At 61.0% G+C, this 55,037-nt stretch carries 56 protein-coding genes (1 of these 56 running past the window's edge); 33 read left to right on the top strand and 23 right to left on the bottom strand.

Annotation, left to right across the window (positions count from 1 at the left end):
• From ACP7E6_RS21795 to ACP7E6_RS21785, 3 genes are all read right to left on the bottom strand, one after another.
• On the bottom strand, positions 1–618 hold the 5' portion of the coding sequence (locus tag ACP7E6_RS21795) for a ribonuclease T2 family protein (RefSeq protein WP_426231811.1). 141 nt of this gene lie to the left of the window's left edge; only the first 618 of its 759 coding nucleotides appear in the window; it begins with the start codon at positions 616–618; the stop codon falls past the left edge of the window.
• A gap of 5 nt (positions 619–623) precedes the next feature.
• On the bottom strand, positions 624–1,058 hold the full coding sequence (locus ACP7E6_RS21790; protein WP_426231810.1) for a hypothetical protein: 435 nt from the start codon (positions 1,056–1,058) through the stop codon (positions 624–626).
• A gap of 91 nt (positions 1,059–1,149) precedes the next feature.
• Entirely contained in the window at positions 1,150–2,028 is an 879-nt protein-coding gene (locus ACP7E6_RS21785) for a 23S rRNA (adenine(2030)-N(6))-methyltransferase RlmJ (RefSeq protein WP_426231809.1), read from the bottom strand.
• Between the two features lie 67 nt (positions 2,029–2,095).
• On the opposite strand from ACP7E6_RS21785, the gene ACP7E6_RS21780 reads away from it, so the two are divergent.
• Both ACP7E6_RS21780 and ACP7E6_RS21775 read left to right on the top strand, forming a co-directional pair.
• Entirely contained in the window at positions 2,096–4,228 is a 2,133-nt protein-coding gene (locus ACP7E6_RS21780) for a molybdopterin-containing oxidoreductase family protein (protein WP_426231808.1), read from the top strand.
• Between the two features lie 6 nt (positions 4,229–4,234).
• Positions 4,235–4,834, top strand: a complete 600-nt coding sequence (locus ACP7E6_RS21775; protein WP_426231807.1) for an NUDIX domain-containing protein — start codon at positions 4,235–4,237, stop codon at positions 4,832–4,834.
• Position 4,835: 1 nt separating this feature from the next.
• On the opposite strand, the gene ACP7E6_RS21770 is transcribed toward ACP7E6_RS21775, so the two are convergent.
• The 4 genes from ACP7E6_RS21770 to purM form a co-directional block, all read right to left on the bottom strand.
• Positions 4,836–5,246, bottom strand: a complete 411-nt coding sequence (locus ACP7E6_RS21770) for a type II toxin-antitoxin system VapC family toxin (protein ID WP_426231806.1) — start codon at positions 5,244–5,246, stop codon at positions 4,836–4,838.
• Complete coding sequence (locus ACP7E6_RS21765) at positions 5,243–5,482, bottom strand: type II toxin-antitoxin system Phd/YefM family antitoxin (RefSeq protein WP_426231805.1); 240 nt, start codon at positions 5,480–5,482, stop codon at positions 5,243–5,245. Before ACP7E6_RS21765 ends, ACP7E6_RS21770 begins: the two co-directional genes overlap by 4 nt.
• 84 nt (positions 5,483–5,566) lie before the next feature.
• On the bottom strand, positions 5,567–6,199 hold the full coding sequence (gene purN / locus ACP7E6_RS21760) for a phosphoribosylglycinamide formyltransferase (protein WP_426231804.1): 633 nt from the start codon (positions 6,197–6,199) through the stop codon (positions 5,567–5,569).
• Positions 6,196–7,266: a phosphoribosylformylglycinamidine cyclo-ligase gene (gene purM, locus ACP7E6_RS21755; RefSeq protein ID WP_426231803.1), complete on the bottom strand. Its 1,071-nt coding sequence runs from the start codon at positions 7,264–7,266 to the stop codon at positions 6,196–6,198. Before purM ends, purN begins: the two co-directional genes overlap by 4 nt.
• A 219-nt stretch (positions 7,267–7,485) precedes the next feature.
• On the opposite strand from purM, the gene ACP7E6_RS21750 reads away from it, so the two are divergent.
• The 4 genes from ACP7E6_RS21750 to ppx all read left to right on the top strand — a co-directional run bounded on the left by ACP7E6_RS21750 (position 7,486) and on the right by ppx (position 13,096).
• Entirely contained in the window at positions 7,486–8,616 is a 1,131-nt protein-coding gene (locus tag ACP7E6_RS21750) for an AI-2E family transporter (RefSeq protein WP_426231802.1), read from the top strand.
• 6 nt (positions 8,617–8,622) lie between these two features.
• Positions 8,623–9,309 carry a DnaA regulatory inactivator HdaA gene (gene hdaA, locus ACP7E6_RS21745; protein ID WP_426231801.1) on the top strand — a complete coding sequence of 229 codons (687 nt, stop codon included), beginning with the start codon at positions 8,623–8,625 and terminating at the stop codon, positions 9,307–9,309.
• Positions 9,310–9,376: 67 nt separating this feature from the next.
• Positions 9,377–11,563: an RNA degradosome polyphosphate kinase gene (locus ACP7E6_RS21740; RefSeq protein WP_426231800.1), complete on the top strand. Its 2,187-nt coding sequence runs from the start codon at positions 9,377–9,379 to the stop codon at positions 11,561–11,563.
• Positions 11,564–11,575: 12 nt separating this feature from the next.
• Positions 11,576–13,096, top strand: a complete 1,521-nt coding sequence (gene ppx, locus ACP7E6_RS21735) for an exopolyphosphatase (protein WP_426231799.1) — start codon at positions 11,576–11,578, stop codon at positions 13,094–13,096.
• 108 nt (positions 13,097–13,204) lie between these two features.
• On the opposite strand, the gene ACP7E6_RS21730 is transcribed toward ppx, so the two are convergent.
• The 3 genes from ACP7E6_RS21730 to ACP7E6_RS21720 all read right to left on the bottom strand — a co-directional run bounded on the left by ACP7E6_RS21730 (position 13,205) and on the right by ACP7E6_RS21720 (position 16,737).
• A complete protein-coding gene (locus tag ACP7E6_RS21730; protein ID WP_426231798.1) occupies positions 13,205–14,563 on the bottom strand; it encodes an esterase-like activity of phytase family protein in 1,359 nt (452 codons plus the stop codon).
• 106 nt (positions 14,564–14,669) lie between these two features.
• Positions 14,670–15,737: an adenylate/guanylate cyclase domain-containing protein gene (locus tag ACP7E6_RS21725; protein WP_426231797.1), complete on the bottom strand. Its 1,068-nt coding sequence runs from the start codon at positions 15,735–15,737 to the stop codon at positions 14,670–14,672.
• A gap of 91 nt (positions 15,738–15,828) precedes the next feature.
• On the bottom strand, positions 15,829–16,737 hold the full coding sequence (locus ACP7E6_RS21720) for an AraC family transcriptional regulator (RefSeq protein WP_426231796.1): 909 nt from the start codon (positions 16,735–16,737) through the stop codon (positions 15,829–15,831).
• On the opposite strand from ACP7E6_RS21720, the gene ACP7E6_RS21715 reads away from it, so the two are divergent.
• Positions 16,736–17,143: a DUF2000 family protein gene (locus ACP7E6_RS21715; protein WP_426231795.1), complete on the top strand. Its 408-nt coding sequence runs from the start codon at positions 16,736–16,738 to the stop codon at positions 17,141–17,143. The two genes, ACP7E6_RS21720 and ACP7E6_RS21715, sit on opposite strands and share 2 nt — an antisense overlap.
• A gap of 111 nt (positions 17,144–17,254) precedes the next feature.
• On the opposite strand, the gene rnd is transcribed toward ACP7E6_RS21715, so the two are convergent.
• The 3 genes from rnd to ACP7E6_RS21700 all read right to left on the bottom strand — a co-directional run bounded on the left by rnd (position 17,255) and on the right by ACP7E6_RS21700 (position 21,217).
• Entirely contained in the window at positions 17,255–18,400 is a 1,146-nt protein-coding gene (rnd, locus tag ACP7E6_RS21710; RefSeq protein ID WP_426231794.1) for a ribonuclease D, read from the bottom strand.
• Between the two features lie 85 nt (positions 18,401–18,485).
• Entirely contained in the window at positions 18,486–19,889 is a 1,404-nt protein-coding gene (locus ACP7E6_RS21705) for a multicopper oxidase family protein (RefSeq protein WP_426231793.1), read from the bottom strand.
• 92 nt (positions 19,890–19,981) lie between these two features.
• Positions 19,982–21,217 (bottom strand): MFS transporter, encoded by a 1,236-nt coding sequence (locus ACP7E6_RS21700; protein ID WP_426231792.1) that lies wholly within the window; start codon positions 21,215–21,217, stop codon positions 19,982–19,984.
• 290 nt (positions 21,218–21,507) lie between these two features.
• Here ACP7E6_RS21700 and aspS point away from each other — a divergent pair, with 290 nt between their 5' ends.
• The gene (aspS, locus tag ACP7E6_RS21695; RefSeq protein WP_426231791.1) at positions 21,508–23,301 is read left to right on the top strand and encodes an aspartate--tRNA ligase; all 1,794 of its coding nucleotides are present in this window, start codon (positions 21,508–21,510) and stop codon (positions 23,299–23,301) included.
• A gap of 148 nt (positions 23,302–23,449) precedes the next feature.
• Here aspS and ACP7E6_RS21690 read toward each other — a convergent pair whose 3' ends face one another.
• Positions 23,450–24,643: a hypothetical protein gene (locus tag ACP7E6_RS21690; protein WP_426231790.1), complete on the bottom strand. Its 1,194-nt coding sequence runs from the start codon at positions 24,641–24,643 to the stop codon at positions 23,450–23,452.
• A 410-nt stretch (positions 24,644–25,053) separates the two neighbouring features.
• On the opposite strand from ACP7E6_RS21690, the gene parC reads away from it, so the two are divergent.
• Positions 25,054–27,330 (top strand): DNA topoisomerase IV subunit A, encoded by a 2,277-nt coding sequence (parC, locus tag ACP7E6_RS21685; protein ID WP_426231789.1) that lies wholly within the window; start codon positions 25,054–25,056, stop codon positions 27,328–27,330.
• 34 nt (positions 27,331–27,364) lie between these two features.
• Here parC and ACP7E6_RS21680 read toward each other — a convergent pair whose 3' ends face one another.
• The 5 genes from ACP7E6_RS21680 to ACP7E6_RS21660 form a co-directional block, all read right to left on the bottom strand.
• Entirely contained in the window at positions 27,365–27,760 is a 396-nt protein-coding gene (locus tag ACP7E6_RS21680) for a type II toxin-antitoxin system death-on-curing family toxin (protein ID WP_426231788.1), read from the bottom strand.
• The gene (locus ACP7E6_RS21675) at positions 27,757–27,978 is read right to left on the bottom strand and encodes an AbrB/MazE/SpoVT family DNA-binding domain-containing protein (protein ID WP_426231787.1); all 222 of its coding nucleotides are present in this window, start codon (positions 27,976–27,978) and stop codon (positions 27,757–27,759) included. The genes ACP7E6_RS21680 and ACP7E6_RS21675 overlap by 4 nt, the downstream gene beginning before the upstream one ends.
• A 68-nt stretch (positions 27,979–28,046) precedes the next feature.
• Complete coding sequence (locus ACP7E6_RS21670; protein ID WP_426231786.1) at positions 28,047–28,952, bottom strand: DMT family transporter; 906 nt, start codon at positions 28,950–28,952, stop codon at positions 28,047–28,049.
• Between the two features lie 27 nt (positions 28,953–28,979).
• The gene (locus tag ACP7E6_RS21665; protein WP_426231785.1) at positions 28,980–29,726 is read right to left on the bottom strand and encodes an arginyltransferase; all 747 of its coding nucleotides are present in this window, start codon (positions 29,724–29,726) and stop codon (positions 28,980–28,982) included.
• Positions 29,727–29,906: 180 nt separating this feature from the next.
• A complete protein-coding gene (locus ACP7E6_RS21660; RefSeq protein ID WP_426231784.1) occupies positions 29,907–30,371 on the bottom strand; it encodes an RDD family protein in 465 nt (154 codons plus the stop codon).
• A gap of 284 nt (positions 30,372–30,655) precedes the next feature.
• On the opposite strand from ACP7E6_RS21660, the gene ACP7E6_RS21655 reads away from it, so the two are divergent.
• Positions 30,656–32,365, top strand: a complete 1,710-nt coding sequence (locus ACP7E6_RS21655; RefSeq protein WP_426231783.1) for a diguanylate cyclase — start codon at positions 30,656–30,658, stop codon at positions 32,363–32,365.
• A 42-nt stretch (positions 32,366–32,407) separates the two neighbouring features.
• Here the strand turns inward: ACP7E6_RS21655 and hemB are convergent, their stop codons facing one another.
• Complete coding sequence (gene hemB / locus ACP7E6_RS21650; protein WP_426231782.1) at positions 32,408–33,421, bottom strand: porphobilinogen synthase; 1,014 nt, start codon at positions 33,419–33,421, stop codon at positions 32,408–32,410.
• Positions 33,422–33,869: 448 nt separating this feature from the next.
• On the opposite strand from hemB, the gene ACP7E6_RS21645 reads away from it, so the two are divergent.
• From ACP7E6_RS21645 to ACP7E6_RS21605, 9 genes are all read left to right on the top strand, one after another.
• The gene (locus ACP7E6_RS21645) at positions 33,870–34,208 is read left to right on the top strand and encodes a hypothetical protein (RefSeq protein WP_426231781.1); all 339 of its coding nucleotides are present in this window, start codon (positions 33,870–33,872) and stop codon (positions 34,206–34,208) included.
• 426 nt (positions 34,209–34,634) lie between these two features.
• A complete protein-coding gene (locus ACP7E6_RS21640) occupies positions 34,635–35,564 on the top strand; it encodes an adenylate/guanylate cyclase domain-containing protein (RefSeq protein WP_426231949.1) in 930 nt (309 codons plus the stop codon).
• A 155-nt stretch (positions 35,565–35,719) separates the two neighbouring features.
• Entirely contained in the window at positions 35,720–36,157 is a 438-nt protein-coding gene (locus tag ACP7E6_RS21635; RefSeq protein WP_426231780.1) for a DUF6163 family protein, read from the top strand.
• A gap of 131 nt (positions 36,158–36,288) precedes the next feature.
• Positions 36,289–36,801 (top strand): transcriptional regulator LdtR, encoded by a 513-nt coding sequence (gene ldtR, locus ACP7E6_RS21630; RefSeq protein WP_113245260.1) that lies wholly within the window; start codon positions 36,289–36,291, stop codon positions 36,799–36,801.
• A gap of 549 nt (positions 36,802–37,350) precedes the next feature.
• Positions 37,351–38,676, top strand: a complete 1,326-nt coding sequence (locus ACP7E6_RS21625; RefSeq protein ID WP_426231779.1) for a L,D-transpeptidase family protein — start codon at positions 37,351–37,353, stop codon at positions 38,674–38,676.
• 182 nt (positions 38,677–38,858) lie between these two features.
• Positions 38,859–40,160 carry a serine hydroxymethyltransferase gene (gene glyA, locus ACP7E6_RS21620; RefSeq protein ID WP_426231778.1) on the top strand — a complete coding sequence of 434 codons (1,302 nt, stop codon included), beginning with the start codon at positions 38,859–38,861 and terminating at the stop codon, positions 40,158–40,160.
• Positions 40,161–40,187: 27 nt separating this feature from the next.
• Positions 40,188–40,661: a transcriptional regulator NrdR gene (gene nrdR / locus ACP7E6_RS21615; RefSeq protein WP_037107514.1), complete on the top strand. Its 474-nt coding sequence runs from the start codon at positions 40,188–40,190 to the stop codon at positions 40,659–40,661.
• A gap of 69 nt (positions 40,662–40,730) precedes the next feature.
• Positions 40,731–41,843, top strand: coding sequence for a bifunctional diaminohydroxyphosphoribosylaminopyrimidine deaminase/5-amino-6-(5-phosphoribosylamino)uracil reductase RibD (gene ribD / locus ACP7E6_RS21610; RefSeq protein ID WP_426231948.1), 1,113 nt, complete (start codon positions 40,731–40,733; stop codon positions 41,841–41,843).
• Positions 41,843–42,463, top strand: a complete 621-nt coding sequence (locus ACP7E6_RS21605) for a riboflavin synthase (protein ID WP_426231777.1) — start codon at positions 41,843–41,845, stop codon at positions 42,461–42,463. The genes ribD and ACP7E6_RS21605 overlap by 1 nt, the downstream gene beginning before the upstream one ends.
• 117 nt (positions 42,464–42,580) lie before the next feature.
• Here the strand turns inward: ACP7E6_RS21605 and ACP7E6_RS21600 are convergent, their stop codons facing one another.
• Both ACP7E6_RS21600 and ACP7E6_RS21595 read right to left on the bottom strand, forming a co-directional pair.
• Entirely contained in the window at positions 42,581–43,099 is a 519-nt protein-coding gene (locus ACP7E6_RS21600; RefSeq protein WP_426231776.1) for a GNAT family N-acetyltransferase, read from the bottom strand.
• A 42-nt stretch (positions 43,100–43,141) separates the two neighbouring features.
• Positions 43,142–43,645 (bottom strand): cupin domain-containing protein, encoded by a 504-nt coding sequence (locus tag ACP7E6_RS21595; protein WP_426231775.1) that lies wholly within the window; start codon positions 43,643–43,645, stop codon positions 43,142–43,144.
• A 207-nt stretch (positions 43,646–43,852) separates the two neighbouring features.
• On the opposite strand from ACP7E6_RS21595, the gene ribH reads away from it, so the two are divergent.
• The 4 genes from ribH to ACP7E6_RS21575 all read left to right on the top strand — a co-directional run bounded on the left by ribH (position 43,853) and on the right by ACP7E6_RS21575 (position 48,408).
• Complete coding sequence (gene ribH, locus ACP7E6_RS21590) at positions 43,853–44,314, top strand: 6,7-dimethyl-8-ribityllumazine synthase (RefSeq protein WP_426231774.1); 462 nt, start codon at positions 43,853–43,855, stop codon at positions 44,312–44,314.
• Positions 44,311–44,805, top strand: a complete 495-nt coding sequence (nusB, locus tag ACP7E6_RS21585; protein ID WP_426231773.1) for a transcription antitermination factor NusB — start codon at positions 44,311–44,313, stop codon at positions 44,803–44,805. Before ribH ends, nusB begins: the two co-directional genes overlap by 4 nt.
• Before the next feature lie 9 nt (positions 44,806–44,814).
• Positions 44,815–46,050 carry an MFS transporter gene (locus tag ACP7E6_RS21580; RefSeq protein ID WP_426231772.1) on the top strand — a complete coding sequence of 412 codons (1,236 nt, stop codon included), beginning with the start codon at positions 44,815–44,817 and terminating at the stop codon, positions 46,048–46,050.
• Positions 46,051–46,269: 219 nt separating this feature from the next.
• A complete protein-coding gene (locus ACP7E6_RS21575) occupies positions 46,270–48,408 on the top strand; it encodes a sodium-translocating pyrophosphatase (protein WP_426231771.1) in 2,139 nt (712 codons plus the stop codon).
• A gap of 120 nt (positions 48,409–48,528) precedes the next feature.
• Here ACP7E6_RS21575 and ACP7E6_RS21570 read toward each other — a convergent pair whose 3' ends face one another.
• On the bottom strand, positions 48,529–49,053 hold the full coding sequence (locus ACP7E6_RS21570; protein WP_426231770.1) for an outer membrane protein assembly factor BamE: 525 nt from the start codon (positions 49,051–49,053) through the stop codon (positions 48,529–48,531).
• Between ACP7E6_RS21570 and ACP7E6_RS21565 the strand changes: the two genes are divergently transcribed.
• From ACP7E6_RS21565 to ACP7E6_RS21520, 10 genes are all read left to right on the top strand, one after another.
• Positions 49,019–49,234 (top strand): hypothetical protein, encoded by a 216-nt coding sequence (locus tag ACP7E6_RS21565; protein WP_426231955.1) that lies wholly within the window; start codon positions 49,019–49,021, stop codon positions 49,232–49,234. The two genes, ACP7E6_RS21570 and ACP7E6_RS21565, sit on opposite strands and share 35 nt — an antisense overlap.
• Positions 49,185–49,724 (top strand): ubiquinol-cytochrome C chaperone family protein, encoded by a 540-nt coding sequence (locus ACP7E6_RS21560; RefSeq protein ID WP_426231947.1) that lies wholly within the window; start codon positions 49,185–49,187, stop codon positions 49,722–49,724. The genes ACP7E6_RS21565 and ACP7E6_RS21560 overlap by 50 nt, the downstream gene beginning before the upstream one ends.
• Positions 49,725–49,782: 58 nt before the next feature.
• A complete protein-coding gene (locus ACP7E6_RS21555) occupies positions 49,783–50,334 on the top strand; it encodes a YceD family protein (RefSeq protein WP_426231769.1) in 552 nt (183 codons plus the stop codon).
• A gap of 204 nt (positions 50,335–50,538) precedes the next feature.
• Positions 50,539–51,597, top strand: coding sequence for a phosphate acyltransferase PlsX (gene plsX, locus ACP7E6_RS21550; RefSeq protein ID WP_426231768.1), 1,059 nt, complete (start codon positions 50,539–50,541; stop codon positions 51,595–51,597).
• 5 nt (positions 51,598–51,602) lie between these two features.
• Positions 51,603–52,574 carry a beta-ketoacyl-ACP synthase III gene (locus ACP7E6_RS21545; protein WP_426231767.1) on the top strand — a complete coding sequence of 324 codons (972 nt, stop codon included), beginning with the start codon at positions 51,603–51,605 and terminating at the stop codon, positions 52,572–52,574.
• A gap of 94 nt (positions 52,575–52,668) precedes the next feature.
• Entirely contained in the window at positions 52,669–53,007 is a 339-nt protein-coding gene (locus ACP7E6_RS21540) for an integration host factor subunit alpha (RefSeq protein ID WP_113316049.1), read from the top strand.
• 154 nt (positions 53,008–53,161) lie between these two features.
• Complete coding sequence (locus ACP7E6_RS21535; RefSeq protein WP_113316048.1) at positions 53,162–53,695, top strand: MerR family transcriptional regulator; 534 nt, start codon at positions 53,162–53,164, stop codon at positions 53,693–53,695.
• A 100-nt stretch (positions 53,696–53,795) separates the two neighbouring features.
• Complete coding sequence (locus tag ACP7E6_RS21530; protein ID WP_426231766.1) at positions 53,796–54,041, top strand: DUF982 domain-containing protein; 246 nt, start codon at positions 53,796–53,798, stop codon at positions 54,039–54,041.
• A gap of 120 nt (positions 54,042–54,161) precedes the next feature.
• A complete protein-coding gene (locus tag ACP7E6_RS21525; RefSeq protein ID WP_426231765.1) occupies positions 54,162–54,530 on the top strand; it encodes a hypothetical protein in 369 nt (122 codons plus the stop codon).
• Between the two features lie 86 nt (positions 54,531–54,616).
• A complete protein-coding gene (locus tag ACP7E6_RS21520) occupies positions 54,617–54,883 on the top strand; it encodes a hypothetical protein (protein WP_426231764.1) in 267 nt (88 codons plus the stop codon).
• Positions 54,884–55,037 lie beyond the last annotated feature (154 nt).

Raw genomic sequence — 55,037 nt, 5'->3', positions numbered from 1 at the left:
ATCGGGGCGCAGGCCCGGATTGGCCGATGTCAGCGCCGTCTCGATTTGCGTGGCATTTGTCCTCTGGTCCGATCCGGCCGATTGCAGGGACGGCGGGATCACCAGTTTTTCACGGGCGGCGCGCAAAACGGAAAAATAATCCTTCTGGCTCAGCCCCGAGCAGGAACCGTGCTTGCGCCATTCATGGCCGATCAGCCCCATCGACGGCATGATATCGAACAGGGTTCGCCCCAACGCGTCCGGCACCCGGTCGGATTCCCGCGTCCGGCAGAATTCCGGATAGCCTTGCTCGTTCTGCGGCCAGAGCCCGTGGACGATGAAACCGTGATCGTTGTCCGGGTCGCATTGCATCGATCGTCCCGACGGATCGTTGTCCAGGCACCAGCTTGGCGACCAGGACAGCGACAGGACATAGAAATCGAAACCGCTGCCCAGCGGAATCGCCCGGGTTTTCTGACGTGTTCCGCTGGCCGGCGTGCCGATGATCGGCGTGTTGGCCGTGGACGCAGCGGGGTTTGTTTTGACCTTGGAGCTGTCTTCCCCACTCTCGCCGCTGCAGGCAGCAAGCAGGAACAGTCCACAGAGGGCGGCGACAGAAAAGCGAAAGCCTGAAATCACCGATTTCACCGCAACGAAGCGCACTGCGCACCATACACGTACCAGGGATCAAGCCCGCTCAGGCAGAATTCGATGTTCGGACCGATGCCGGCGAAACCCCAGCCGCGTTCGATCAGGTACCACAGCGGCCGCCGCTTGCCATCGGTGGTGGTCGCCGTAGCCCGGCAATATTCGCGCTGGACCAGATGGGTCTCGTCGCGAAGCTCGACGCGGTTCTGGTGCATGCCGCGGATTTCGGCGATGGCCATATTGGTTTTCAGATAGCCGTCTGCCTTGTCGTCGAAATTCGACCTGATGAATCCCAGCACGGCGGGGCTGCCGCAAGCATCGGCAACGCGCCCCGTGCCGTCGTCCATATAGTCGGCCGCCGCCACCGGTGCCGTGCTGCAGGCAACCGCCGCCAGAGAGAATAGAACAGCTGGGACAAGCATTCCGGTCATGATCGTCTCCCTTAGGTCCACGCGGTGGACGTCTGTCAGATTGCGTCTCTTGATAGGGGACCGTCAAGTCCCGGTTCAATCCCGCTCTTGTTCAATCCCGTTCCAGCACGTCCTCGCCGCGCAGCCAGAAAGCGCGGGCAGACGCATGGCGGTCCTGCTTCAGCCGGTCCTTGAGGAAGGGCAAGAGGATGTCGAGTTCGCTCTTCAGGGTGAAAGGCGGGTTGACGATGATCAGGCCGGAACCCGAAAGCCCGGCCGTGTCGCGGTCGCTGCGGACCGAGAGCTCGGCGCAGAGCATTTTGGGGATTTCCAATGCCTGAAGGGCGGCGTGGAATTCGGCGATCGGCGCGCCCTGCTTGAGCGGATACCACAGGCAGAAGGTGCCGCCGGAAAACCGCCGGTAGGCTTTGTGCAGGCCATCCGCCAGCCGCTCGTATTCGCCAGCGATTTCGAACGGCGGATCGACCAGCACGATGCCGCGCTTTTCCTTCGGCGGCAGATGGGCGCCGAGCGCCAGCCAGCCGTCGAGCTCGGTGATCCGGCTCTGGAAATCGCCGTCGAACAGCCGGTGCAGCGTTTCGTAGTCGTCGGGATGCAGTTCCATCGCCGACAGCCGGTCCTGCGGCCGCATCAGCATGCGGGTCAGTTTTGGCGAGCCGGGATAGAGCGTCAGGCCGCCATCCGGGCCCCGATCCGGATTGAGATCGCGCACGGCCGTGAGGTATGGTTCGAGGATCGCCTTCGCCTTGGCCGGAATGTCGGCATCGAGAATGCGGCCGATGCCGTCGACCCATTCGCCGGTCTTTTGCGCTTCTTCGCTCGAAAGGTCGTAGAGGCCGATGCCCGCATGGGTATCGAGCACGCGAAACGCTTTTTCCTTCTGCGCCATGTAGACGATCAGCCGGGCAAGCACGGCGTGCTTGAGGACATCGGCGAAGTTTCCAGCGTGGTAGATGTGACGGTAATTCATTCGCGTCCCTTATCGTCCCGTGAAATGTTGGAATGTATGGCGAAGGGGACTGTGACACCCTTTCGCGATGCAATATAGAAAAGCCATGAACGTTGCGACCCCCATAAAACCAGAAAAGTCCGTCGGCCACACTGTCTGTCCGCACGACTGTCCCTCGGCCTGCGCGCTGGAGGTCGATATTACGCCCGAAGGCCGGATAGGCCGGGTGCGCGGCGCTGGCGCCAATACCTACACCGCCGGCGTCATCTGCGCCAAGGTCGCACGCTATTCCGAGCGCATCTATCACCCCGGCCGCCTGATGGTGCCGCAGCGCCGCAAGGGTGCCAAGGGCGAGGGCCGCTGGCAGGAGCTGTCCTGGGAGGACGCGCTGGACGAGATCGCCGGAGCCTTCGTCAAAGCCGAGCAGCAATATGGGTCCGAAGCCGTCTGGCCCTATTTCTATGCCGGCACGATGGGGCAGGTGCAGCGCGATTCGATCGACCGCCTGCGACACGCCAAGAAATATTCCGGCTTCTTCGGCTCGATCTGCACCAACCTCGCCTGGACCGGGCTGGCGATGGCGACCGGTTCGCTGCGTGGCCCCGATCCGCGCGAGATGGCCAAATCCGATTGCGTCGTCATCTGGGGCACCAATGCGGTCTCCACCCAGGTCAACGTCATGACCCACGCGATCAAGGCCCGCAAGGAGCGCGGTTCCAAGATCGTCGTTATCGACATCTACGACAATCCGACAATCAAGCAGGCCGATATGGGCCTGGTGCTGAAGCCGGGAACCGACGCGGCCCTTGCCTGCGCCGTCATGCACATCGCCTTTCGCGACGGCTATGCCGACCGGGCCTATCTGGCAAAATATGCCGACGATCCGGCCGGTCTTGAAGCGCATCTGAGGACGCGCACGCCGCAATGGGCTTCTGCCATCACCGGCTTGCCGGTGGAGGAGATCGAGGCGTTCGGCAGGCTGATCGGCACAACGCCCAAAACCTATTTCCGTCTCGGCTACGGTTTTACCCGTCAGCGCAACGGTGCGGTGGCCATCCATGCTGCGGCCTCGGTGCCGACCGTGCTTGGTTCCTGGCAGCATGAAGGCGGCGGCGCCTTCCATACCAACAACGATATTTTCCGGTTCGACAAGCGCGAGTTGGTCGGATCAGTGATGCTGGATCCGGATATCCGCATGCTCGATCAGTCGCAGGTCGGCCGGGTGCTGACTGGCGATGCGGAAGCGCTGCGCCATCGCGGCCCGGTGACGGCGATGCTGATCCAGAACACCAATCCGGTCAATGTCGCGCCGGAACAGCGGCTGGTGAAGCGCGGTTTTCTGCGCGATGATCTTTTCGTCGCCGTGCACGAACAGTTCATGACCGATACGGCCAAGGTCGCCGACATCGTGCTGCCCGCCACCATGTTCCTTGAGCATGATGATCTCTACCGTGGCGGCGGCCACCAGCACATTCTGCTCGGCCCCAAGGTGGTCGAGCCGCCATCCACCGTGCGCACCAACCTGTTCGTCATCGAGGAACTGGCAAAGCGCCTCGGCGTTGCCGACAAGCCCGGTTTTGGTTTGAGCGAGCGTGAGCATATCGACCATATCCTGGTCAACTACGGCATCGGCTATGACGCGCTGAAGCGGGAGAAATGGCTCGACGTCCAGCCGGATTTCGACACCGCGCATTTCGTCGATGGTTTCGGCCATCCGGACGGCAAGTTCCGCTTCAAGGCCGACTGGACCGGCACGCCCGCACCGAACCGTCCGCCGAAAGCGCTGGGTGTCTTCGGTCCGCACGCGCAACTGCCGGAGTTTCCAGACCATGTCGATCTGATCGAGGTGGCGACCCCAACCCATCCGTTCCGCCTGGCGACATCGCCGGCCCGGTCCTTCCTCAATTCGACGTTCGCTGAAACGCCGTCGTCAGTGCAGAAGGAAGTCCGGCCGGAAGCGATGATCCACGCGGAAGACGCCGCCGCTCTTGGTATTGCCGACGGCGAGGTCGTTCGGATCGGCAATGATCGCGGCGAGATCCGGCTGCACGCCAAGCTCGGCGGCGGCGCCCGGCGTGGTGTCGTCATCGCCGAGGGGCTTTGGCCCAATGATGCGCATCTGGATGGCGAGGGCATCAATGTGCTCACCGGCGCCGACGCGGCGGCACCCTATGGGGGAGCTGCCTTTCACGACAATCGCGTATGGATGCGCAAGGAATAGCAGTCGATGACGAAGTTCGAAAATGCCAAGGTCGAAATCCTCAAGGACGAGACGCTTTCGAAAAACTGGTACCACCTGCGCAACGTCACCTTCAATTATACCGGCTCGAACGGCATCACCAAGACGCTGCAGCGGGAGGTCTACGATCGCGGCAACGGCGCCACCATCCTGCTCTATGATCCCAAGCGCCACAGCGTCGTCCTGGTGCGGCAGTTCCGTATCCCGGCCCATCTCAACGGCCATTCGGGCTGGCTTCTGGAAACGCCGGCCGGGCTGCTCGACGGCGATCATCCGGCCGAGGCGATCAAGCGCGAGGTGATGGAGGAAACCGGCTATCTGGTGACGGACGTTCGTCCCGTCTTCCAGGCCTTCATGTCGCCCGGTGCCGTGACCGAAACCGTCCACTTCTTCGCCGCGATCATCGATGTGACGGTGCGCGCCGAAGACGGTGGCGGCGCCGCGCATGAGGACGAGGATATCGAAGTGCTGGAAGTTCCGCTCGCCGACGCCATGGCGATGATCGACACGGGCGACATCTGCGATGGCAAGACGATCATGCTGTTGCAATGGGCGATGTTGAATAGGGGGAAGCTGATGGCGGGCTGAACTATGCGGAGAAGAGTTGAACCGCTTCTGCGGCGGCGGCTTGTCGAAGCTTTTTATCGAGCGTGGCGAGCGGAAGCCCTTCGGTGATCGCAAGCGCGAGATAAGCCGCGTCATATGCTGAAAGTTGATGCGCGCGCGCGAGGCCGATCACGAGAGCGTCGTCGCCCGAATCGGCAATGACGATTGGCAAGTGATGCAACCGAATGAGGGATGCTAAGACAAGATCACTGCTGATCCGTTTGCGGCGTTCTGCCATCAACAATACGCTGCGAACTTCGTGTCGCAGAAGATCGGGCGCACATGCAGTTTTGCGAAGCAGTGCGCCCATGACGGCGTCAGCGACGTCGCTATCCTCATCCGGCAGAAACCACACAGCGGCGACCGAGGCGTCAACGACGAAATCGGACTTCATTTACGACCTTCGTCCCGCCATTTTAAAATCTCTTCAAGCGAGACCGGTTTGTTTTTCGCGCGGTCTCGCCGGATCAAGCGGAAGAGATTTGCACGGCGCTCCTCATCATCGATTGGCACGAGCCGTGCCACTGGCGTGTCGCCTCTCGAAATAATGATTTCCTCGCCTAACTCCACCTTCGTAAGCAATTCCGACAAATGCGTTTTGGCTTCAGCGACCTTTACAGTTCTGGTCATAGCCCGATCTCCGCTGGTATGCGGACGTATCCTAACGGAAGATATCTCAGTTGGTCAACCGGTTGGTCATGCCTGCCCAACCTCTCAGGATGCGGCGGACACAACCCCGTCATCCAGCATCCGCACCTTGCCCTCGGCGACAAGCCGCAACGCCGCTGGATAGGATTTGTGCTCTTCTACCAGCACCCGCGCCGCAAGGTTGTCGGCCGTATCGCCCGGCAATACCGGCACCTTGGCCTGGAGGATCACCGGCCCTTCGTCCATGCCTTCGGTGACGAAATGCACGGTGCAGCCGGCTTCCGTCATGCCGGCATCGATGGCGCGCTGGTGGGTGCGCAGGCCGGGAAAGAGCGGCAGCAGGGAAGGGTGGATGTTGATGATCCGGCCTTCGTAGGCATTGATGAAGGTGGCAGTCAGCAGCCGCATGTAGCCGGCCAGGCAGATGATGTCGGGCGACAGGGTTTCCAACGCCGAAAGGATCGCCGCTTCGTGGGCATCCTTGCTGTCGAAATCCTTGCGCACGAACGAGAAGGTGGCGATGCCGAGAGCTGCGGCTTTGGCCAGGCCACCGGCATCTGCCTTGTCGGAGATCACGGCAACGATTTCGGCGGGATAGTCCGGCGCGGAGGCAGCCTTGACCAGCGCCAGCATGTTGGAGCCGCCGCCGGAAATGAACACCACGACCCGCTTGCGGGCCGCTTTCACCGTGTCGTTCATAGAGTGAGCGTGCCCTTGTAGACCGTGCCGGCGGCGCCTTCGTCGCGGGCGACCATGCGGCCGAGCGCAAAGACGGTCTCTCCTTCGGCCTTCAGCACCGAGGTGACCTGATCGGCATCTTCGGCAGCAACCACGACAATCATGCCGACGCCGCAGTTGAAGGTGCGCAGCATTTCGTTGGCGGCGACGCCACCGGTCTTGGCCAGCCAGGAGAATACGGCCGGTGCCTGGATGGCGGTCAGATCGATTTCAGCGGCAAGATGCTTCGGCAGCACCCGCGGAATGTTTTCCGGAAAACCGCCGCCGGTGATGTGGGCGAGCGCCTTCAGCTTGCCGGTTTCGCGGATCGCCTTCAACAGCGGCTTCACATAGATGCGCGTCGGGGTCATCAGCACGTCGGCAAGCGTTCCTTCGCCGAACGGCGCAGGCGCGTCCCAGGCGAGGCCCGACAGCGAAACGATCTTGCGCACCAGCGAATAGCCGTTGGAATGCACGCCGGAGGAGGCGAGACCCAGAATGACGTCGCCTTCGGCGATATCGCCGGCCGGCAGCAGCTGGCCGCGTTCGGCGGCACCGACTGCAAAGCCTGCGAGATCGTAATCGCCGCCGGCATACATGCCGGGCATTTCGGCGGTCTCGCCACCGATCAGCGCACAGCCTGCCTCGCGGCAACCGGCGGCAATGCCGCCGACGATGGCGGCACCCTGGTCGGGATCGAGCTTGCCGGTGGCAAAGTAGTCGAGAAAGAACAACGGCTCGGCGCCCTGGACGACGAGGTCGTTGACGCACATGGCGACGAGGTCGATGCCGACCGTGTCATGCTTGTTGGCTTCGATGGCAATCTTCAGCTTGGTTCCGACGCCGTCATTGGCAGCCACGAGGACCGGATCCTTGAAACCGGCCGCCTTCAGGTCGAACAGGCCGCCGAAGCCACCGATCTCGCCATCGGCGCCGGGACGCCTTGTCGAGCGCACATGCGGCTTGATCTTTTCCACCAAAAGGTTTCCGGCGTCGATGTCCACACCTGCATCGCTGTAGGTCAGACCGTTCTTTCCTGGCTCGCTCATGGCTTGATCTCCGCCGGCTCGTCATATTTGGATTGCGATTGGCATGGTGGTGCCGCAAGTGCAAGCTTATTGCCCCGGTTACTCCCGCTTTTTTGATGTTTTGCCGGCCATTGCCAGCCCTTTTGCACCACAGGCTTGACCATGGCCGGTACCACATCCTATCTCCAACATTGGAAGCAGCGCTGGGCAGCGCTTACGGCAAGGCATCGGAACAGCGGCATGGTCAACAAATTGAGCGGCAGCGGGCTGCAGCGCCAGATCATCTTCTGGCTGCTTTTCCTTGCCGCATTCATCGCCTTCCTGATGGTATTCTCCACCATTCTCCTGCCGTTCATCGCCGGCATGGCGCTCGCCTATTTCCTCGATCCCGTCGCCGACCGGCTGGAGCGCATCGGCCTCAGCCGGCTGATGGCGACGGTCGTCATCCTGATCGGCTTCGTCGTCGTCTTTGCTCTGTCGCTGGTGGTGATCATACCGATCGTGTTTACCCAGGCCTCCGACTTCATCCAGAAGATGCCCGGTTACGTCTCGAAGCTGCAGGAATTCCTGACCAGCCCGGACGCCGCCTGGCTGCCGGACTGGGTTTCCGGGCAGATGGACACGATCAAGCAAAACTCCGCCAAGCTGCTCGAACAGGGCGCCGGTTTCCTCGGCACGCTGTTCCAGCAATTGTGGAATTCGGGCGTGGCGCTGCTCGACATCATCTCGCTGTTCGTGATTACCCCCGTCGTCGCCTTCTATCTGCTGCTCGACTGGGACCGGATGGTCGAGCGGGTCGATAGCTGGGTGCCGCGCGATCATGTTGCGACCGTGCGCCAGATATCCCGCGACATGAACGCGACGATTGCCGGTTTCGTGCGCGGCCAAGGCTCGCTCTGCATCATTCTCGGCCTGTTCTATGGGATTTCGCTCACCTTCGCCGGCCTGAATTTCGGCCTGCTGATCGGCCTGTTTGCCGGCATGATCAGCTTCATTCCCTATGTCGGCTCGATGGTTGGTCTCGTACTTGCCCTCGGCGTTGCTCTGGTGCAGTTCTGGCCGGAGTACCTCAATATCGTCATCATCGCGGCTATCTTCTTTGCCGGGCAGTTCCTCGAGGGCAATATTCTTCAGCCGCGGCTGGTCGGCAAGAGCGTCGGGCTGCATCCGGTCTGGCTGATGTTTGCGTTGCTGGCCTTCGGCGCACTGTTCGGGTTCGTCGGTCTGCTGGTGGCAGTCCCGTGCGCTGCCGCCATCGGCGTGCTTGTCCGCTTCGGCATCGGCCGCTATCTCGACAGTGCGCTCTACCACGGTCATCGCCATATCCTGACGATCGAGCAGGAACACAAAAGCCCCAAGCTTCCAGAGTAACAGCGTATGGTCCGCAAGTTCGAACAACTGCCGCTCGTTTTCGAGCACGAACCGCAGACGGGTCGTGACGATCTGCTCGTGTCCGAACGCCTGAAGGCGGCCGTAACGATCATTGACAGCTGGCCGCGCTGGCCGTCGCCGGTGGTGATCCTGGCCGGTCCCGTGGGATCGGGCAAATCGCACCTTGCAGCGATCTGGCGGGAAAACAGCGCTGCCATGTCCATTCACCCGACGGCCGATAGCAACGCGGCCGAAATCGCAGCGGCAGGCCCGGTGCTTTTCGAGGATGCCGACCGGCAGGGGTTCGATGATCGTGCCCTGTTCCACGTCATCAACAGCGTGCGCGAAAACGGCACCAGCCTGCTGATCACCAGCCGGCTCTGGCCGATGTCCTGGCCGGTCGACCTGCCTGACCTGCGTTCGCGCCTGAAGGCGGCGACGGTGGTCGAGATCGGCGAGCCCGATGATGAACTGCTGGCCCAGGTGCTGGTCAAGCTCCTGGCCGACCGCCAGCTTGCCGTCGATGACCGGCTGATCGCCTATATCGTCGCCCGCATGGAGCGGTCGCTGGAATCCGCCCAGACGATTGTCGAGCGGCTGGATCATCTGGCGCTGGCGCGCGGCACCCGCATCAACCGGGCGCTGGCACTGGAAGTGCTCAACGCCCTTGGAAAGACTGGCGAAATCGATTGACTGTCACAGTTAGGTCGTCAAACTGAGCTAGCTGCTTCGAGAAAAGCAAAAAGGCGGACTGAGGACAATGGACACTGTGACATCTGCAACGACGGCAAACGCGCCGGTGGCCGACGAAATCGATCTTCTGACCAGCCCCGAGCGCTTCATCAACCGCGAATTTTCCTGGCTGCAGTTCAATCGCCGCGTCCTTGAGGAAACCCTCAACACCGCCCATCCTCTGCTGGAGCGCGTCCGCTTCCTGTCGATTTCGGCCGCCAATCTCGATGAATTCTTCATGGTCCGTGTCGCCGGTCTCGAAGGCCAGGTCCGCCAGGGTGTCGTCGTTCGCAGCCCGGACGGCAAGACCCCGGCCGAGCAGCTGCAGGATATTCTCAAGGAAATCGACAATCTGCAGATGGAGCAGCAGGCCTCTCTGGCCGTCCTGCAGCAATATCTGGCCAAGGAAGACATACTGATCGTCCGGCCGGTCTCGCTGTCGGCGCAGGACCGAATCTGGCTTGCCAACGAATTCGAGCAGGCGATCTTTCCGGTCCTGACGCCTTTGTCGATCGATCCCGCCCATCCGTTTCCGTTCATCCCCAATCTCGGCTTCACCATGGGCCTGCAGCTGACCAGCACGCGCGGGCGCGAGCCGATGACGGCGCTTCTGCGCCTGCCCGTCGCGCTTGATCGCTTCATCCGTCTGCCGGACGCCAAGGCGGTGATCCGTTACATCACGCTCGAAGATGCCGTCAGCCTGTTCATCGAACGGCTGTTCCCGGGTTACGAGGTCAAGGGTTCGGGCACCTTTCGCATCATTCGCGACAGCGATATCGAGGTCGAGGAAGAAGCCGAAGATCTCGTGCAATTCTATGAGACGGCCCTGAAGCGGCGCCGGCGCGGCTCGGTCATTCGCATAGAGATCGATTCGGAAATGCCGTTCGAACTGCGGCAGTTCGTCGTCGGCGAACTCGGCGTTCCGGAAAACCGCGTTGCGGTCCTGCCAGGCCTTCTGGCGCTCAACACACTCTCGGAGATCACCAAGGCGCCGCGCGAGGATTTGCGCTTCGAGCCGTACAATGCGCGATTTCCCGAGCGCGTCCGCGAACATGCCGGAGATTGCCTCGCCGCCATCCGCGAAAAGGACATGGTCGTCCATCACCCCTACGAAAGCTTCGACGTGGTGGTGCAGTTTCTGCTCCAGGCTGCGCGCGATCCTGACGTTCTGGCGATAAAGCAGACGCTCTACCGCACCTCGAACGACAGCCCGATCGTCCGCGCGCTGATCGATGCGGCCGAGGCCGGCAAGTCGGTGACGGCGCTGGTGGAACTGAAGGCCCGTTTCGACGAAGAGGCCAATATCCGCTGGGCGCGCGACCTCGAACGCGCCGGCGTGCAAGTGGTGTTCGGCTTCATCGAACTGAAGACGCACGCCAAGATGTCGATGGTGGTGCGCCGCGAGGAAGGCAAGCTTCGCACCTACTGTCATCTCGGCACCGGCAACTATCACCCGGTCACGGCGAAGATCTACACCGACCTGTCGTTCTTCACCTGCAATCCGAAGATTGCCCATGACATGGCCAACATCTTCAATTTCATCACCGGCTACGGCGAGCCGGAAGCGGGAATGAAGCTGGCGATTTCGCCGCATACGTTGCGTCCGCGCATCCTGCAGCATATCGGCGAGGAGATCGTCCATGCCGAGGCCGGCCGTCCGGCGTCGATCTGGATGAAGATGAATTCGCTGGTCGATCCGGAAATCATCGATGCGCTCTACCGCGCCAGCCGCGCCGGGGTGCAGATCGACCTGGTTGTGCGTGGCATCTGCTGCCTGCGGCCGCAGGTTCCGGGCCTGTCCGACAAGATCCGCGTCAAGTCGATCGTCGGGCGCTTCCTTGAGCATTCACGCATCTTCTGTTTCGGCAACGGCCATGGGCTTCCCTCGGAGCACGCGCTCGTCTATATCGGGTCAGCGGACATGATGCCGCGTAATCTGGACCGGCGGGTGGAGACCCTTGTGCCTCTCATCAACCGGACTGTGCATGAACAGGTGCTGTCGCAGATCATGCTGGGTAATCTCATCGATAACCAGCAGAGCTACGAGATCCTGCCTGACGGAACGTCACGGCGCATGGAAGTCGCCAAGGATTCCGAACCGTTCAATGCGCAGGTCTATTTCATGACCAATCCCAGCCTGTCCGGGCGGGGAGAGGCCTTGAAATCCAGCACGCCGAAGGTAATTGCCGGCTGGGATAGCGGCCGCAGAAGATAAAACTGGAATTGCATGGTAGAGTCTGAAGCCCAGGGGCGTTTGCCTGGTATTGCCCCGGTCTCCGTCGTGGACATTGGGTCGAACTCAATTCGCCTGGTGATCTATGAGGGGCTGAGCCGGTCTCCGGCCATTCTGTTCAATGAAAAGGTCATGTGCGGCCTCGGCAAGGGTATCGATGCGACCGGCCGGATGGACGCCGAAAGCGTCGAACGGGCGCTGAAGGCGCTGCACCGATTCCGGGCATTGTCGACGCAGGCGCGCGCCTCCACCGTTTTCGTGCTGGCGACAGCTGCCGCGCGCGATGCCTCGAACGGCCCCGATTTCATCCGCCGTGCAGAAATCATCCTCGGCCAGAAGGTCCGTGTTTTGACCGGCGAGGAGGAAGCCTATTTCTCCGCGCTCGGCATCATCAGCGGCTATCACGATCCCGATGGCGTCGTCGGCGACTTCGGCGGCGGTTCGCTGGAGCTTGTCGATGTCGTCGGCCCCAAGGTCGGCAAGGGCATCACCCTGCCGCTTGGCGGTATCCGCCTGTCGGAACATGCCGAGGGATCGGTCGTCAAGGCCCGCAGCCATGTGCGCCGCTACCTGAAGGGCGCGCAGGTTTTGCAGAATGCCGGCGGCCGCACGTTCTACGCGGTCGGTGGTACCTGGCGTTCGATCGCCAAGCTGCATATGGAACTGCGCGACTATCCGCTGCACATGATGCAGGGCTACGAAATCTCCTTCGACGAAGCCATGGCCTTCCTGCCGGAGGTGATCGAGCCGAAGGATGTCAAATCGCCGGCTTACGCGCATATTTCCAAGAGCCGCCGCGCCCTGCTGCCGTTCGGCGCCGTTGCCCTGCAGGAAGTCATCGCCCAGATGAAGCCGTCGATGATTTCGTTTTCGGCGCTCGGCGTTCGTGAAGGCTACCTCTATTCGCTGCTGTCCGACACGGTGCGGTCGCACGATCCGCTGCTGGCTGCCGCGCGCGAAATTGCCATTCTGCGCGCCCGCTCGCCCGAGCATGCCCGCGAGCTTGCCGACTGGAGCGGCAAAGTGGTGCCGCATTTCGGCATCGATGAGACCGAGGAAGAGGGGCGCTACCGCCAGGCGGCCTGCCTGCTCGCCGATATCAGCTGGCGAGCCCATCCGGATTATCGCGGCCTGCAGGCGCTCAACATCATCGCCCACAGCACGTTTTCCGGCATCACCCATGCCGGGCGAGCCTATATCGCCCTTGCCAACTATTACCGTTTCGAGGGCCTGAACGACGACGGCGCCACCGAGCCTTTGGCGGCGATCGCCACCCCGCGCATGCTGGAGCTCGCCAAGCTTCTCGGCGGTCTTTTGAGGGTGGTCTATCTGCTCTCGGCGTCCATGCCCGGGGTCGCGCGCAATCTCGATATCAGGCCATCGACCTCGCCTGACCTCGATCTCGAGTTCATCGTTCCATCCGCCTACTCGGAATTCGCCGGCGAACGGCTCGATGGCCGCCTGCAGCAGCTGGCGAAGCTGACCGGCAAGCGGATCGCGTTCCGGTTCGAGTAACATTCGCAGGGGATAGCGGTTGAGCGAACGCTTGATCCCCCAATGGCGGTTCACAAACAAAGAAGGTCCCGCAATTTCGGTTGCGGGGCCTTCATCTTTTGGCAGCGTTTACTTGGCGTTCAGGAACTCGCCGACTTCGAGCAGGACGAATTCGTTGTCGTCGGCCTTTTCGAGCGAGCGGCCGGCCGAGAACGGCAGGTTGTTGTCGTTGCCGACGATGATGTGGGTGTCATCGACGCGATCAACATTCTCGATGGTGACGAACGGCATGTCGTAAAAACCTTCGCCGCCGCCCTGGCGCTTTTTGTTGTCCGGATCGGCGATCTTGAGCAGATCGATATAGCCGATCTTGCGCACCGCCTTGCCGGCGTTCTCGTCGGTCATCTCGATTTTGTAGACGCGCTTGACCTTGGAGCCGACGGCAAAGCAATCCGGCTTCGGTGCCTTCGGGTCGGTGCAGGCCTTGTCGACGGTGCCTGCACCATTGTCGCGCTCGATCACCAGCGCCGTCGTGCCGTCCAGCATGTTGAAATCGCCGATCGCTTCGCCACCTTCGGCCAGCGGATAGAGCCAGCTGCGGCCGGTCCAGGCCTTCGATGCGACGTCGAGTTCGATGATGCGCAGCGCCGGGCGGCCTTCGGCCTGCTCGACATTTTCGGCATCCGTCCACAGCGGGCCCTCGAGCAGGCCGTAGAGCTTGCTGCCGTCCTTCGACAGGGCCAGACCTTCATAGCCGCCGGAGCGCTTGACGTTGAGCGCCGGCATCGGCTTGGACGGGTCGGCCTGAACAGCCAGCGTCGGGTTGTCGGGCGACATCACCGGCTTGCCGTTGACGGTGGTGGCGATAACGTCGGTCAGCTTGCCGTCGAGGTCGAATTTCAGGATGTAGGGACCGAATTCCTCGCCGACCCAGAAACCATCGGCAACCGGCTGGATCGATTCGACGTCGAAATCAGCACCCGTCAGGTAGCGTGTGGCCGCACCTTCCATGACGATCGGGAAGGGCGCTTTCTTGTCGGGATCGGAGAGAAACAGCGTCTTTTTGGCTTCGACCTTGCCTGCATCCCAGTCGATCTTGATGTTGTGCAACATCAGCATCGTGTCGGACGAATTCAGCTTCGAGCCGAAACCATTGTCGGACATGCTCCAGAAGGTACCGTCCGCCATGGTCTTGATGCCGGAAAAGCCCTGCATCGGCTGGCCGTCGAACGGCAGCGACAGGCCGGTCAGACGCACGCCGTCCTTGCCGGGAACGGTGCCGAGCGCTTCGGTGCGCTTGCGATCCGGGGTCGTGAACTTGCCCGATGTCTTCAGGTAACCGGCCGCGTCGGCAGGCGCGGCGATGATCGTGTTGGCCGGCAGGATGGCGTGGGCGGCAAGCTTGGCCGGGAATACGGTGTCTTCGGCAAGAGCGGCCGATGTCATCAGAAGGCTGAAAGCCACGGAAGTGAAGAGAGCGTTTTTCATCATGTCCCCATTGAGCGGTTGGTCGAGGGGTTCCGCTTAGCAGGGCTTTAATGTCGGCGACTTGACGGCTGGATGAAGCTTTGGTGACGGAGCAGCGGCAGGCCGTTTACTCGGCGGGAATCCGCAGTTCGATCGGGGCGATAAGCTCGGCCTTGGCTTGCTCGGCCAATGCCATGACGCCGAGCGTCTGGCCACGCCCCTTGACGGCATGGGTTCCCAGATCCTCGATGGCGATCGTATCCGGCAGCTTGATGCGCTGAGCGAGCTCAGCCGAGATCAGCACTTGTCGGCCGAGCGACTTGCACAGGGATTCCAGCCGGGCCGTCGTATTCACCGTATCGCCGAAATAGGCGATCTTGTGATGATCGACGCCGATTTCCGCCGTGATGATGAACCCGCCGTGAAGGGCTGCGCGCAGCCGCGGAACGTGGCCGAAATTCTTGCGCCAGGTATCCGCATTGGCTTCGATGTCATCGAGGATATCGAAGATGCAGCGAACGCAGCGCGCAAATTTGATGCCCCGTTCCAGCCGCCAAGTGACGATCGCGGCGTCGCCGACATAGTCGTCGATCGCACCCTTGTGCCGCCGGACCGGTTCGGCGAAGGCCGCAAACAGGGCTTTGAGAAATTCCTGCGCGCGCAAATCGCCGTGCTTTTCGGCAAAGGACGTCGAACCTGCAAGGTCGATGAACAGGAAAACGCGCTCCTCCTTCACCGGCCGGCGGTAACGGCTGATCAGCATGCTGGTAAAGACGTCACGGCCGAGCAGGTCGCGTACGCGCAGGATGAAGACGATCAGCGCGCAGACGGCCAGCGCATAAAGGAAAACATGGAACGGCATGACGATGATGTCGCTGAGCGATGCCGGTTTGACAAGCTTGAGCCACCAGAGAAGCATGGCTGCCAGGGCATAACCCGCGCTCATCAGGAGCTCGTAGATTATCAGTGCAACAACGATATAGGCGAAGGTCGGAAGCCGCTCGATCCGCCGGTAAAGCGGGCGAAACAGGATCCGGCGTTCAAAGGCGATCAGCGGCAGACCCATGAAGACGGCAAACACCGCACCGATGATGATCGGTTCACCTGGAAAGACCACAAGGCCATAAAGCACGCCGGACAGCGCCATGCCGAGCGCGATCAGCAGCCAGTTCTCCGTTGGGGATATTTCTCTCATGAATCAGTTTCCACTCCCCCCGTGCAGGCAGGTATTGTTCCCCTTGGACAGGTCGGGTCAAGCGATTTCGTGTAACGGTGTGTCGCATCATTCAAGCCCGGCCGCAAAGGCTCGCCCAGCGCCCTGGGGTCATCCCATGGGCTTTCTTGAAGTGCCGGGTGAAATGCGCCTGGTCGGAAAAGCCGCTTTCGAGGGCGATATCGACGAGGCTCCTGCCGCTGCCGATCATGCCGCGCGCCCGCTCAAGCCGGCGCATGACGAGATAGCGGTGCGGGCTGGTGCCGACACTCCAGCGGAAATGCCGGGCGAGCGTAAAACGGTCGAGGCCGCTGACGTTTTCGAGCTCGGCGCTATTCACCTGCCGGTCGGAATGGGCCTGCAGGAAGTCGCAGGTTCTGCGGATTGCGGCCGGATCAAACGTCCGGCCGGACGCCTTGCGGCCGCCGTCCGAATGCCGCAACAGCGCGTCGGCGATACCGGTGAGCGTATCGTCCAGACGCAACTTGCCGATGGCCCCATCGAGATCACGCATAACCTCAGCAAGACTTGCGGCAAAGGCCCGGTCGGCGATCACCGGCGACGGTACGAAGGGCAGGCCGCGCGGCCTTTCTCCAAGCGCATCGATCAGCATTTCCGGCGGCAGGTACAGCATCCGGTAGCGCAGGCCTTCCTCCGTTCCCGCACCGCCATCATGGACCTCGTCGGGATGCAGCACGATGATATCACCGGGCTGGCTGTAACGGACCGTTCCACGGTAGCGGAACGCCTGCACGCCCTGCAACGTCAGGCCGAGCGCATAGGTATCATGGCGATGCGGCTCAAAGGCGTTGCCGTGAAAATGCGCCTCGATCCGCTCGATGCCGCCTGAGACGGGCGCGACCTTGATGCTGTCGGACGCCGCCGATATGCACGAACGTTCAAGATCGCCATGACCGCTGCGGGCTATGGAGGCCCCGGACGCTTCGAGCGTCCTGTTTCCTAGAGTGGAGTTGGCATTCATGTTCGATACCAAATTTGCAATCGTGCTGCGCGAGGACCTGGCCGTCTGGCAAAAGCTCAACGTCACGGCGTTCCTGACCAGCGGCATCATTGCCGAAAAGCCCGGAATTATCGGCGAAGTCTACCGCGATGCGGATGGCAACGTCTACAATCCCTTGAGCATCCAGCCGGTCATCGTGCTATCTGCCGACGAAAAGACCATCGGCACCATTCACCGCCGGGCACTGGAGCGCGAGGTCAAGACATCGCTTTATGTCGAAGAGATGTTTGCGACCGGGCACGATGCGGCAAACCGCGAGGTCTTCGCCCTGTTCGGTCCGGATGATGCCAAGGTTGTCGGCATTGCGCTTCATGCCGACAAGAAGATCGCCGACAAGATCACCAAGGGCGCAAAGATGCACCCCTAGAGCAATTCCAGCAAAAGCGCGCAGCGGTTTTGCGTCCGCAATTGCGGCAAAACAAAAAGATAGAGCGTTTTCGCGATTCGAAGAACAGCGGAAATGCTCTAGCGAAATGTCTTAAAGCTCGACGGCTTCGATCTTGCGATCGACGAAGCGCAGGGCGACTTCGCCGTTGATCAGCTTCAGGGCTGTATCGCCGAACAGTTCGCGACGCCAGCCTCTCAAGGCGCCGACATCGGCGTTTTGGCCTTCCGATGCAATCCGTTCGAGATCCTCGCTATTGGCGATGATCTTGGCGGCGACGCCCTGTTTTTCGGCGATCAGCTTCAACAGGACCTTGAGCATTTCGCCGGCGGCCTGGGCGCCTTCCGGGGCCTGGTTCTGACGCGGCAGCTTCGGCATGTCGGCCTTCGGCAAGTCGAGCGCTGCATTGACCGCTTCAAGGATTGCCGTTCCGGCTGCCGACCGCTCCCAACCCTTGGGGATGGTGCGCAGGCGCGACAGTGCTTCGACATCCTTCGGCTGCTGTTGGGCGATCTCGTAGAGACCGTCATCCTTGAGGATGCGGCCGCGCGGAACGTTGCGGTTGCGGGCCTCGCGCTCGCGCCAGGCGGCTACCTTTTGCAGGACGGCAAGTTCGATCGGCTTCTTCAGCCGCATCTTCAGGCGCTGCCAGGCGTCGTCCGGATGGATGTCGTAGGTTTCCTTGGCTTCGAGGATGGCCATCTCCTCGGTCAGCCACAGCGAGCGGCCTTCGCGCTCAAGCTCGGCCTTCAGGTGCAGGTAGACATCGCGCAGATGGGTGACGTCGGCCAGCGCGTAATCGAGCTGCTTTTCCGACAGCGGCCTGCGGCTCCAGTCGGTGAAGCGCGAGGACTTGTCGATATGGACGTTCTTGATGCGGCTGACCAGCTGGTCGTAGGAGACGCTGTCGCCAAAGCCGCAGACCATGGCGGCCACCTGCGTGTCGAAGATCGGATGCGGGATCAGCTTGCCGAGATTGTAGATGATTTCGATGTCCTGGCGGGCCGCATGGAAGACCTTGACGACATTCGTATTGGCCATCAGCTCGAAGAACGGCGCAAGGTCGATATCCTTGGCCATCGGATCGACAATGACGGCAATATCCGGGCCTGCCATCTGGATCAGGCAGAGCTGGGGCCAGAAGGTCGTCTCGCGGAGAAATTCCGTATCGATTGTCAGGTATTCCCCGCTGGCCAGCGTTTCGCAGGCGGCGGCAAGTTCGGCGGTTGTCTCGATCATCAAACTTCAATCACTGTGGCGGAAATGCGGCCGTTAAAACTCACCCGATGTATCCCGTCACGCCCGGTGCCACAACAAAAAATGCTCAAACAACGCGGAAATATCCGGACATTCCTGTCTTCTGGTGCTCGATGATATGACAATGGAGCAACCAGTCGCCGAGGTTATCGGCGACGAGACCGAGTTCGGCCTGTTCGTCCGGCAGGAGCAGGATCGTGTCGGTCGGTGGCGGCAGGACGGTGCGCTTGTTGGAACTCAGGATGCGGAAGCTCAGGCCATGCAGGTGGATCGGATGCGCATGCGGTGTGCGGTTCCTGACCTGCAGCACATAGTTTTTGCCAAGCTTCAGCTCGGAAACCGGGGCTCCCGGATCCGGCGTATCGCCCTGCCACGGCACCCTATTGATCGCCCAAAACGTGTAGCCGATGGTGCCGCAGATGCTGGGAACCGGCGCATGTTCGGCTGTCGCGGTGAATTCGAGCGGAATGCGTATCGCGGTCGAGAGATCCGCTTCGGCAATCGGATTGGTCGGCAGGGGGGTTACGTCGCGGATATCGCGTTTCAGCGAGGTGCCGGTGGCGCGCAGGGTGGCCACCGTAAACGGGTTTGAGCCTCGCAGATTGCCGAGCTTGACCTCGGCCCCTTCCGCGTCCGGCATGCGCACGACCAATTCGACGCGCTGGCCGGGGCCGACATCGAGCAGATCGAGCGGGGTGGGTGCATCAACCGGATTGCCGTCGAGCGCGATCACCACAGCCGGCGCGCCTTCTGCGGCAAGCGAATAGATGCGCGTCACGTCGGTGGCGGCGATCCGGACACGGACGAGGCCGCCAGCCGGTGCGTCATAGCGCGGCTGCTGCTGCCAGTTGGAGGTGCGCACCGTGCCATAGGTGCCGCCACGCGCAGCATCGCGTGGCTTGAATGGCGCAATGAAGGCGCCGCCGGTGCCGAGCCGCCAGTCGCGCAGGTTGAGCACGATCTCGGCGTCGAAGACGGGATCATCGGGATTCTCGACGACGATGACGCCGGTCAGCCCGTGACCCATCTGCGTCAGCGTGTTGCAATGGGGATGATACCAGAAGGTGCCCGCGTCCGGCGGCGTGAAGGCATAGTCGAAGCTGTCGCCGGGATAGACGTAAGGTTGGGTCATCTCCGGCACGCCGTCCATGGCGTTGACGATGCGCAGGCCGTGCCAGTGGACTGTCGTCGGCTCGTCCAGTGCATTCACCAGCCGGGCGGCGAAGGGCTCGCCCTTTTTCATGCGGATGACCGGTGGCATGCCGGTGGCCGCCGTCTCGCTTGTGCCATAGGTCATGATTTTCGGGGTGATACCGTCAGTGGCCAGTTTTGCCTCGGTGAATTGCGCCTTGAGCAGCAGCGGGGCGGGGGCCGCGATGCTCATTCGTGCCGCAAGCCCGCCGCCGATGGCAAAAGAGGCTGCGGCTGCAGCCGATCCCTTCAGAAGTGTACGGCGGCTGATGATCGGCATGAGGAGGATTCCGGAGATTGAGATGTCCCCCGTTTAAACTTGATGCCGGTATTCATCAATTGCCATTTGCGCGCATCTTGCCGCAGCCACGGCTATTCCTTCTTGTCCTCGGGCCGTGCCGCCAGCTTGTTGAAGAAAGAGGAGGTGCGCAAAAGGTTGCGAAACCGCATCGAGCGTTCACCGGCGGGCACTGCACCGCGCGCCATCATCCTTTGCAGGGTATAGAGCATGAAGGCTGCAAGCACCGCGGCGGTATAGATGAACAGCGCCGGCGGCCCGAAAATGTCCAGCATGAACGAGGCGAACAGCGGCCCGATGATGGCGCCGCACGACCAGAAGAACAGCATGCCGGCCGAGACCAGCGCGTGCTGACCCTCGGCGGCATGGTCGTTGGCATGGGCCGAGCAGAGCGAATAGAGCGGCATGGCGAAGGCGCCGAAGATGAAGATGCCAATGAAGTTCAGCCATTCGTCGCTACCGGCGAACAGGGCGAGATACAGCCCGGCCAGCAGCGAGCCGAAAGTGGCAAAGAGAATGATCAACCGCCGGTCCAGCCGGTCGGAATAGAGCCCGAGCGGATATTGCAGCACCACGCCGCCGATGATCCCAACGCTCATGAAGGTGGCGATCGCTGTGATCGACAGGCCGATGCCCTCGGCATAGATCGGCCCGAGCGAGCGGAAGGTAGAATTGGTCAGCCCGACGACAATGCAGCCGATCGTCGCCAGCGGCGAGATGTTCCACAGCGCCTTGACGTCGAACTTGATCGCCTCCGGCAACCCGGGGCTGGAGCGGTCGGCAAAGGAGATCGGCACCAGCGACAGAGTGAGCGCCATGGAGACGATGGCAAACAGCTGGAACCCCTCGATGCCGACGGTCGGGATCAGATATTGCGCCGCCGTCACCGAGCCGAGATCGACCAGGCGGTAGATCGACAGCGTGCGGGCGCGGTTGGAATTGTTGACCCGGGCATTCAGCCAGCTTTCGACGGTGGCAAACAGGCTGGCAAAACAGATGCCGGCAATCAGCCGCATCAGGAACCAGAACCACGGATCGATCAAAAGCACCATGGCCAGCGAGGCTGCCGAGGCGATCGCCGCCATCGCCGAAAACGTCCTTATATGACCGATCGAGCGCAGGATACGCGTCACGTAGATGCAGCCGATGGCAAAGCCGATATTATAGCCGGTGCCGACAAGCCCGATCAGCGAGGTCGAGAAGCCCTCCTGCAGGGCGCGCAGCGAAATATAGGTCCCCTGCAGCCCGTTGCCGCCGATCAGGATGCCGGCGGTGATGAGGAGAGGGATAAGCGGACGAAGCTGCGACATGAAGAAAATGATCCGGGCGGACGCGACTCCATGCCGGCGTGCCATGCCTCAGTCTTAGACGCAGCCATCCGGCAAAAACAGTCACGATAATTGATGGTCTGGTCAGCATCCGGCATGAATGGGCGGCTTCCACAGTCGCGCAAACGCGGTCCTCTGGTTGTCTTTGATTGCCTGCGCGCACGTCCCGGCCTTGACAAATCGGCCCCACCATGCGCTTTTCCGCCCGATTTTGACGCTGCCGCAGCGCGCTTTGGCGTGGCCGCGCAGCCCCTTGGTTCCAGGATAATATCATGCATCGTTACCGCAGCCACACTTGTGCCGCTCTTCGCAAAGCCGATGTCGGCCAGACCGTCCGCATCTCCGGCTGGGTCCACCGCGTTCGCGACCATGGCGGCCTGCTGTTCATCGATCTTCGCGATCACTATGGCATGACGCAGATCGTCGTCGATCCCGACTCACCGGCCTTCAAGGCTGCCGAGACGGTGCGCGGCGAATGGGTCATCCGCATCGACGGCACCGTCAAGGCGCGATCGGAAGAGACCGTCAACAAGCAGATGGCGACCGGCGAGATCGAGCTTTACGCGCAGGAGATCGAAGTTCTCTCCGCTGCCAAGGAACTGCCGCTGCCGGTGTTCGGCGAGCCCGACTATCCGGAAGACATCCGCCTCAAGTACCGCTTCCTCGATCTGCGCCGCGAAACGCTGCACAAGAACATCGTCAAGCGCAGCCAGATCATTTCCGACATGCGCTCGCGGATGAACTCGGCCGGCTTTGCCGAATATTCGACGCCGATCTTGACTGCATCCTCGCCGGAAGGCGCGCGCGACTTTTTGGTGCCGAGCCGCATCCATCCCGGCACGTTCTTCGCGCTGCCGCAGGCACCGCAGCAGTACAAGCAGCTGTTGATGGTGGCCGGTTTCGACCGCTATTTCCAGATCGCCCCATGCTTCCGCGATGAAGACCCGCGTGCCGACCGACTGCCGGGCGAGTTCTACCAGCTCGACCTGGAAATGAGCTTCGTTACCCAGGAAGACGTCTGGGACACGATGGCGCCGATCATGACCGGCGTGTTCGAGCAGTTTGCCGAAGGCAAGCCAGTCACTAAGGAATGGCCGCGTATTCCTTATGACCAGGCGATCCGCAAATACGGTTCCGACAAGCCGGACCTGCGCAACCCGATCGAGATGCAGGCCGTCACCGAACATTTTGCCGGCTCCGGATTCAAGGTCTTTGCCGGCATGATCGAGCGCGATCCGAAGGTCGAAGTCTGGGCGATCCCGGCCAAGACCGGTGGTTCGCGCGCCTTCTGCGACCGCATGAATGCCTGGGCACAATCAACCGGCCAGCCGGGATTGGGCTACATCTTCTGGCGCAAGGAAGAAGACGGCACGACTGCCGGCTCCGGCCCGCTTGCCAAGAACATCGGCGAGGAGCGCACCGAAGCGCTGCGCACGCAGCTTGGTCTTGATGCAGGCGATGCCTGCTTCTTCGTCGCCGGCGACCCGGCCAAATTCTACAAGTTCGCCGGCGAAGCCCGCACCAAGGCCGGCGAGGACCTGAACCTCATCGACCGCGACCGGTTCGAGCTGTGCTGGATCATCGACTTCCCGTTCTACGAATGGAGCGAGGAAGACAAGAAGGTCGATTTCGCCCACAACCCGTTCTCGATGCCGCAGGGTGGCCTCGAGGCGCTGCAGACGCAGGACCCGCTGACGATCAAGGCCTATCAGTATGACGCGGTCTGCAACGGCTTCGAAATCGCCTCGGGCTCGATCCGCAATCAGTCGCCGGAACTGATGGTCAAGGCGTTCGAGCTGGTCGGCCTCAGCCAGACCGACGTTGAAGAACGTTTTGGCGGCATGTACCGCGCCTTCCAGTACGGCGCGCCTCCACATGGCGGCTGCGCCTTCGGTATCGACCGCGTCGTCATGCTTTTGCTCGGCGCCAAGAACCTGCGCGAAATCACGCTGTTCCCGATGAACCAGCAGGCACAGGACCTCTTGATGAACGCCCCGGCTCCGGCCATGCCCAAGCAGCTTGCGGAACTGTCGCTGCGCGTCATCCCGCCGCTGAAGAAAGACTAAAGGCAAGTCCTTTGCAGATTGGATTTTGATCAACCCGGCGATGCCAATCGCCGGGTTTTTCGTGTCTGCGATGTGCCTTGAGCTTATAAGAAAGAAGGCCCGGCGATCTCTCGCCGGGCCTTCTTATGTTCGGTTGTGATCCGCCGGATCAATCGTTGGCGGTGACCTTGACGCCGAGGACGCCCGGTACCGTGTTCGGCGCGCCCATGGCGGCGCCGATGATCATCGGGAACGGAACCGGGTTGGCCGGTTCGGCCGCGATCGTCAGGCTCTTCGGTGCATCGAGATAGGTGTTGACGGCGCTCGAGACCTGGTTCTGCAATTCCGGCACGTTCAGCTGTGCCATCATCAACGGAACCATGCCCTTCAGCGACTGCGCCAGCTGATCGCCCGTGGTGCCCTGCTGCGAGCCGATATAGTCGAGAACGCGCTTGGTGATCGTCGCATCGTCAAAGCGGATCGAGGCGCTGTTGAACGTCAGCTGCTGGATCAGGCCCATCATCGACAGGCCCATGGCCTGGTTGGCTTCTTCCTTGTTCGGATTGGTTTCCGCCGCCTTCATGGCTTCCTGCACGGACTTCATGAAGCCCAGCGTGTAGCCGGAAACGTCGAAGGCGATCGCCAGGCGGCCGACATTGGCGAAGTCGAAGGCATATTCCTCAAGCGAGACATTGCCCGTGGCCACTTCCCAGCTGCCCTTCATCGTCATCTCGCCGGCAAGGTTTTTCAGGCCGAGCTTTTCAATCGCATCCTTCGACTTGGGGTCCTCGACGCCGGAGAGGTCGGCCTTGATGCCCGAGAAGGTGGCGTCAAAATCGAAACCGGCGTCGCTTTCCTGCTTCGTCAGGTTGGCTTCCGATTCGTCCATCGAAAACACTGGCTTGCCCTTGGCGGTGACCGTCACCGGGCCGGTCGTTGCGGATTCGTAAAGGACGATATCGTTGACCGTGCCGCCGGCCGGATTGCCGGGGATGCTGAGGCCGCCGATGGAGATGTCCTTTGCGGTAATCGCTGTTTCGTCTTCCTTGACGTCGACATCCGGCAGCGTGACGGTTTCGGCATAGTAGCCGCCGCCATCGGTTTCTTCGACGCCCTCAAGCGTTACGTCGCCGATCTTGAAATCCTTGCCGGGGGCGGCGGTCGATTTGACGCTGACGCCGGTAAGCGTCACGGTCGTGCCATCGACAGCGACCTTTTCATAGGCAACAGTTGCGCCATTGAGGGCATAGGCGGCGTTCAGCTTGGTGACGAGATCCGCGCCGTCGAGCGCGAAGGCCGGACCGGAAAGGCCGATAAAAGCGGCGCTCGCTAGCATCAGACGAAGGTTGCGGGTAGGCATCATGGAGCGGTTCCTTGTTGTAAAGCTCTAATTTCGAAGGCATTTCTAATACGGATTAAGGCCGAAATATATTCGAATTGCCTCCGCAAGCGATGTTTCGCGAGACTATTCAATTTTAAGATGAAAATTGTTCGTGGGACCGCCATTTCCCGCAAACGGCATGCGCTGTCCAGGCCAGTCAACGCCGGGCGAGCCCTCAAATTTTCAAGGACATTGAAAATCTGGCGTGGGCTGAGGAATCATTTTGAGGCCCGAACCGGTCACGGCGACAGCTGCCGCGGTGACTGATGTCAGACGAAGGGGTTTCGACCACCTCCGCTGACATTGCGCATCGCCGTTGCCACACAGGGTTCTCCACAGCGCAATGCCCTGCAATCCTTGCCGTTCAGGGTTGGTTGCGGTAGCAAGAAATCATGGGACAAAGCCTTTTGCCGCCGTCGGGCGGAGACGATCATATTCTGCCGGTTGACCTCAAGGCGGCGCTGGAAGAGCGCTATCTCGCCTATGCGCTGTCGACCATCATGCACCGGGCACTGCCTGACGTGCGCGACGGCCTGAAGCCCGTCCATCGCCGCATCATCCATGCGATGAGCGAAATGGGGCTGCGCTCCAATTCCTCGTTCAAGAAATGCGCCCGTATTGTCGGCGACGTCATCGGTAAGTTCCACCCGCATGGCGACCAGTCTGTCTATGATGCGCTGGTGCGCCTGGCGCAGGATTTCTCGCAGCGCTATCCGATCGTCGATGGCCAGGGCAATTTCGGCAATATCGACGGCGACAGCGCGGCCGCCTACCGGTACACCGAAGCCCGCATGACCGATGTGGCGAGCCTTCTGCTCGAAGGCATCGATCAGGACGCGGTGGATTTTCGCCCGACCTACAATGAGGAAGATCAGGAACCGGTCGTCATGCCCGGCGCCTTCCCGAATTTGCTGGCGAACGGCGCATCCGGCATTGCCGTCGGCATGGCGACATCGATCCCGCCGCACAACGCCCATGAACTTTGCGACGCCGCACTGCACCTGATCAAGAACCCGGGCGCGACCATCGAAGAGCTGATGCTCGATCCGAACAATCCGGAGCGCGGCGGCATCGAAGGTCCTGACCTTCCGACCGGCGGCATCATCATCGATAGCCGCGAGAGCATTATCGAGGCCTACAAGACCGGTCGCGGCGGCTTTCGCGTTCGGGCGAAATGGGAAGTCGAAGATACCGGCCGTGGCGGCTACCAGATCATCGTCACCGAAATTCCCTTCCAGGTGCAGAAGTCGCGGCTGATCGAAAAGATCGCCGAGCTTCTGCTCGCCCGCAAGCTGCCGCTGCTGGAAGACGTGCGCGACGAATCGGCCGAGGATGTCCGCCTCGTGCTGGTGCCGAAGAGCCGTTCGGTCGATCCGACCATCCTGATGGAATCGCTGTTCAAGCTGTCGGAGCTGGAAAATCGCATTCCGCTCAACATGAACGTGCTGTCCATGGGCCGCGTTCCCAAGGTGATGGCGCTGAACGAGGTCCTGCTGGAATGGCTGGACCATCGCCGCGACGTGCTGCAGCGCCGCTCGCGCTTCCGGCTGGCCGCGATCGACCGGCGCCTTGAAATCCTCGGCGGCTACCTGATTGCCTATCTCAACCTCGATGAAGTCATCCGCATCATCCGCGAGGAGGATGAGCCCAAGCCCGCGTTGATGGAGCGGTTCACGCTCACCGACCTGCAGGCCGAATCGATCCTTAACATGCGCCTGCGCTCGCTGCGCAAGCTGGAAGAGTTCGAGATCCGCACCGAATTCGAAGCGCTTTCGAAGGAAAAGGCCGAAATCGAGACGCTGCTGGCATCCGACGACAAGCAGTGGCAGACCGTTGCCTGGGAAATCGGCGAGGTGAAGAAGAAATTCGCCAAGGCCACCGAGATCGGCCGCCGCCGGACGTTGTTCTCCAATGCGCCGGAAGCCGATCTGGAAGCGATCCAGCAGGCGATGATCGAGAAGGAACCGATCACCGTCGTCATCTCTGAAAAGGGCTGGATCCGGGCGCTGAAGGGCCACATTTCCGATGTCTCGACGCTGCAGTTCAAGGAGGGCGACGGGCTGAAACTGTCGTTCCCGGCCTCGACCACCGACCGCATCCTCGTCGTCACCACCGGCGGCAAGGCCTATACGCTGGGCGGCGACAAGCTGCCGGGCGGACGCGGGCACGGCGAACCGCTGCGCATCATCGTCGACATGGAAAATGACCAGGACGTGCTGACCGCCTTTGTCCACGACCCGGCGCGAAAACTGCTGATCTCGTCGGCTGCCGGCAATGGTTTCGTGGTGCTGGAAGGCGACATGGCTGCCAACACCCGCAAGGGCAAGCAGATCATGAACGTTGCCATGCCGGACGAAGCCAAGCTGGTCATCCCGGTCAAGGGCGATCACGTCGCCATCGTCGGCGAAAACCGCAAGATGCTGGTCTTCCCCTTGGTGCAGATCCCGGAAATGGGCCGCGGCAAGGGCGTACGATTGCAACGCTACAAGGATGGCGGTGTCTCCGACATGCGCTGCTTTGCCATCGCCGACGGCCTGACATGGGCCGACAGCGCCGGTCGCAGCTTCACCAAGTCCAAGGACGAACTGCTGGAATGGATGGGCGACCGCGCCACAGCGGGCAGGGCAGTGCCGAAGGGCTTCCCGAGGAGTGGCAAGTTTACCGGGTGATGGATCTGCGGGCGGTTGGTATTAACCCGCCCGCTTATCTGTTCTCAGATGGAATGGTGACGTCCCGCAGGAAGCGGATGGCTCCGTCTTCATCGATCTCACCAGCAGCGACCGATAGGACGAAGCTGAAGAGAAGGCTATCGCTCGTTTCGATCTCGTAACCATTCTCCATCAGGAAAACAGCCGCCCCAACAATGGCGATACGTTTGTTTCCGTCAATAAACGCATGGTTCATCGCAAGGCCGAAAAGATATGCTGCGGCAAGTTCGATAACATCGTCGCAACCGTAATGAGCTTTGTTGACCGGCCGGGCCAGAGCCGATTCCAGTGCACCTTCGTCTCTTAAACCGAAAACGCCGCCAAATCGCTCGATCTGGATGGCCTGTAATGCCTCAATAAGAGATCGCTCCAGAAAAATGAAATCCCTCATTCGGCGAGCTTTTTCAGCGCGACCTTGTATTTGTCCATGAACCGATTGGCGTGTTCGAGTTGACGCTGAAACGCCTCCTCAAGCGGCTGCATCTGGAAGACGCCGTCCTTCTCGGTAAGTTTCATTTGATCGCCTGCCTTCAGACCAAACCGGTCAAGCATTTCCTTCGGGATGATGACGCCTTCCGAATTGCCGATTTTGCGGATGGTGATGTTCATGGCAAAAACTCCAATGTTATAATCAAGTTATAACATTGATTTTGCTCCTCGGCAATTGCTGGTGAGTTTCACCCCGTAAACGGAAACTCGTTCGACGCATCCACTGCGGATTTCTTGCGCATCTGCCACACCGAATGCCCGACCAGCGCCAGAATCAGCACTGCACCGCCGGTCAGCGTTTGCGATGTCGGGACCTCCAGGAAGACGATCCAGATCCAGAGTGGGGCGAGGATGGTTTCGAGCAGGTAGAACATGCCGACTTCCGGGGCCGACAGGTAGCGCGGGCCGGTGGCGAGGCAGAAGAAGGCGAGCGGGATCATGATCAGGCCGTCGAACATGATCCAGCCGGGATGGACGATTGCAAGGCCCTCGGCCGGCGAAAGCAGGTAGCCGATAATGGCGGGGAAGATCGCGGTTGCCAGTGGCACCAGCCCCATGTCCTTGCCGCTGGCGCGGCTGACGGTAATGGCGCAGGCAAGCAGCAGGGCCGAGCAAACCGCCATGGCATCGCCGAAGAAACTGCCGCTTTTCAAGCCGTCCTGAACGATCAGCCCGACGCCAAAGACCATCACGGCCATGGTCACCAATGTGGCGTTGGAAGGGCGTTCCTTGAGGAAGACCCAGGACAGGATAGCGGCGAACATCGACGTGAAGGCGACGACGAAGACGACATTGGCGGTCGCGGTGTTGAAGACCGACAACAGGAAAGTGAAGGAGCCGAGGCCGTAGAACAGGCCGGCGAGCAGCCCTGCCTTGCCCGGCACCAGCGCTATCTTGCGGCCGAGAAACTTGTTCAGCACCACCCAGGCGATCAGCGCGACGGCGAAGGTGCAAAGGCTGCGCAGAGCGAGCAGCGACCAGACTTCGCCATCGGCGGAGCGGATCAGCGGAATGTCGAAGGAGAGGGCAAGGCCACCAAGGCCGGTGATGAGAAGTCCGCGGCGGTGGTGGGCGGCATCGATGTCTACACTCAAGATTTCGTCCTGTCAGGTGGCAGCGCTTTAGTCCGTATAGCGCTCCCAGCCTTGGGCCATAAGGTGCTCCTGCGGCAGAAACTTTGTTTTATAGTCCATTTTGCGCGATCCCTTGACCCAATAGCCTAGATACACGTGCGGCAGGCCCCGTTCCCTCACTTTGCGGATGTGATCGAGAATCATGAAGGTGCCGAGCGAGCGGTCCGCCACGTCAGGGTCGAAATAGGAATAGACCATCGACAGGCCATCGCCCATCTTGTCGGTGAGCGCTGCCGAGATCAGCGGCCCCTTCGCCAGACCGATGCCATCGCCTTCGACCTTGAGACGGTACTCGATGATCTTGGTGTTGACATGGGTATCTTCCACCATCATCGCGTAATCCAGCACCGACATGTCGGACATGCCGCCCTTCTGGTGGCGATGGTCGAGATAGCGGCGAAACAGGCTGTATTGCTCGCTGGAGGGTTCTGCCGGGTATTCCGTCGAAACCACGTCGCTGTTTAGCGCCAGGATGCGGCGCATCGACCGGGTGGGTGAAAACTCGCCGGCGACGATGCGCACGGAAACGCAGGCCCGGCAGCTTTCGCAGGCTGGCCGGTAGGCGATATTCTGGGAGCGGCGGAAACCGCCCTGGGTGAGGAGATCGTTGAGTTCAGGTGCCCGCTCGCCCACCATGTGGGTAAACACCTTGCGCTCCATCTCCTGCGGCAGATACGGGCAGGTTGCCGGCGCGGTCAGGTAGAATTGTGGAGACGGTGTAGTTTGCGTGTTCATATGATGCGGAGATCGCTCTTCTTGGCCGCTTGGATAACATTAGCATGGCGCAAGATTATAAAAGGTCAATCGCGACTTTTTGAACTGTCGCGTTGCAATGCAGCGAACTGGTGTTTTTAGATGATCGGCTGCAGGTCTGCGACGGAATGCGGCAAGGCATCCGGGCGCAGGTCTAACCCGTCAATAGGCGTCGCGACGGACAGTGACCGTGCCGATGAGCAGGTCATGCAACAACCGGCCACGATCGGTGAACAGGCCGACAAGCAGCACCAGCGGAGTAAGGATCGCGTTGGCGATCCAGAAGATCACCAGATGGACGATGGCGGTGAGAAAATCCATCGGCCGGCCGTCGGTGCGGGCGATCGCCAGCCCCATCATGCTCATGCCCGGCGAAGCCTGCTTCGGGCCGCCCACCGTGATCCCGAAATACAGCATGGCGAGACCGGCAAACAGCACCGGATAAAGGAAAAAGCCGAGGCCGAACGTCAGGATGCCGAGAAAGAACACGACGACGGCGGCAGGAATCCACAACAGGGCGACGATGGCGTAATCGATCACGAATGCCATGACGCGCCGGCTGAGCACGCCCTGGTAGGCCCGCCAGTCGTTGCTCGGAATTCTGAGGTTTTCGTCCTGTACGCTCATGTCTGTGTCTCCAGTTCTTTCCTGATATGGGTAGTGGCTGCCAAAATGCAAATCCGGCGGTCATGCAAATCTTTGATGGTGGACGCAGCGCCGGCACAAGCCCTTCGCATTGCGGCGGCAATCGATCGGCAGGGCATTCCCGCCGTCCTTTCAGCCTGCGTTCATATGAATATGCTAACGGTGAGGCAGCACTGCAAATCTGGGAGGTTCGTCCTCCCAAATGACACTGGCTCCCAGCCGGTGTGTTGGATAGCAGCGCTTCATCACAGCCACCGGTTCCTCACATGCCCCCCAGCCTTTATGCAGATACCAATACCGGCCGGTTCGAAGGTCTCAAAGGCCGTCTCTGTCTCATGGCGCTGCTCGCAGTAGTCTGCACATTGCTGCTGGCGACATCGACGATATCGGCTTCCATCGAAGCTTTTCGCAAGGCCCATGCCGGTGCAGGGAACATGCGTCAGTTCACAGCCATCTTCGACGCCGCAAATTTCATCTCGGCCGAGAGGGGGCCTGCCAACAACCTGATGACCGCATCGGAGCCCAAGCGGATTGAGGCACGGTTGAAATGGCGCGATGTCGTCGCGAGTACCGACGTGGCGCTGGATGAGCTTGAGCGGCGCGGCATACCGGATGCGATGATCGATGATGTCCGCGCCAGACTTGCCGCAGCTCGCACGCTGATCACGGCAATTGGACAACAGCCGCGCGACGGCCGGCGTTACCAGGAAATTCATGCGGCCGTTGACGCCATGTTTGCTGCCAGGGACTCCTATCGCAGGATCATCGAATGGCAGAGCGGGGAAATCCTCAGGAGGGATCCCGATCTCGCTACCATCGTCGTGCAGGGCATCGCGCTCAGCGATCTGAGGGAATATGCGGGCCGGCTTGGCTCCTATCTGATCGCGCCGATGGCGGCAGCGACGGCCGTGACACCGCAGGATATCGCTGCAAGCAGTGTCGCACGCGGCAGGCTGCTTGAAGTCTGGGACCTGGTCGGCCCACGCTCTGCCTTGCCTGTATCGGATCCGATCCGGCTGAAGCGTCAGGAGGCGGAAGACACCTTCATGCGGCAGGGCCTTACGATGATCGACGAGCAGATGGCGATCGGCAGCAGGAGCGGCCATTTCTCCCTTGATGGCGTCAACCTCACACGGCGCTACGTCGCGCTGATGCAGCCACTTGGTGAATTGAGAAACATCTACATGTCTGAGATTGTCAGCCAGTTCGAAACCCGGGAACGGGAAGCGCAGTTCGCGCTCTACCGCAGCGGACTGATCACGGCCGTGCTGCTGATGCTGGTGCTCGGTCTCGTCGCGGCCGTGCAGATCTATATCCTGCGGCCCTTGCTGAGAGGCGCGCAGGCCGTTATCGCGCTTGCCGACGAGCGCCCCGCCGATCTGGTTTCCGCACGGGGCGAGGTCAAGGAGATCCGAAGGCTGTACGGCGCCATCGGCATTCTGTCGCATCGGCTCGGCGAGCGGGCGCTGCTGACCAGCCAGCTCGAAATCCTTGCCGCAACCGACGGACTGACCGGCCTTCTCAACCGGCGTGCGCTGGAAGGTCATGCGGCGGCCGTGGCGCAGGACACGGCGCAGTATCTGATCCTTTTGGATATCGATCATTTCAAATCGATCAACGACCGCTATGGCCATCCTTTTGGCGACACCGTTTTGCGCACGACTGCGGATCTGATGCGCCTTTCCGCCGGTCAATCGGGCTGTCTGGCCCGTTTCGGCGGCGAGGAGTTTGCGCTTCTGCTGGAAGGCGGTTCGCTGGCGGAAGCGGCCTGCATGGCGCGAAAGCTCAGGACGTCGATCGAGAACTCCCCGCTCAAGGCTCCGGATGGTGCGATGCTGACGGTAACGGCCAGCTTCGGCGTCGCGGGTGGGGCGCATCTACCCTGGAATGACATCCTCGTCCACGCCGACGCCGCCCTCTACAAGGCCAAGGAAGCCGGCCGCAACCGCGTCAGAGTTTTTCGCGCACCGGTTTGAGAGCGCCGTTTCTGATCGGGTCAGGCAACCAAAGGACAGGCGTCAGCGCTTGGCCAGGATCCGCGCCACATCAACAGCAAAGTAGCTGAGGATGCCGTCGCATCCGGCGCGCTTGAAGGCAAGCAGCGTTTCGAGCATGACGCGCTCGCCGTCGATCCAGCCATTGGCGGCGGCGGCCTTGATCTGCGAATATTCGCCGGAGACCTGATAGGCAAAGACCGGCAGGCCAAAACTTTCCTTCATCCGCCAGCAGATATCGAGATAGGGCAGGCCGGGCTTGACCATCAGCATGTCGGCGCCTTCCTCGACGTCGAGGGCGGCGTCACGCATCGCCTCGGTGCCGTTGGCAGGGTCGATATAATAGGTCTTCTTGTCGCCCTTGAGCAGGCCGCTGGTGCCGATCGCTTCACGGTAAGGGCCGTAGAAGGCTGAGGCGAATTTGGTGGCATAGGCCATGATGCCGACATTCTGGTGGCCTGCCGCATCCAGCGCCCGGCGGATGGCGCCGACGCGGCCATCCATCATGTCGGACGGGGCGATGATATCGGCGCCAGCATCGGCCTGCAGGACCGCAGCCCTGGCGATCTGCGCCACCGTCTCGTCGTTGACGATCTCGCCGTCGCGCAGGATGCCGTCATGGCCGTGGCTGGTGAAGGGGTCGAGCGCCACGTCGGTGATGACGCCGATATTCGGCACGGCCTTCTTGATGGCCCGCGTCGTCTCGTTGATCAGGTTGTTGGCAGCAAGGCTGTTGGAGCCGGTGTCGTCACGCAGCGAAATATCGACATTCGGGAAGGTGGCAAGCGCCGGGATACCGAAATCGGCGGCGAGCTTTGCCGCCTCCACAGCCTTGTCGATGCTCATCCGGTTGACGCCGGGCATCGCGTCGATCGGCTCGACGATGTTTGTGCCGGCAACAATGAAGATCGGCCAGATCAGATCGTCGACCGTCAGCCGGTTTTCCTGCACCATCCGCCGGCTCCAGTCGGCCTTGCGGTTGCGGCGCATCCGGCGATGGCCGGTAATGAGGTCAACGGCGTTTGTCTTGTCGGTCATGGCGATCGTCTTTCGTCAGCGTCTAATCTGGTCGCGGTTTATCATGGGCGATCACCAAAGCAAAATGGTCGAGGTGCGGCGTTTCATCCTCCCTTTACCCTCTCCTTGAGGGGGAGGGTCGGCACGGGGTGCCGGGGTTGGGTGATCTGCGGCATCCCCAATAGATCATGGTGTTCGCGGTCGTCACCCCCACCCGCGACTGTGTCGCGACCTTCCTCTTCAAGGAGGAGGTCGAACAACTACGACCACGCGCTGATCGCATCACACACGGCTGGTTTGCTGCCGTTCAATGACGGCAATCGAATTCTGCAGACATGGCTTCCTGTCACGAAGCCGTGATCGTGACGGAACCATTTCGCTCCAGTCCGGTTGTGCCCTCGTCTTATGGAGAGCCCGATCATATCTCACCGGTGAGCGGTGAATGGCCTCCAAACCAGAGGAGAAGATTATGAGAACGAGTGTAAAACTGGCCTTGGCGGCCGCTATTTCTGCAACGTCGCTAGGTGGATATGCCTATGCGCAGACCACGAGCTCGACCACGTCGATGATGGCGGACGACATGATCACGATCGTCAATGTTGGCTCCGAGGCCAATGCCAACACGGACACGTCGTCGATCCCTGCCACCTATCGCAATCCATCACCGGAATCGATCACCAAGGCGCAAACCGAAATTCAGAACGACCCGGCCCTGATGGCGACGCTCGAAGCGAAAAATGTGCAGCTCGAAAACGTGATCGGCATTCAGACAGCGGCCAACGGCGGCAAGATTGTCTACACCAAGTAATTGCAATTGTTCAAAAAAGGGGCTCCCTGTCTGTGGGGCCCTTTTTTATGCCGTTAAAGGCACGAGGTTGGCAGATGAACCTCAAGGCAAACCAAGAAAGCTGAACTGTGCTGCAGGTCGGAGTGACAGCAACCTGCGTTCAAGCCGTTTCCCACTCCGCTGCTGCTCGCAATTGGCTTTGCTGCTGCCGCAATCTTTTTTCCAGCGTCAAAGCGGCGAAAGGCAGTCCATTGAAGAGTGGCAGCGCGCGCAGACGCGGCTGAACGGCGCGAAGCCCGCATAAAATACTGGCAAGCCTCCGATAAATTTCAGGACGTGCGGCGACCGCTAGGCCTTGAGGCTTTTATCCAGTTTGCAATCCCCATATCGTTGCGGAGGCAATCGGGTTACCCTTGTTGTGGGGAGACTGGGAACATGATCGACACATTGGGCGGCACGCAACGCAAATTGACGACGATCTTCTGTGCTGACGTGCAGGACTATACGCGCCTGATGGGCGTGGACGAGGAAGGCACGCTGGCGATGCTGAAGCATTACCGTGATGCCATGTCCCGGCTGATCGCAGCGCATGGCGGGCGGGTGATCAATACCTGGGGAGATGGCGTCATCGCCGAGTTTCCCAGCGTCGTCGAATGCGTGCGGGCAGCCATGGACGTTCAAAACGAACTCGCCGGGCAAAATGCGGCGCGGCCGGTCGATGGGCGGATGTTGTTTCGCATCGGTATCAATCTGGGCGATGTGATCGTCGATGGCGACGATATCTATGGTGACGGCGTCAACATTGCCGCGCGCCTCCAGGCATCGGCCACCGGCGGCGGCATCGTCATCTCCAATACGGTCTACGATCAGGTTCGCAACAAGGTGGCGGTCAGCTTTGATTTCCTCGGACCGCTGGCGATCAAGAATATCGCCGACGCGGTGCCGAGCTATGCCGTGCGCATTGGTGAGCCATTGCCGCCGGCCGATGCAACGCCGGGCATGAGGGCAAAGCCGGGCGTGGATGCGGGCTCGCATCGGCAGGTCAACTCTGCGGCGCCGCTGCACAAACTATGGGCGCTGATCGCCCCGATGTTTTGGCTGGCCGCCCTGGCGGCTGCGGTGCTGGTCGCCATAAATATTCTGTCGTGGCAGGGCGTGTTCTGGTCGGCCTGGCCGGTGCTGGGAGTGGCGGTTCTCTCTGCCGTGGCCTGGGTGGCGATGCAAACCCGGTACGACCGGCTCCTTGCCGGACTTGGCGTCATCAGTCTGGCTATTGCCGGGATCAATGTTTTGACATGGCACGGAATTTTCTGGTCGGTCTGGCCGCTGCTCGGCATCGGCATTGTTGCCGCCTTGTACAAGATCATCCCCCGCTGATCTTCAGTCATATTTCCCTTGTCGCCATGGCTGCTTCTGCTGCGCTCTGATGAATGGATGGCTGGCTTGGATTGCGACGGCGCAGCCATCGTGGGGCGGGCTGTGGAAAAATATCCGTCTGGCAAAGCGCTCGCCTGCGACCTATCTTCGCCGCCATGGCCCGTGATTCTATAAAAATCCCCAAACTGTCGCTGATCGAAACGTTGTTCGGGCTGTTCCTGCGGCTGGTGGCGGTGTCGTGTTTCTGGTTTGGTCTCAACTACTGGGCGATGCTGATCGGCTTTTCGTTCGGCGGCGGCGGACGGTTCGATCTGCTGCCGGTACCGTGGCGGGTGGCAGCCACAGCTCTGGCCGTCGTCTACCCCGTGGCGGCGCTTGGATTGTGGCTGCTGGTCTCATGGGGGCCGGTCATTTGGGTGGCGGCAGCCGGGGCGGAAATCGTGATGTTTGCGGTCTATCCGCAGATTTTCGGGGAGAAGTCGCCGCTGGTCATTCTCCATGCCGCCGTGGCCGTAACCTTCGTGCTTTTCCGGGCTGCGATCTTCTATCAGCGGACCAGGCAGGCACGTGCTGCAAGAATTGATTTACCCTGATACAAGGGCTGTGGATAGTAAGGCGCTGTTAAGGCTGGTGTTTAAGTAGAATTTTATACGTATTCGATAGTGTCTACCTCAAGGCGGGAAGAGAAACATACACCGCCAAACAAAACAGTGAGGCAGTCATCATGAACACCAAAATGAAACCGCAGGCCGTTGCCGTCAAAGATCCCCACGAAGATGCGATCCGTTCGCTCTACATGGAATCCCTCCACCTGGTTGAGCGTCTTCACCGTCGTCTGCTCGACGTCGTCAAGGATGAGTTCGACCGGTCGGGCCGCTCCGATGTCAACGCCGTCCAGGCACTTCTCCTCTTCAACATCGGCAATTCGGAACTGACGGCCGGCGAACTGCGCTCGCGCGGTTACTATCTCGGCTCCAACGTATCCTACAATGTTAAAAAGCTGGTTGATCTCGGCTTCATCAATCACCAGCGCTCGCGTGTCGACCGCCGTTCGGTCCGCATCAGCCTGACGGACGAGGGCCAGGAGATCGCCGAAACGGTTGCCAAGCTCTATGAACGCCATATCGGCTCGATCCAGAAGGTTGGCGGCATCGGCACCGACGAGTTCGGCCAGATGAACAAGCTCCTGCAGCGCCTCGACCGCTTCTGGAACGACACCATGCTCTACAAGCTCTGATCAAGGCTACCGACTGACTGCTGTTTCTCCTCTCCTGCGGCTTGCCGGCCGCAGGATGAGAGGCGGACACAGGATGCATGATGCCACCGTTTTCCGGCCCGGTTGATGCGTTACCCGATTGAAGCCATGCTCGTCGGGGCGCCGAGGTCGATGACCTTCCCTCATCCGATCAATCCCGCCGCGCGCTCACGCGCAAATGTCCCTGCTTCATGGAAACGAACTCCCCAGTGCGGTCCCTTCACTGCTTCCTGCGCGCTCGGTGAACATAGCGGTAATGTCTCCCGAATGCCGCACCGGTGCAAGGCGGACGCCTTGACGTCTGACGTCGCGGGTGGGTGACACGAATCGGCCATATTACTATGACAGCGACAATGCACGAGAATGCGGGTTTTGCGTTGCTTCTGTTGCCAATCGGCGACTGGCCGCTAATTGCATTCATGATCTCACAAATGTGAACGGCGGGCAGAGAGCTGCAAGTATAGTTTACGTTTGTTAACCGTGTTCGTGATAGCTCTGCGTTTTGCGTAGCAGCATTGGATGGTAGGAAATATGTCGAAAAAACCCGGAATTGATGCACTTTCGCGTCGTGGTTTCCTTGCCTCGGCGGCGGCTTTCGGCGCTGCAACATTTGCCGGTGGCGCTTTCGCGCAGGACGCGCTCGACGATATCATCAATGCACCGCGCCGCGGCGCTTGGGACGATCAGTTTGACGCCAAGGCTTCGCGCAGCGCCACCGCCGTCGTCTCCAACACGCCGATCTTCGGCATGGATACGCTGGCCAATACGCAGAATGCCATCGGCCAGTACCAGCAGATCGTTTCGGCCGGCGGCTGGCCGCAGGTCAATTCGCCGGTTCGCCTGGAAATGGGCGTCGCCGATCCCTCCGTGCAGGCCCTGCGCCAGCGCCTGATCATTTCGGGCGATCTGCCGCAATCCGCCGGTATTTCCAACTCCTTTGACAGCTATGTCGATGGCGCGGTCAAGCGCTTCCAGGCCCGTCACGGCCTGCCGGCCGACGGCGTGCTCGGCGAATATTCCGTCAAGGCGATGAACATCGCCGCCGATGTCCGGCTTGGTCAGCTGAACACCAACATCGTCCGCCTGCAGTCGATGTCGGGCGATCTGGGCGAGCGCTATGTGCTGGTCAACATTCCGGCGGCCTATATCGAAGCCGTCGAGAATGGCCGCGTTGCGACACGCCACACGGCCGTTGTCGGCCGCATCAGCCGCCAGACCCACATCATCAACTCGAAGATCTACGAGGTCATCCTCAACCCGTATTGGACATCGCCGCGCTCGATCGTCGAGAAGGACATCGTTCCGCTGATGCGCAAGGATCCGGAATATCTGAAGAAGAATTCCATCCGCCTCATCGACGGCAAGGGCAACGAAGTTTCCCCGGAGACGATCGACTGGAATGCCGAGAAGGCGCCGAACCTGACGTTCCGCCAGGATCCAGGCAAGACCAACGCCATGGCCTCGACGAAGATCAACTTCCACAACCCCAACAATGAATACATGCACGACACGCCGCAGCAGGGCCTGTTCAACAAGCTCGCCCGCTTCGAAAGCTCCGGCTGCGTGCGCGTCCAAAACGTCCGCGACCTGACGACCTGGCTTTTGCGAGACACACCCGGCTGGTCGCGTCAGCAGATCGAGGCGACGATCCGTGCCGGCCAGAACTCGCCGATCAAGCTGGCAGTCGAAGTTCCGGTCTATTTCAAGTATATCACCGCCTGGGCTGCAACCGACGGCATCGTGCAGTTCCGCGACGACATCTACGAGATGGACGGCGAGCAGGAACTGGCGTTGCAGACCACGTTCGGGATCGAGCAGGCGGCCGGTTCCGTCGAGCGCGACAACCTGCCGCAATAAGCCGGTCCGCATTCATCGAACCAAGGCCGCGTCCCATCAAGGTGCGCGGCCTTTTGCGTTCCCGTCCCTGTCGCATCCCGGCGCTGCAGATGGGGGAAATGGCGCAAATCGCACAGCCCGTATTGCCCTTGCCATGCGAGGACGGTAAACACCGTGCCACCGCCTCTTAAGGAGCTTTGAGAATGAGCGCTTCCGTCGTCAACCCCGATGTTTTCTTCAGCCGTTCACTTGCCGACACCGATCCGGATATTTTCGGTGCGATCGAGAAGGAGCTGGGCCGCCAGCGCCATGAGATCGAATTGATCGCGTCTGAAAACATCGTCTCGCGCGCCGTGCTCGAAGCCCAGGGCTCGATCATGACCAACAAGTACGCCGAAGGCTATCCGGGCAAGCGCTATTACGGCGGCTGCCAGTTCGTCGACATCGCCGAAGAGCTCGCCATCGAGCGCGCCAAAAAACTGTTCGGCGTCGGCTTCGCCAACGTCCAGCCGAATTCGGGTTCGCAGATGAACCAGGCCGTGTTCCTGGCGCTGCTGCAGCCGGGCGACACATTCATGGGCCTCGATCTCAACTCGGGCGGTCACCTGACACATGGTTCGCCGGTCAACATGTCGGGAAAATGGTTCAACGTCGTCTCCTACGGCGTGCGCGAGGGCGACAACCTGCTCGATATGGATGCCGTTGCCGAAAAGGCCCGGCAGCACAAGCCCAAGCTGATCATCGCCGGCGGTACTGCCTATTCCCGCATCTGGGACTGGAAGCGTTTCCGCGAGATCGCCGATGAAGTCGGCGCCTATCTGATGGTTGACATGGCCCATATCGCCGGCCTGGTTGCCGGCAACCAGCATCCGTCGCCGTTCCCGCATTGCCATGTTGCCACCACCACCACGCACAAGTCGCTGCGCGGCCCGCGCGGCGGCATGATCCTCACCAATGACGAGGCGCTGGCAAAGAAGTTCAATTCGGCCGTGTTCCCCGGCCTGCAGGGCGGCCCGCTGATGCACGTGATCGCCGCCAAGGCCGTGGCTCTGGGCGAAGCGTTGCAGCCGGAATTCCAGGATTACGCTGCGCAGATCGTCAAGAATGCCAAGGCGCTGTCGGAAACGCTGGTTGCCGGCGGCCTCGATATCGTCTCGGGCGGCACCGACAATCACCTGATGCTGGTCGACCTTCGCAAGAAGAACGCCACCGGCAAGCGGGCCGAAGCAGCGCTCGGCCGCGCCTACATCACCTGCAACAAGAACGGCATCCCGTTCGATCCGGAAAAGCCGTTCGTCACCTCCGGTGTTCGCCTCGGCACGCCTGCCGGTACGACGCGTGGCTTCAAGGAAGCGGACTTCCGCGAAATCGGCAACCTGATCGTCGAAGTGCTCGATGGTCTGAAAGTCGCCAATTCCGATGAAGGCAATGCCGCAGTCGAAGCCGGTGTGCGTGAAAAGGTGGTCAAGCTGACCGACCGTTTCCCGATGTACCCCTACCTCTGATCCTAGACCTCTTATCAAGGAGCCTTGATGCGCTGCCCCTATTGCGGATCGGAAGACAGCCAGGTGAAGGACAGCCGTCCTGCGGAGGATGGCGCCGCCATCCGCCGCCGGCGCATCTGCCCGGATTGTGGCGGCCGCTTCACGACCTTCGAACGGGTGCAGCTCAGGGAGCTGATGATCCTGAAGAAGACCGGCCGCAAGGCGCCGTTCGACCGCGACAAGCTGTTACGGTCGTTCGAGATCGCGCTGCGCAAGCGGCCGATCGATCGCGACCGGATCGAGCGGGCGGTGTCGGGCATCGTCCGGCGGCTTGAAAGCTCCGGCGAAACGGAAATTCCGTCCGAGGAAATCGGCCTGCAGGTGCTCGAGGCCTTGAAAGGACTCGATGACGTTGCCTTCGTCCGTTATGCCTCGGTCTATCGCGATTTCTCCCATGCGGATGATTTCGAGAAGGTCATTGCCGAGATCAGCGCCAAGATCGCACGTGATCCCGGCGCCTGATCGATGCCAATACACGCGCCGCCTGAAGGGGCGGCGTTTGACGTCTGCAGGGTAGGGATGGGCATCGGTATGGCGGAAATGGCTGACGACGAGCGTTTTATGGCGGAGGCGCTGCGCCTCGCCCATCAGCACCTCGGTGCCACTGGTTCCAACCCGTCCGTCGGCTGCGTCATCGTCCGCGATGATGGCGATGGCGCGAAGATCGTCGGCAGCGCCGTCACCGCCACCGGCGGCCGGCCGCATGCCGAGACGCAGGCTTTGGCCGCCGCTGGAGAGGCTGCACGCGGCGCCACGGCCTATGTCACTCTGGAACCCTGCTCCCACCACGGCAAGACGCCGCCCTGCGCCGATGCGCTGATCGCGGCAGGCGTTGCCCGGGTGGTGGTCGCCGTGGTCGATCCGGATGATCGTGTCTCGGGTCACGGGCTTGAGAAGCTACGTGATGCCGGCATCGCGGTCGTCACCGGTGTGCTGGAGGAAGAGGGTGAGCGCGAGCTTGAGGGCTACCTCATGCGCAAGCGCAACAACCGGCCGTATGTGACTCTGAAGCTTGCCGTTTCCGCCGATGGCATGATCGGCATCAAGGGACAGGGGCAGGTGAGCATCACCGGTGCCCCGGCGCGCGCAATTGTTCATCGGCGGCGGGCGGAAACCGACGCCATCCTTGTCGGCATCGGCACGGCGATTGCCGACGACCCGGAATTGACTGCCCGGATCCCGGGACTGGAGCACCGCTCGCCATTGCGGATCGTCATCGACGGCGATCTCAATCTGCCGGTGACCTCCAAGCTGGCACAGACGGCGCGCACCGTGCCGGTCCTGATCGTCACTGGTGAGAGCGACGGCTCGGTCGCCTTTTCAAAGCGCCAGCAGGCGTTGGAGGCAGCCGGTGTCGAAGTCGTGGTCTGCGATCCGCAAGTGCCGGCCGATCTGCTGGCAGCTCTGGCAACGCGCGGCGTGTCCTCGCTTCTGGTCGAAGGCGGCGCGCGTACGGCGCAGCAATTCCTCAATGACGGGCTGGTCGACCGGATTCTGCTGTTTACCGCGCCGCGCACCCTTGGCGAGGAGGGGGTACCATCCCCAATTGACAGGAAGCTGATCCCGGTGGGCTTCGTCCACCGGCGGACAGACACGTTCGGCGACGACCTTCTCGACACCTACGAATACGAAAGAACCCTCTGATGTTCACCGGCATTATCACCGATATCGGCACCGTCGAAACCATTACGCCGCTTGATGAGGGCATCAAGCTGCGTATCGCCACCGCCTATGATCCAAAGGGCATCGATATCGGCGCGTCGATCGCCTGTTCCGGCGTCTGCCTTACTGTCACGACATTGCCGCAAGAAGGCGCCAACGGCCGCTGGTTCGAGGTCGAGGCCTGGGAAGAGGCGCTGCGGTTGACGACGATTTCGTCGTGGACGGCGAGCCAGAAGATCAACCTGGAACGCTCGCTGAAGATCGGCGACGAACTGGGCGGCCATCTGGTATCCGGTCATGTCGACGGCAAGGCTGAGATTCTCTCCGTCGAAACGGAAGGCGAGGCCACCCGGTTTCGCCTGCGCGCGCCTGAACATCTGGCAAAGTTCGTGGCACCGAAGGGCTCCATTGGGCTGGATGGAACATCCCTGACGGTCAACGCCGTCGATGGAACGGATTTCGACGTGCTTTTGATCCGGCATTCGCTTGAGGTGACGACGTGGGGTGAGCGCAAGGCCGGCGATTTCGTCAATTTCGAAGTCGACACGATGGCCCGCTATGCCGCGCGGCTGGCTGAGTTTCCGGCGCCAAAGGCCGAATAAACCGGCTTGAACGATCTCCGGAATGGTCTGATCCCGCCCGGATTGTCCGGGAGCGGATCAAACCATTCTCCGGTACGGATGAGCTGATTTGTCTCGGCGACTACGCCAGGCGAAACCTCACCGCTCCAGCAAAATCACATTTGCGCCGTGATAGGTCGTCCGCCCGGTTTCCTTGAATTGCAGTTTCGAGGCCACTCTCAGCGATGCGAGGTTGCCGGTATCGATGATGCAGGTCTTCTTCAGCGACGGAAAATGCTGATCGCCCCATTTCAGCGCTGCACCAACGGCCTCGGTTGCGAGGCCACGGCCATGGGAGCGTGGCGACAGTGCCCAGCCGGTTTCCATCGTGCCTTCGACCGAGGGACTGATGCCACGGTGCAGATCGTGAAAGCCGGCTTCGCCGATAAATTGGCCGGTCCCGCGATCCTGCAAAACCATAAATCCGAAGCCGAAATAATGCCACATGCCGACCTGGCGCAGGAAGCGCGTCCAGGCCTGTTCACGCGAAAACGGTATGCCGCCGACGAAGCGGGTGACTTCCGGATCGGCAAACAGCGCGGCGTAGGCGGCAAAGTCGTCGCGGCGATAGGGGCGCAGGATCAGACGTTCGGTTTCGATGGTGGGGACGCTGTGCATGAGGCTGTTCAGTCCGTTAGAGATGATGATGCCGGTATTCGATCAGATTCCCGGCTCGCCGTCCCAGTAATCGGTTTCGCTTTGCTTGCGTCCGACGAAACGGAAGACGGGTTTTCCACCGGGTGTTGCACGCGACTTGGCCAGGAATTTGCCCGAATCCGGATATTCGACGATCTCGGCCTTCGCATTTGCCGAAATCGACAGGTAGGTGAGGGGGACGCTACCGGTGTTGATCAGGTGGTGCGCAGTCTCGGGTCCCCCGGCCGGTGCCCCCAGCACGTCTCCGGGCTTGACGGGATAGCGATCCGGCCCGAAGCGGTATTCGCCTTCGCCGCTCAAAATGACGAACAGCTCTTCCTCGATATGGTGATTGTGGAACGGACAGCCGGATTTTCCCGGCGGAACCTCACCGTAGCCTATACCGAGATCCCTCAGACCGAGCTGTGCGCCGAAGGACGCGTCGCGGGATTCAAAGAAAGTGCCTTCCTGCCAGTGGTCCAGCTCAAGGTCAGCCGGGTTGACGACGGGTTTTTCCAACTTTGTCATATTTTTCTCCATCTCGGCGAAACTTGTACAGAGACGCCATCGGATTGAAAAGACGGCGCCAATTTCAGCTGTTCTGCATGGAGCGATGGTCGAACGGCCGGCCAAATCCATGCAAACCGCGAAAAATGCTTGCCAACCGGGCTCCAGCGTGGTTTGACCGCCGCCTGCGCTGGAGATGTCCGGCCCCCAATTTCAGACAGGTGACAAATGTCCGATACCGAAAAACCACATATTCTGATTGTGGAAGCGCGTTTCTATGATGATATGGCCGACGCCTTGCTCGACGGCGCCACGTCGGCGCTCAAGGATGCCGGTGCGACCTTCGACGTCGTGACCGTTCCCGGCGCGCTGGAAATCCCGGCGGCAATTGCGATGGCGCTCGACGGCATCGACAATGGCGCCACCGAGTATGACGGTTTCGTCGCGCTCGGCATGGTCATCCGTGGCGAGACGTACCACTTCGACATCGTCTCGAATGAATCCTCCCGCGCACTGATGGATCTTGCCGTCAGCGAAAGTCTTGCCATCGGCAACGGCATCCTGACCGTCGAAAACGACGCGCAGGCCTGGGCCCGGGCCAAGAAGAGCGAAGGCGACAAGGGCGGCTTTGCTGCCCGCGCGGCGCTGACCATGATCGACCTGAAGATCAAGCTGGGCGGCGAACAGTGAGCGACACTCCCACCAATTCGCCGGCCAACCAGCCGATCAAGCAGGCAAACCAGCGCGGCGCAGCCCGTCTTGCCGCCGTTCAGGCGCTGTACCAGATGGATATCGGCGGCACCGGCGTGCTGGAGATCGTCGCAGAATACGAAACCCACCGGCTTGGCCAGGAAATCGACGGCGATACCTATCTGAAGGCGGATGCCTCGTGGTTTCGCTCGATCGTTGCCGGCGTCGTGCGCGATCAGCGTCTGCTCGATCCGCTGATCGGCACCGCTCTGCAGGACGACTGGGCCTTGTCGCGTCTCGATTCGACCGTTCGTGCCATCCTGCGTGCCGGCACGTTCGAGCTGCGCGAACGCAAGGACGTTCCGGTCGCCGTGATCGTTACCGAATATGTCGAAATCGCCAAGGCATTCTTCGAACAGGACGAGCCGAAACTGGTCAATGCGGTGCTCGACCGGATCGCCCGCACGATCAGAACCGACGTCAAAAAGTAAGGTCATGCGATGACGGTGCGGGCAGGCGGGGTGCAGGGCGTGGGTCTTGAACTGCGCGATGCCCGCCGCAATGTCTATCTGCTGACGGCGGCACAGGCCATTCTTGGCATCATCGGCCCGATCGTCTTTTCCGTCGGCGGTGTTGCCGGCTATCAGCTGCTCGGCAACGACAAGTCGCTGGCGACTGCACCGCTGACCGGTTTCAATGTCGGCGTCGCGCTCGGCGCCATTTTCGTCACCGCCATGTCCAGATTTATCGGCCGCAAGGCAGCGTTCGTGGTCGGCGCTCTTCTGGGTGCCGGCGGCGGGCTGGTCGCCGCCTCTGCGTTGTTTCGAAACGACTTCTGGCTGTTTGCGCTCGGGTTGTGCATCTGCGGCATGGCGGGCGGCTTCACCCAGAAACTGCGCTTTGCCGCCGCCGATGCGTCTCCGCGTTTCTACAAGCCCCGGGCGATTTCCTGGATTCTCGCCGGCGGCATGGTCTCTGCCGTGCTCGGGCCGCAATTGGTCATCCTGACCAAGGATGCGCTGGCGCCGGTGTTCTTTGCCGGTGCCTTCATCGCACTGGTTCCCACCTGCCTGGCGGCGATCGCCATCCTGGCGTTCCTCCGGCTGCCGGATCTGCGCCCCGTCACGGGCTCTGCATCCATGGGCCCCATCCGTCCGCTGCGCGAGATCGTGCTGACCCAGCGCTTCCTCACCGGCATGGTCTGCGGCATCTCCACCTATGCTCTGATGACCTTCATGATGACCGGCGCGCCGATCGCCATGGTCGTCGGCTGCGGGTTCTCGCAGGACCTGGCGACGCTCGGCATCCAGTGGCACGTGCTGGCCATGTTTGCCCCGAGCTTCTTCACCGGCATGCTGGTCAGCCGCTATGGCCCGAAGCGCGTGGTCGCCTGCGGACTGGTCATCTTGATGCTGTGCGCGCTGGTCGCGCATGCGGGCGTTGCGCTGTGGAATTTCTGGGGTGCGCTGATCCTGCTGGGTGCGGGCTGGAATTTCGGTTTCATCGGCTCGACCGCGATCGTTGCCTCCAGCTACCGGCCGCAGGAAGCCGACAAGGTGCAGGGCTTTCACGACATTATCCTGTTCAGCACGGTGGCGCTTGCCTCGTTCGGCTCCGGCAAGGTGCTGACGGCCTACGGCTGGGATATGCTGAGCGCTGCCGTCTGGCCGGTAACGGTATTCTGCGTTTTGCTGCTCGTTGCGCTGTTTGTCGCCGAAAGGCGGGGCGCCGTCTGAGATTTTTCCCCCAAAGAGGTATTCCCGACTTGTAAGCCGCCGCCAACATACCGAAAAACGTGGGTTTTTCCGGTTTTCGCGGCTTGACGATCCCGATTCGCCACAGCACTCTGCAGCCACGTATGCGGCCCTTGCTTGAAGAGGAGGCTTGGGCTGCAGCGCTTTTTGGGGGCCTGCGGAACGGAGTGAGCCCGTAGGCTAAACGGAGGAAATCGCGAAATGACCATACTTCTGGGCGTTATCGCATGCGGGTTGCTTTCGGTGGTTTATGCCATCTGGGCAACGCGATCGGTGTTGTCTGCCGATCAGGGCAATGCCCGCATGCAAGAGATTGCAGGCTTCATACGCGAGGGGGCGCAGGCCTATCTCACACGTCAATATATGACCATTGCCATCGTCGGTGCCGTCGTCTTTGTCGGTGCCTGGGTTCTTCTCTCCGTGACAGCCGCCATCGGCTTCCTGATCGGCGCGGTTCTGTCGGGTGCGGCCGGTTTCATCGGCATGCACGTGTCCGTCAGAGCCAACGTGCGCACGGCACAGGCATCCTCCGTCAGTCTTGCGGCAGGTCTCGATATCGCCTTCAAGTCCGGTGCGATCACCGGCATGCTGGTTGCAGGTCTGGCCCTGCTCGGCGTCACCATCTACTACCTCATCTTGACGGCCGGTCTTGGCCTTGCCGTAGGCTCGCGTGACGTGATCGATGCGCTGGTGTCGCTCGGCTTCGGTGCGTCGCTGATCTCGATCTTCGCCCGTCTTGGCGGCGGCATCTTCACCAAGGGTGCGGACGTCGGCGGCGATCTGGTCGGCAAGGTGGAAGCCGGCATTCCGGAAGACGATCCACGCAACCCGGCCACCATCGCCGACAATGTCGGCGACAATGTTGGCGACTGCGCAGGCATGGCGGCCGATCTGTTCGAAACCTATGCGGTCTCGATCGTTGCCACCATGGTTCTGGCCGCGATCTTCTTTGCCGGCGGGGCCAATCTCAGCCTTGTGATGAGCTATCCGCTGGCCATCTGCGGCGCCTGCATCATCACCTCGATCATCGGTGCCTTCTTCGTCAAGCTCGGCTCGAACGGCTCGATCATGGGCGCACTCTACAAGGGCCTGATCGTCACGGGCCTGCTGTCGATCGTCGGCCTCGCTCTTGCCACGTCATTGACCATCGGCTGGGGCTCGATCGGCACCGTCGAGGGCAAGGATATCACCGGCACCAACCTGTTCATCTGCGGCATTCTCGGCCTTGTGGTCACCGCCCTGATCGTGGTGATTACCGAATATTACACCGGCACCAACAAGCGGCCGGTCAATTCCATCGCCCAGGCCTCCGTCAGCGGCCACGGCACCAACGTCATCCAGGGTCTCGCCGTTTCGCTGGAATCGACAGCGCTTCCGGCACTCGTCATCGTCGGCGGCATCATCTCGACCTACCAGCTGGCAGGCCTGTTCGGCACAGGCATCGCCGTCACCGCCATGCTCGGCATTGCCGGCATGATTGTGGCACTGGATGCCTTCGGTCCGGTGACCGACAATGCCGGTGGTATCGCCGAGATGGCCGGTCTTCCCCCGGAGGTGCGCAAATCGACCGATGCGCTCGATGCGGTCGGTAATACGACCAAGGCTGTCACCAAGGGCTATGCGATCGGTTCTGCCGGTCTCGGCGCGCTGGTTTTGTTCGCCGCCTATTCGAACGACCTGAAATACTTCGCCGCCAATGGCGACAAGTATCCGTACTTCGCCGATGTCGGGACGATCTCGTTTGATCTGTCCAACCCTTATGTCGTCGCAGGCCTGATCTTCGGCGGTCTCATCCCCTACCTGTTCGGCGGTATCGCCATGACGGCCGTCGGCCGCGCGGCCAGTGCCGTGGTGGAGGAAGTCCGCCGCCAGTTCCGTGAAAAGCCGGGCATCATGGCAGGTACCGACCGGCCCGACTACGGCCGCGCCGTCGATATGCTGACCAAGGCGGCGATCCGCGAAATGATCGTGCCGTCGCTGCTGCCGGTGCTGGCGCCGATCGTCGTCTATTTCGGCGTGCTGCTGATCTCCGGCTCCAAGGCGTCCGCCTTTGCAGCGCTCGGCGCCTCGCTTCTCGGCGTCATCGTCAACGGTATCTTCGTCGCCATCTCGATGACTTCGGGTGGTGGTGCTTGGGACAATGCCAAGAAGAGCTTTGAAGACGGTTTCGTCGACAAGGACGGCACGCGCCACCTGAAGGGGTCGGAAGCCCACAAGGCCTCCGTCACCGGCGATACGGTCGGCGATCCCTACAAGGACACCGCTGGTCCGGCCGTCAATCCGGCGATCAAGATCACCAATATCGTTGCATTGCTGCTTCTGGCGGTGCTTGCAGGATAAAGGGTGAAGGCCGAGCCCGCCGCACCATTTCGGGCAGGCGGGTGAAGGACCCAGAACAAAGAAAACCCGCCGGCGCATATACCGCCGGCGGGTTTTTCATGAAGATCTTGAGGTTGGCGGTTACTGGTTGTTGGCGTTGCCAAGCACCGATTTCGCCATGCTCTTGCCGATACCGTTGCCGGAGAGCAGCTGGCCGAGGAAGGTCATTTCCTTGCCGCCGGTTGGCGTGGTGCGGGAAATCATGTCGAAGACCTTGCCGTCCTGCAGCGTGTAGTGCGCCAACTGCGAAACGACGCCGTCCTTGTCGAAATAGACGGCGAGCACGCTTTGATCGACCAGCTTCGGCTTCATGAAGGCGACCGGACGCTGGCGCCTCTGCGAAATGTAGTAGAACACTTCATTGTCGAATGTCGCCGTCGTCGATGGCGTTCCCAGCGACAGGAGTACCTGCTCGCGGCTGGAGCCGACCGGCGCCAGGGCCAGCGTTTCCTGGTCGACGACATAGCCCTGATTGATGGTTTCGCTGGTGTTCAGCATCTCGGCCGTCTTGCAGCCGGAAAGGGTGGTTACGCAAATTGCCAATGTAAAGGCGACGTTATTCAGAAATTTCATGTCTGACCTGAAATACCGTTTCGTCAACGACATCTCCCCCAAGGTAACGCTGGCAGATGCGCCATTGCATTTCGTGCCTGCTTCGGTAAACCAGCTTCGGCAATCATGCAATAACAGGATGCGCGGGCTAGCGCATTTTGAAGCAGGCAAACTTGGGCTTTATGATGATATTCGGACTGTTCGGCAAAAAAAACGGCAATGCGGCCATCGTTGAGCGCCAATACGCGCTGTTGACCGCCGCCGCCCGCCGTCCGTATCTTTATACCGACCTTGATGTGCCGGACACCGTGATGGGCCGTTTCGAGATGCTGTCGGCATCGCTGATCCTGTATTTCCGCCGAACCCGCAGCTCGCGCCGCGCCGGCCAGGAGATTTCCCAGGAGATCATCGACGCGTTCTTCGAGGATGTGGATCATTCGATCCGCGAGCTCGGCGTCGGCGATGTCAGCGTGCCCAAGCGCATGAAGAAGCTGGCATCGATGTTCTATGGCCGGCTTGAAAGCTATGCAGCGGCGCTTGAGCGGCGCGACCGCAGCGAGCTGGCCGCCGCGTTGAAGCGCAATTTCCATCCGCAGACGGACGATCACGCGCTGTCGATGCTGGGCCTTGCCGACTATCTGCTGGCTGCCGAAGCCCAGCTTGCGCAGCAAGGCGAGGATGTCGTAGAAACCGGCCGGATCGACCTGCCGCAAGCGGCCGCCTGATATCGGTCTAACCGGCAGCACTATCTTGGGCGGCAGCGCCGCCCGAAAGGACCAGACGATGAACCACGACGAAAAACCCGCATTCTCCTATCCGGTCAAGGTCGGCAATATTTCCGCCAACGCCGTGACGGTTCGTCTCGAGGCAAATGAGGCCGAACGCAAGGCACTGCGCGATCTCTGGGATGTCCTGGAGGTCAAGTCGGTGGCCGCCGAGTTGCAGGTTGCCCGCTGGAAGAGGGACGGCGTCAAGATCAAGGGCCGGGTCAAGGCCAGGATCGTTCAGGCTTGCGTCGTGACGCTGGAGCCGGTCGAATCGAACATCGATGAACCCGTCGAAGCGATCTTCGTGCCGGAGGGATCGCGGCTGGCGCGGATCGCCGCCAACGATAGCGGCGAGATGATTCTCGATCCGGAAGGTCCCGATCTTCCCGACATGTTTACCGGCGACACCATCGATGTCGGTGTTACCGTGACCGAACATGCAGCACTTGCCATCGATCCCTATCCGCGAAAAGCGGGGGTGAGCTTCGGGGAGCGGATCGAAAGCAGCGAAAAAGACGATGTCCGTCCAAATCCCTTTGCAGTCCTCAAGGATTGGAAAAAGGACTGAGTCAACGGCAGCGTGCGGCACAATTCGGTTGTCACATCAGCGAAAAACGGTATTTTGGCCAAAATCCAGCCCGTTGGGCCGTTTTGCTCCTTAAGTGGGGCCGTTACGTCTCAAATGTCATGAAAACACGTGTGTCTCCATCGCCCATGCTGATTGCGCCGGAACGAAACATGCAGTGTGGCAGGAAAAAAGGATAGGGCACGCGTGGTCAGAATTTCTCTTGATGTGATGGGCGGCGACTTCGGTCCGCAGGTCGTCATCCCGGGCGCCGCCAAGGCGCTGGAACGGCATCCCGATATCCGTTTCGCGCTGTACGGACTTGCAGATCAATGTGCTCCTTTGTTGGAAAAATATCCCAAGCTCAAGGCGAGCAGCACGTTTCATGCGTCCGAATTGGCGATAGCCATGGACGAGAAGCCGAGCCAGGCGCTGCGGCGCGGCCGTGGCAAGGCCAGCATGTGGCAGGCGATCGACGCCGTCAACAAGGGTGAGGCCGATGTGGTGGTCTCGGCTGGCAATACCGGCGCGCTGATGGCGATGTCGGTGTTTTGCCTGCGGATGATGCCGGGTATCCAGCGCCCGGCGATTGCGGCGATCTGGCCTACGCTGAAGGGCGAAAGCATCGTGCTTGACGTCGGTGCGACGATCGGCGCCGATGCGCAGCAGCTGATGGATTTTGCCCTGATGGGGGGCGCCATGGCGCGCGCCCTGTTCGAAGTCGAGCGCCCGACGCTCGGCCTGCTCAATGTCGGCGTCGAGGAAATCAAGGGCCAGGAACAGGTCAAGGAAGCCGGGCGCCTGTTGCGCGAAGCCGGCATCGACAGCATCGATTATTTCGGCTTCGTCGAGGGTGACGATATCGGCCGCGGCACGGTCGATGTGGTGGTCACCGAAGGTTTTTCCGGCAATATCGCGCTCAAGGCTGCCGAAGGTACGGCGCGCCAGATCGCCGAATATCTGCGCGCGGCAATGTCGCGTACGCTTTTGGCCAAGATCGGATATATTCTTGCCAAGGGCGCCTTCGACCGGCTGCGCGAGAAGATGGACCCGCGAAAGGTCAACGGTGGCGTCTTCCTCGGCCTTAATGGTGTCGTGATCAAGAGCCATGGAGGAACGGACGCGGAAGGTTTCGCAGCCGCTATCGACGTCGGCTACGACATGGTCCGCAACGGGCTGAAGGCCAAGATCGAAAACGATGTGCAAAAATACCATGCCTCGCGCCCTTCCGAAGGTGCAGCGACAGGCACGGCAGACGAGGTTTGAAAAGCATGATCCGTTCTGTGGTTCGCGGTTTTGGGGCATCCCTCCCGAAGCAGGTGATGACCAATCGCGAAATGGAAGACAAGGTCGACACGACCGATGAATGGATCGTGCAGCGCACCGGTATCCGCCAGCGCTACATCGCCGGTGAGGGGGAGACCACGGCGTCGCTTGGCGAAGGGGCTGCACGCGCGGCTCTCGGCAATGCCGGCCTGACGCCGGCCGACATCGACCTGATCATCGTGGCCACTTCGACGCCCGACAACACCTTTCCGGCAACTGCCGTCAACATCCAGAACCGGCTCGGCATGCATCACGGCGCCGCCTTCGACCTGCAGGCCGTCTGTTCGGGCTTCATCTTTGCGGTGACCACGGCGGACGCCTATATCCGCGGCGGGCTGGCCAAGCGGGTGCTGGTCATCGGTGCAGAGACGTTTTCACGCATTCTCGACTGGAACGACCGCACGACCTGCGTGCTGTTCGGTGACGGCGCCGGCGCGCTGATTCTGGAAGCCCAGGAAGGCTCAGGCACCACGGCCGATCGCGGTGTCCTGACAGCGCAGTTGCGCTCAGACGGCGCCCACAAGGAAAAGCTCTATGTCGACGGCGGTCCTTCGACCACCGGCACGGTCGGCCATCTGCGCATGGAGGGCCGCGAGGTCTTCAAACATGCGGTCGGCATGATCACCGACGTGATCGAGGCCGCGTTCGAGGCGACCGGCACGACCGCCGACGATCTCGACTGGCTGGTGCCGCACCAGGCCAATCGCCGGATCATTGACGGTTCGGCCAAGAAGCTCGGAATTCCGCTTGAAAAGGTGGTTGTCACCGTCGATCTCCACGGCAATACCTCGGCAGCCTCGATTCCCTTGGCACTCAATGTCGCGGCATCGGACGGACGCATCAAAAAGGGTGATCTCGTCCTGCTTGAGGCGATGGGGGGCGGCTTCACCTGGGGTTCCGTACTGCTGCGCTGGTAAAAAAATGTGATATGGTGCAGACGCTTGACCGGAATGGACAAGGGCAATACTCTTTCCGGGCTAATCGATATTTCAAGAAAATCGGTGGGGGAAGATGAGCGGAAAAACGGTGACACGAGCAGACCTGGCCGAATCGGTTTTTCGCAAGGTCGGTCTTTCGCGAACGGAATCGGCCGAACTGGTCGAGACCGTGATTGACGAAATCTGTAATGCCATCGTGCGGGGTGAAAGCGTCAAGCTTTCGTCCTTCGCAACGTTTCAGGTCAGAGACAAGAACGAGCGCATCGGGCGAAACCCGAAAACCGGCGAGGAAGTCCCGATTTCTCCCCGCCGCGTCATGACGTTCAAGGCCTCCAACGTGCTGAAGCAACGCGTGCTCAAGGCGCATCTGCAGCGCAAGGCCAAGTTGAAACCGCAGTCGCCAGCCGCCTAAATCCACCTCCGATCATTAAAGTGGTTGAAAACACCTCCATAAGCCATTGAAATGCGCTTGATTCGTGTAATCTTACGCAGTCACGGCACCAGAGACCTGCGGCAAGAGCCGCGTGGCGAATGCCGCGCATGTTCGATGCGGAATGGGGGAAGACATGGACAAGAGCCCGGATGCATTTCGCACCATCAGTGAAGTGGCCGACGATCTCGACCTGCCGCAGCATGTGCTGAGATTCTGGGAAACGCGCTTCCTGCAGATCAAGCCGATGAAGCGTGGCGGCGGCCGGCGGTATTACCGCCCGGAAGATGTCGACCTGCTCAAGGGCATCCGCCATCTGCTTTACGATCACGGCTACACGATCAAGGGCGTACAGAAGCTTTTGAAGATGAACGGCAACAAGTTCGTCGCGGCCATCGCCAGCGGCGATCTGGCAACCGTCGAGGCGCTGGCTGCCGCCAATATCGAGGAACCGGCACAGCCGAAACTCGGCAATCCCGACGAGGATCAGATCGTCGGCCGCGCCAAAGCCCCGGCCAGCCGCCGGTTCTTTTCTTTCGTCGGCGGCAATGACGAAACGCCGGAAATTTCGATCGGCAAGACATCGGTCGGCAAGGAGGACAGGGCGCTGTTGCAGGAAGCGCTCTACGACCTTTTGGAATGCAAGCGGCTGCTCGACCAGGTGCGCTGAAATCGCGGCACCGCTATAGCCGACCCTGTCACGCTTTCCCCTCGTGCCGCCATGCCGTTCATGGTAGGAACCCCGACCGAATTCTCAGCAAGGCAAGACAATGGAAAAGTCCTGGACGAAAAGCGTGACGCTCGCCCTGGAGGGGCCGGGCAAATACGTGACGATCTCCAATACCACAGAGGCCTCCTGGGCGATGATCGAGGACTGGCCGCTGGAGGATGCACCGGCGTTGGACCGGGCGCTGGAAATCTGCGCTGAGGTCGTCGAAGGCAAACGTCCGGCCGAAGACGCGCGCAAGGCCTTTCTGGCGGCGGCTGCCGAAGCGGAGATTGCGGTGCAGGATTAAAGGCGCCGCGCGGTTGGCGCGAAAGCGGTCTTTTGGCCGTCGCGCCGGCCGGGTAAAAGGGCTCTTGGCGCAAGCCGCCGGCATCTCCATATGTCTGTCGTGCGAGTGAGAAAGAACGAGATGACCAAGGCCCTCCAGGCAAAGTTTCACGGCGAGATGCTGGCGCTCTACGATCATTGTGCGCGAATCGGCTTCCGGCCTGTTCTGTTTCGCCGCCTCGTCATCCTGAAAGGTGGCGTCGAGGCGGCGCGCGAATTGGTGTTCAAGCCCGGCACGACGGGTCTGGAACGCCTGGTCGAGGCAAACAAGACCGAATTTTCGATGGAAGCAGCGATGACAAGGCCGGAATATCGTGCTCTTTTTGCGCCGCTGGACATCAAGGAGGCGGCCAAGCGGCTTGAGGGCAGCGCCACGCGCGAACGCTCCAGAGGCCGGCTGACGGCGACGGCCTCGGCGCGTGCCGGACAGGGCGGGCAAGGGGCGCTGTAGCAGTTTAAATGTGCTGAATAGTTTTTGAACCGGAACCGGTTTCAGGAATTATGCAGTGTCACCAACGCGAAACAGGCATAATGACCATGACGAAGAAGCAGAAGCTCGAACATTCCGATTTTTCCGGCGAATTCACCGAAGGCGATATCACCGTGCTCGTCGATATCTTCCGCAAGGAAGGCAGCACCGATGGCTGGACGCTGGAAGTGATTGACCAGGACGAAGGGCTGACAGTCTGGGAAGAGCCGTTCGCCACGGACAAGGAAGCCTTCGAAGAATTCTTGGCCACCGTCGAACGCGATGGCATCGAGTCGTTCCTGGAAGAACCTGAGACCGATATTTCAGTGCATTGAAAGCTGGTCGCCGCAATGAGAGCGGCGGTCCGCTCTAGGGTTGAAACCCAATCAACACATTGATCTTGATTGACGATTGTGATTCAATCGCTCCACAAGAGGAGTTTTGGTCATGGCAGGTGAATTCTGGCTTGATGATCGGCAGTGGTCCAAC

Source organism: Pararhizobium sp. DWP3-4, assembly GCF_049898205.1.
Taxonomy (GTDB): Bacteria; Pseudomonadota; Alphaproteobacteria; order Rhizobiales; family Rhizobiaceae; genus Pararhizobium.
Note: the sequence above shows the minus strand (reverse complement) of the source record. Positions and strands in the feature narration are given on the sequence as shown.

What these genes read in the sequence shown, in the direction of transcription:
- ACP7E6_RS21790 (WP_426231810.1), bottom strand. Translation starts at nt 1,058, where the DNA reads ATGACCGGAATGCTTGTCCCAGCTGTTCTATTCTCTCTGGCGGCGGTT.
- ACP7E6_RS21785 (WP_426231809.1), bottom strand. Translation starts at nt 2,028, where the DNA reads ATGAATTACCGTCACATCTACCACGCTGGAAACTTCGCCGATGTCCTC.
- ACP7E6_RS21780 (WP_426231808.1), top strand. Translation starts at nt 2,096, where the DNA reads ATGCAATATAGAAAAGCCATGAACGTTGCGACCCCCATAAAACCAGAA.
- ACP7E6_RS21775 (WP_426231807.1), top strand. Translation starts at nt 4,235, where the DNA reads ATGACGAAGTTCGAAAATGCCAAGGTCGAAATCCTCAAGGACGAGACG.
- ACP7E6_RS21770 (WP_426231806.1), bottom strand. Translation starts at nt 5,246, where the DNA reads ATGAAGTCCGATTTCGTCGTTGACGCCTCGGTCGCCGCTGTGTGGTTT.
- ACP7E6_RS21765 (WP_426231805.1), bottom strand. Translation starts at nt 5,482, where the DNA reads ATGACCAGAACTGTAAAGGTCGCTGAAGCCAAAACGCATTTGTCGGAA.
- purN (WP_426231804.1), bottom strand. Translation starts at nt 6,199, where the DNA reads ATGAACGACACGGTGAAAGCGGCCCGCAAGCGGGTCGTGGTGTTCATT.
- purM (WP_426231803.1), bottom strand. Translation starts at nt 7,266, where the DNA reads ATGAGCGAGCCAGGAAAGAACGGTCTGACCTACAGCGATGCAGGTGTG.
- ACP7E6_RS21750 (WP_426231802.1), top strand. Translation starts at nt 7,486, where the DNA reads ATGGTCAACAAATTGAGCGGCAGCGGGCTGCAGCGCCAGATCATCTTC.
- hdaA (WP_426231801.1), top strand. Translation starts at nt 8,623, where the DNA reads ATGGTCCGCAAGTTCGAACAACTGCCGCTCGTTTTCGAGCACGAACCG.
- ACP7E6_RS21740 (WP_426231800.1), top strand. Translation starts at nt 9,377, where the DNA reads ATGGACACTGTGACATCTGCAACGACGGCAAACGCGCCGGTGGCCGAC.
- ppx (WP_426231799.1), top strand. Translation starts at nt 11,576, where the DNA reads ATGGTAGAGTCTGAAGCCCAGGGGCGTTTGCCTGGTATTGCCCCGGTC.
- ACP7E6_RS21730 (WP_426231798.1), bottom strand. Translation starts at nt 14,563, where the DNA reads ATGAAAAACGCTCTCTTCACTTCCGTGGCTTTCAGCCTTCTGATGACA.
- ACP7E6_RS21725 (WP_426231797.1), bottom strand. Translation starts at nt 15,737, where the DNA reads ATGAGAGAAATATCCCCAACGGAGAACTGGCTGCTGATCGCGCTCGGC.
- ACP7E6_RS21715 (WP_426231795.1), top strand. Translation starts at nt 16,736, where the DNA reads ATGTTCGATACCAAATTTGCAATCGTGCTGCGCGAGGACCTGGCCGTC.
- ACP7E6_RS21720 (WP_426231796.1), bottom strand. Translation starts at nt 16,737, where the DNA reads ATGAATGCCAACTCCACTCTAGGAAACAGGACGCTCGAAGCGTCCGGG.
- rnd (WP_426231794.1), bottom strand. Translation starts at nt 18,400, where the DNA reads ATGATCGAGACAACCGCCGAACTTGCCGCCGCCTGCGAAACGCTGGCC.
- ACP7E6_RS21705 (WP_426231793.1), bottom strand. Translation starts at nt 19,889, where the DNA reads ATGCCGATCATCAGCCGCCGTACACTTCTGAAGGGATCGGCTGCAGCC.
- ACP7E6_RS21700 (WP_426231792.1), bottom strand. Translation starts at nt 21,217, where the DNA reads ATGTCGCAGCTTCGTCCGCTTATCCCTCTCCTCATCACCGCCGGCATC.
- aspS (WP_426231791.1), top strand. Translation starts at nt 21,508, where the DNA reads ATGCATCGTTACCGCAGCCACACTTGTGCCGCTCTTCGCAAAGCCGAT.
- ACP7E6_RS21690 (WP_426231790.1), bottom strand. Translation starts at nt 24,643, where the DNA reads ATGATGCCTACCCGCAACCTTCGTCTGATGCTAGCGAGCGCCGCTTTT.
- parC (WP_426231789.1), top strand. Translation starts at nt 25,054, where the DNA reads ATGGGACAAAGCCTTTTGCCGCCGTCGGGCGGAGACGATCATATTCTG.
- ACP7E6_RS21680 (WP_426231788.1), bottom strand. Translation starts at nt 27,760, where the DNA reads ATGAGGGATTTCATTTTTCTGGAGCGATCTCTTATTGAGGCATTACAG.
- ACP7E6_RS21675 (WP_426231787.1), bottom strand. Translation starts at nt 27,978, where the DNA reads ATGAACATCACCATCCGCAAAATCGGCAATTCGGAAGGCGTCATCATC.
- ACP7E6_RS21665 (WP_426231785.1), bottom strand. Translation starts at nt 29,726, where the DNA reads ATGAACACGCAAACTACACCGTCTCCACAATTCTACCTGACCGCGCCG.
- ACP7E6_RS21660 (WP_426231784.1), bottom strand. Translation starts at nt 30,371, where the DNA reads ATGAGCGTACAGGACGAAAACCTCAGAATTCCGAGCAACGACTGGCGG.
- ACP7E6_RS21655 (WP_426231783.1), top strand. Translation starts at nt 30,656, where the DNA reads ATGCCCCCCAGCCTTTATGCAGATACCAATACCGGCCGGTTCGAAGGT.
- hemB (WP_426231782.1), bottom strand. Translation starts at nt 33,421, where the DNA reads ATGACCGACAAGACAAACGCCGTTGACCTCATTACCGGCCATCGCCGG.
- ACP7E6_RS21645 (WP_426231781.1), top strand. Translation starts at nt 33,870, where the DNA reads ATGAGAACGAGTGTAAAACTGGCCTTGGCGGCCGCTATTTCTGCAACG.
- ACP7E6_RS21635 (WP_426231780.1), top strand. Translation starts at nt 35,720, where the DNA reads ATGGCCCGTGATTCTATAAAAATCCCCAAACTGTCGCTGATCGAAACG.
- ldtR (WP_113245260.1), top strand. Translation starts at nt 36,289, where the DNA reads ATGAACACCAAAATGAAACCGCAGGCCGTTGCCGTCAAAGATCCCCAC.
- ACP7E6_RS21625 (WP_426231779.1), top strand. Translation starts at nt 37,351, where the DNA reads ATGTCGAAAAAACCCGGAATTGATGCACTTTCGCGTCGTGGTTTCCTT.
- glyA (WP_426231778.1), top strand. Translation starts at nt 38,859, where the DNA reads ATGAGCGCTTCCGTCGTCAACCCCGATGTTTTCTTCAGCCGTTCACTT.
- nrdR (WP_037107514.1), top strand. Translation starts at nt 40,188, where the DNA reads ATGCGCTGCCCCTATTGCGGATCGGAAGACAGCCAGGTGAAGGACAGC.
- ribD (WP_426231948.1), top strand. Translation starts at nt 40,731, where the DNA reads ATGGCGGAAATGGCTGACGACGAGCGTTTTATGGCGGAGGCGCTGCGC.
- ACP7E6_RS21605 (WP_426231777.1), top strand. Translation starts at nt 41,843, where the DNA reads ATGTTCACCGGCATTATCACCGATATCGGCACCGTCGAAACCATTACG.
- ACP7E6_RS21600 (WP_426231776.1), bottom strand. Translation starts at nt 43,099, where the DNA reads ATGCACAGCGTCCCCACCATCGAAACCGAACGTCTGATCCTGCGCCCC.
- ACP7E6_RS21595 (WP_426231775.1), bottom strand. Translation starts at nt 43,645, where the DNA reads ATGACAAAGTTGGAAAAACCCGTCGTCAACCCGGCTGACCTTGAGCTG.
- ribH (WP_426231774.1), top strand. Translation starts at nt 43,853, where the DNA reads ATGTCCGATACCGAAAAACCACATATTCTGATTGTGGAAGCGCGTTTC.
- ACP7E6_RS21580 (WP_426231772.1), top strand. Translation starts at nt 44,815, where the DNA reads ATGACGGTGCGGGCAGGCGGGGTGCAGGGCGTGGGTCTTGAACTGCGC.
- ACP7E6_RS21575 (WP_426231771.1), top strand. Translation starts at nt 46,270, where the DNA reads ATGACCATACTTCTGGGCGTTATCGCATGCGGGTTGCTTTCGGTGGTT.
- ACP7E6_RS21565 (WP_426231955.1), top strand. Translation starts at nt 49,019, where the DNA reads ATGTCTGACCTGAAATACCGTTTCGTCAACGACATCTCCCCCAAGGTA.
- ACP7E6_RS21570 (WP_426231770.1), bottom strand. Translation starts at nt 49,053, where the DNA reads ATGTCGTTGACGAAACGGTATTTCAGGTCAGACATGAAATTTCTGAAT.
- ACP7E6_RS21560 (WP_426231947.1), top strand. Translation starts at nt 49,185, where the DNA reads ATGATATTCGGACTGTTCGGCAAAAAAAACGGCAATGCGGCCATCGTT.
- ACP7E6_RS21555 (WP_426231769.1), top strand. Translation starts at nt 49,783, where the DNA reads ATGAACCACGACGAAAAACCCGCATTCTCCTATCCGGTCAAGGTCGGC.
- ACP7E6_RS21545 (WP_426231767.1), top strand. Translation starts at nt 51,603, where the DNA reads ATGATCCGTTCTGTGGTTCGCGGTTTTGGGGCATCCCTCCCGAAGCAG.
- ACP7E6_RS21540 (WP_113316049.1), top strand. Translation starts at nt 52,669, where the DNA reads ATGAGCGGAAAAACGGTGACACGAGCAGACCTGGCCGAATCGGTTTTT.
- ACP7E6_RS21535 (WP_113316048.1), top strand. Translation starts at nt 53,162, where the DNA reads ATGGACAAGAGCCCGGATGCATTTCGCACCATCAGTGAAGTGGCCGAC.
- ACP7E6_RS21530 (WP_426231766.1), top strand. Translation starts at nt 53,796, where the DNA reads ATGGAAAAGTCCTGGACGAAAAGCGTGACGCTCGCCCTGGAGGGGCCG.
- ACP7E6_RS21525 (WP_426231765.1), top strand. Translation starts at nt 54,162, where the DNA reads ATGACCAAGGCCCTCCAGGCAAAGTTTCACGGCGAGATGCTGGCGCTC.
- ACP7E6_RS21520 (WP_426231764.1), top strand. Translation starts at nt 54,617, where the DNA reads ATGACGAAGAAGCAGAAGCTCGAACATTCCGATTTTTCCGGCGAATTC.